The organism is Sphingomonas naasensis (assembly GCF_004792695.1).
GTDB lineage: Bacteria > Pseudomonadota > Alphaproteobacteria > Sphingomonadales > Sphingomonadaceae > Sphingomonas > Sphingomonas naasensis.
The window spans coordinates 728,760-786,430 of the sequence record NZ_SRXU01000001.1 but is presented as its reverse complement, the minus strand read 5'-3'; the positions used below and the strand labels follow the sequence as shown (position 1 = coordinate 786,430).

At 67.5% G+C, this 57,671-nt stretch carries 41 protein-coding genes (2 of these 41 cut by a window edge); 31 read left to right on the top strand and 10 right to left on the bottom strand.

Annotated features, from left to right (window positions below):
- On the top strand, positions 1–1,658 hold the 3' portion of the coding sequence (locus E5A74_RS03710) for a beta-N-acetylhexosaminidase (protein ID WP_135982885.1). 475 nt of this gene lie to the left of the window's left edge; 1,658 of the gene's 2,133 nt are visible here — the last part of the coding sequence; the start codon falls outside the window, past its left edge; it ends in the stop codon at positions 1,656–1,658.
- Here E5A74_RS03710 and E5A74_RS03705 read toward each other — a convergent pair whose 3' ends face one another.
- Positions 1,659–2,957 carry a glycoside hydrolase family 1 protein gene (locus tag E5A74_RS03705; protein ID WP_240699625.1) on the bottom strand — a complete coding sequence of 433 codons (1,299 nt, stop codon included), beginning with the start codon at positions 2,955–2,957 and terminating at the stop codon, positions 1,659–1,661.
- Between the two features lie 664 nt (positions 2,958–3,621).
- Here E5A74_RS03705 and E5A74_RS03700 point away from each other — a divergent pair.
- The 4 genes from E5A74_RS03700 to E5A74_RS03685 all read left to right on the top strand — a co-directional run bounded on the left by E5A74_RS03700 (position 3,622) and on the right by E5A74_RS03685 (position 10,076).
- Positions 3,622–4,020: a hypothetical protein gene (locus tag E5A74_RS03700; RefSeq protein WP_135982884.1), complete on the top strand. Its 399-nt coding sequence runs from the start codon at positions 3,622–3,624 to the stop codon at positions 4,018–4,020.
- Positions 4,017–5,285 (top strand): efflux RND transporter periplasmic adaptor subunit, encoded by a 1,269-nt coding sequence (locus tag E5A74_RS03695; protein ID WP_135982883.1) that lies wholly within the window; start codon positions 4,017–4,019, stop codon positions 5,283–5,285. Before E5A74_RS03700 ends, E5A74_RS03695 begins: the two co-directional genes overlap by 4 nt.
- A 154-nt stretch (positions 5,286–5,439) precedes the next feature.
- Complete coding sequence (locus tag E5A74_RS03690) at positions 5,440–8,622, top strand: efflux RND transporter permease subunit (RefSeq protein WP_135982882.1); 3,183 nt, start codon at positions 5,440–5,442, stop codon at positions 8,620–8,622.
- 50 nt (positions 8,623–8,672) lie between these two features.
- A complete protein-coding gene (locus E5A74_RS03685) occupies positions 8,673–10,076 on the top strand; it encodes an efflux transporter outer membrane subunit (protein WP_135982881.1) in 1,404 nt (467 codons plus the stop codon).
- Between the two features lie 151 nt (positions 10,077–10,227).
- On the opposite strand, the gene E5A74_RS03680 is transcribed toward E5A74_RS03685, so the two are convergent.
- Positions 10,228–11,418 (bottom strand): dipeptidase, encoded by a 1,191-nt coding sequence (locus E5A74_RS03680; protein ID WP_135982880.1) that lies wholly within the window; start codon positions 11,416–11,418, stop codon positions 10,228–10,230.
- 392 nt (positions 11,419–11,810) lie between these two features.
- Between E5A74_RS03680 and E5A74_RS03675 the strand changes: the two genes are divergently transcribed.
- From E5A74_RS03675 to E5A74_RS03660, 4 genes are all read left to right on the top strand, one after another.
- The gene (locus E5A74_RS03675; protein ID WP_240699624.1) at positions 11,811–14,717 is read left to right on the top strand and encodes a TonB-dependent receptor; all 2,907 of its coding nucleotides are present in this window, start codon (positions 11,811–11,813) and stop codon (positions 14,715–14,717) included.
- Between the two features lie 82 nt (positions 14,718–14,799).
- Positions 14,800–16,311: a tryptophan halogenase family protein gene (locus E5A74_RS03670; protein ID WP_135982878.1), complete on the top strand. Its 1,512-nt coding sequence runs from the start codon at positions 14,800–14,802 to the stop codon at positions 16,309–16,311.
- Positions 16,308–17,840 (top strand): tryptophan halogenase family protein, encoded by a 1,533-nt coding sequence (locus E5A74_RS03665; RefSeq protein ID WP_135982877.1) that lies wholly within the window; start codon positions 16,308–16,310, stop codon positions 17,838–17,840. The genes E5A74_RS03670 and E5A74_RS03665 overlap by 4 nt, the downstream gene beginning before the upstream one ends.
- Complete coding sequence (locus E5A74_RS03660) at positions 17,837–18,481, top strand: hypothetical protein (protein WP_135982876.1); 645 nt, start codon at positions 17,837–17,839, stop codon at positions 18,479–18,481. The genes E5A74_RS03665 and E5A74_RS03660 overlap by 4 nt, the downstream gene beginning before the upstream one ends.
- A 35-nt stretch (positions 18,482–18,516) precedes the next feature.
- On the opposite strand, the gene E5A74_RS03655 is transcribed toward E5A74_RS03660, so the two are convergent.
- Positions 18,517–19,830: an L-fuconate dehydratase gene (locus tag E5A74_RS03655; RefSeq protein ID WP_135982875.1), complete on the bottom strand. Its 1,314-nt coding sequence runs from the start codon at positions 19,828–19,830 to the stop codon at positions 18,517–18,519.
- A gap of 222 nt (positions 19,831–20,052) precedes the next feature.
- Between E5A74_RS03655 and E5A74_RS03650 the strand changes: the two genes are divergently transcribed.
- Genes E5A74_RS03650 through E5A74_RS03640 form a run of 3 tightly spaced genes read left to right on the top strand, consistent with a single transcriptional unit; the run spans position 20,053 to position 22,150 of the window.
- On the top strand, positions 20,053–20,388 hold the full coding sequence (locus tag E5A74_RS03650; RefSeq protein WP_240699623.1) for an L-rhamnose mutarotase: 336 nt from the start codon (positions 20,053–20,055) through the stop codon (positions 20,386–20,388).
- The gene (locus E5A74_RS21200) at positions 20,385–21,419 is read left to right on the top strand and encodes an aldo/keto reductase (protein ID WP_240699622.1); all 1,035 of its coding nucleotides are present in this window, start codon (positions 20,385–20,387) and stop codon (positions 21,417–21,419) included. The genes E5A74_RS03650 and E5A74_RS21200 overlap by 4 nt, the downstream gene beginning before the upstream one ends.
- Complete coding sequence (locus tag E5A74_RS03640; protein WP_135982872.1) at positions 21,416–22,150, top strand: SDR family oxidoreductase; 735 nt, start codon at positions 21,416–21,418, stop codon at positions 22,148–22,150. Before E5A74_RS21200 ends, E5A74_RS03640 begins: the two co-directional genes overlap by 4 nt.
- Positions 22,151–22,153: 3 nt before the next feature.
- Here the strand turns inward: E5A74_RS03640 and E5A74_RS03635 are convergent, their stop codons facing one another.
- The gene (locus tag E5A74_RS03635; RefSeq protein ID WP_135982871.1) at positions 22,154–22,945 is read right to left on the bottom strand and encodes an IclR family transcriptional regulator; all 792 of its coding nucleotides are present in this window, start codon (positions 22,943–22,945) and stop codon (positions 22,154–22,156) included.
- Between the two features lie 166 nt (positions 22,946–23,111).
- On the opposite strand from E5A74_RS03635, the gene fucP reads away from it, so the two are divergent.
- On the top strand, positions 23,112–24,410 hold the full coding sequence (gene fucP / locus E5A74_RS03630) for an L-fucose:H+ symporter permease (protein ID WP_135982870.1): 1,299 nt from the start codon (positions 23,112–23,114) through the stop codon (positions 24,408–24,410).
- Positions 24,407–25,213, top strand: coding sequence for an amidohydrolase family protein (locus E5A74_RS03625; protein ID WP_135982869.1), 807 nt, complete (start codon positions 24,407–24,409; stop codon positions 25,211–25,213). The genes fucP and E5A74_RS03625 overlap by 4 nt, the downstream gene beginning before the upstream one ends.
- Positions 25,214–25,316: 103 nt before the next feature.
- On the opposite strand, the gene E5A74_RS03620 is transcribed toward E5A74_RS03625, so the two are convergent.
- The 3 genes from E5A74_RS03620 to lldD are packed head-to-tail and all read right to left on the bottom strand — an operon-like array spanning position 25,317 to position 30,238.
- A complete protein-coding gene (locus E5A74_RS03620; protein WP_135982868.1) occupies positions 25,317–27,548 on the bottom strand; it encodes a hypothetical protein in 2,232 nt (743 codons plus the stop codon).
- A 4-nt stretch (positions 27,549–27,552) separates the two neighbouring features.
- Positions 27,553–29,028, bottom strand: coding sequence for a Gfo/Idh/MocA family protein (locus E5A74_RS03615; RefSeq protein ID WP_135982867.1), 1,476 nt, complete (start codon positions 29,026–29,028; stop codon positions 27,553–27,555).
- A gap of 52 nt (positions 29,029–29,080) precedes the next feature.
- Positions 29,081–30,238: an FMN-dependent L-lactate dehydrogenase LldD gene (gene lldD / locus E5A74_RS03610; RefSeq protein ID WP_135982866.1), complete on the bottom strand. Its 1,158-nt coding sequence runs from the start codon at positions 30,236–30,238 to the stop codon at positions 29,081–29,083.
- A 146-nt stretch (positions 30,239–30,384) separates the two neighbouring features.
- Here lldD and E5A74_RS03605 point away from each other — a divergent pair, with 146 nt between their 5' ends.
- From E5A74_RS03605 to E5A74_RS03565, 9 genes are all read left to right on the top strand, one after another.
- On the top strand, positions 30,385–31,974 hold the full coding sequence (locus E5A74_RS03605) for a glycoside hydrolase family 43 protein (RefSeq protein ID WP_135982865.1): 1,590 nt from the start codon (positions 30,385–30,387) through the stop codon (positions 31,972–31,974).
- Positions 31,975–32,253: 279 nt separating this feature from the next.
- Entirely contained in the window at positions 32,254–35,427 is a 3,174-nt protein-coding gene (locus E5A74_RS03600) for a TonB-dependent receptor (protein WP_135982864.1), read from the top strand.
- A 125-nt stretch (positions 35,428–35,552) separates the two neighbouring features.
- Positions 35,553–36,269 (top strand): SapC family protein, encoded by a 717-nt coding sequence (locus tag E5A74_RS03595; RefSeq protein WP_135982863.1) that lies wholly within the window; start codon positions 35,553–35,555, stop codon positions 36,267–36,269.
- Positions 36,266–37,297 carry a cupin-like domain-containing protein gene (locus E5A74_RS03590; protein WP_135982862.1) on the top strand — a complete coding sequence of 344 codons (1,032 nt, stop codon included), beginning with the start codon at positions 36,266–36,268 and terminating at the stop codon, positions 37,295–37,297. The genes E5A74_RS03595 and E5A74_RS03590 overlap by 4 nt, the downstream gene beginning before the upstream one ends.
- The gene (locus tag E5A74_RS03585) at positions 37,294–38,787 is read left to right on the top strand and encodes a tryptophan halogenase family protein (RefSeq protein WP_135982861.1); all 1,494 of its coding nucleotides are present in this window, start codon (positions 37,294–37,296) and stop codon (positions 38,785–38,787) included. Before E5A74_RS03590 ends, E5A74_RS03585 begins: the two co-directional genes overlap by 4 nt.
- 72 nt (positions 38,788–38,859) lie before the next feature.
- Positions 38,860–40,404 (top strand): GGDEF domain-containing phosphodiesterase, encoded by a 1,545-nt coding sequence (locus E5A74_RS03580; protein ID WP_135982860.1) that lies wholly within the window; start codon positions 38,860–38,862, stop codon positions 40,402–40,404.
- A 149-nt stretch (positions 40,405–40,553) separates the two neighbouring features.
- On the top strand, positions 40,554–43,436 hold the full coding sequence (locus E5A74_RS03575; RefSeq protein WP_166745588.1) for a S8 family peptidase: 2,883 nt from the start codon (positions 40,554–40,556) through the stop codon (positions 43,434–43,436).
- A 101-nt stretch (positions 43,437–43,537) separates the two neighbouring features.
- Entirely contained in the window at positions 43,538–46,006 is a 2,469-nt protein-coding gene (locus tag E5A74_RS03570) for an ATP-binding protein (RefSeq protein WP_135982858.1), read from the top strand.
- A 62-nt stretch (positions 46,007–46,068) separates the two neighbouring features.
- The gene (locus E5A74_RS03565) at positions 46,069–46,461 is read left to right on the top strand and encodes a response regulator (protein WP_135982857.1); all 393 of its coding nucleotides are present in this window, start codon (positions 46,069–46,071) and stop codon (positions 46,459–46,461) included.
- 43 nt (positions 46,462–46,504) lie between these two features.
- Here the strand turns inward: E5A74_RS03565 and E5A74_RS03560 are convergent, their stop codons facing one another.
- Together E5A74_RS03560 and E5A74_RS03555 are read right to left on the bottom strand one after the other, a co-directional pair.
- Positions 46,505–46,825 carry a hypothetical protein gene (locus E5A74_RS03560; RefSeq protein WP_135982856.1) on the bottom strand — a complete coding sequence of 107 codons (321 nt, stop codon included), beginning with the start codon at positions 46,823–46,825 and terminating at the stop codon, positions 46,505–46,507.
- Between the two features lie 14 nt (positions 46,826–46,839).
- On the bottom strand, positions 46,840–48,306 hold the full coding sequence (locus E5A74_RS03555; RefSeq protein ID WP_240699621.1) for a L,D-transpeptidase family protein: 1,467 nt from the start codon (positions 48,304–48,306) through the stop codon (positions 46,840–46,842).
- A gap of 308 nt (positions 48,307–48,614) precedes the next feature.
- Here E5A74_RS03555 and E5A74_RS03550 point away from each other — a divergent pair, with 308 nt between their 5' ends.
- The 7 genes from E5A74_RS03550 (at position 48,615) to E5A74_RS03525 (ending at position 55,255) form a co-directional block, all read left to right on the top strand.
- A complete protein-coding gene (locus E5A74_RS03550) occupies positions 48,615–49,337 on the top strand; it encodes a GDSL-type esterase/lipase family protein (protein WP_135982855.1) in 723 nt (240 codons plus the stop codon).
- Positions 49,338–49,441: 104 nt separating this feature from the next.
- Positions 49,442–49,708 (top strand): hypothetical protein, encoded by a 267-nt coding sequence (locus E5A74_RS21110; RefSeq protein WP_206365778.1) that lies wholly within the window; start codon positions 49,442–49,444, stop codon positions 49,706–49,708.
- A gap of 7 nt (positions 49,709–49,715) precedes the next feature.
- The gene (locus tag E5A74_RS21105; protein WP_240699620.1) at positions 49,716–49,892 is read left to right on the top strand and encodes a cupin domain-containing protein; all 177 of its coding nucleotides are present in this window, start codon (positions 49,716–49,718) and stop codon (positions 49,890–49,892) included.
- A 10-nt stretch (positions 49,893–49,902) separates the two neighbouring features.
- Complete coding sequence (locus tag E5A74_RS03540) at positions 49,903–51,060, top strand: Gfo/Idh/MocA family protein (RefSeq protein ID WP_135982854.1); 1,158 nt, start codon at positions 49,903–49,905, stop codon at positions 51,058–51,060.
- Between the two features lie 19 nt (positions 51,061–51,079).
- Entirely contained in the window at positions 51,080–52,432 is a 1,353-nt protein-coding gene (locus E5A74_RS03535; RefSeq protein WP_240699619.1) for a Gfo/Idh/MocA family protein, read from the top strand.
- A gap of 94 nt (positions 52,433–52,526) precedes the next feature.
- Positions 52,527–53,555 carry an oxidoreductase gene (locus E5A74_RS03530; RefSeq protein WP_135982852.1) on the top strand — a complete coding sequence of 343 codons (1,029 nt, stop codon included), beginning with the start codon at positions 52,527–52,529 and terminating at the stop codon, positions 53,553–53,555.
- 95 nt (positions 53,556–53,650) lie between these two features.
- Positions 53,651–55,255, top strand: coding sequence for a response regulator (locus tag E5A74_RS03525; RefSeq protein WP_135982851.1), 1,605 nt, complete (start codon positions 53,651–53,653; stop codon positions 55,253–55,255).
- On the opposite strand, the gene E5A74_RS03520 is transcribed toward E5A74_RS03525, so the two are convergent.
- Positions 55,252–57,303 carry an NAD(+) synthase gene (locus E5A74_RS03520; protein ID WP_135982850.1) on the bottom strand — a complete coding sequence of 684 codons (2,052 nt, stop codon included), beginning with the start codon at positions 57,301–57,303 and terminating at the stop codon, positions 55,252–55,254. The genes E5A74_RS03525 and E5A74_RS03520 overlap by 4 nt on opposite strands.
- A gap of 325 nt (positions 57,304–57,628) precedes the next feature.
- On the opposite strand from E5A74_RS03520, the gene E5A74_RS03515 reads away from it, so the two are divergent.
- On the top strand, positions 57,629–57,671 hold the 5' portion of the coding sequence (locus E5A74_RS03515; RefSeq protein ID WP_135982849.1) for a beta-L-arabinofuranosidase domain-containing protein. The gene runs 1,979 nt beyond the window's last position; only the first 43 of its 2,022 coding nucleotides appear in the window; its start codon is at positions 57,629–57,631; the stop codon falls past the right edge of the window.

Here is a 57,671-nt window from a genome sequence, read left to right as displayed (position 1 = left end):
TCGATCCGGCTCGGCATTTCATCGAAGTGGCGACGCTCAAGCGCCAGATCGACGCGATGGAGCGGGTCAAACTCAACGTGCTCCATCTGCACCTGAGCGACGACGAGGGTTTCCGCGTCGAGAGCCGTCGCTATCCCAGGCTTACCGCGGACGATGCGGGCGCCTTCTACAGCCAGGCCGAGATCCGCGATCTCGTCGCCTATGCCGCCGAGCGCGGCGTGCGGATCGTCCCCGAGTTCGACGTGCCAGGGCATAGCCGCGCGATCGTCGCGGCCTATCCCGAAGTGGGGGTAACGGGCAAAAAGCTGTTCCTCGGCCGGCCCGACGTCGCGCTCAATCCCGCGTCACCGGCGACCTATCGTTTCCTCGCACGATTGTTCGGCGAGATGGCCGCGCTGTTCCCCGATCGGCATTTCCATGTCGGCGGCGACGAAGTGGCGAAGGATGTCTGGGAGGATTCTCCCGATGTTCGCGCGCTGATGGCCCGCGAGAGGCTTGCCGACCGCAAGGCCGTGGAAGGCTATTTCATGCGCCGTGTCAGCCGGATCGTGGCGGCGGCGGGGAAACAGATGATCGGCTGGGAGGAAGTCGCGGCGGCGGGTGTCGCGCCCGATGCGATCGTCCAGGCGTGGCAGACCTCGAACGCCATCGCTGCCGCGGCCGCGAAAGGGCACCGCACGATCGTCTCGGCGGGCTATTATCTCAACCTGCTGATGCCCGCAGGCTACCACTACGCCATCGATCCCTTCGCGACGTCGGCGGCGGGGCTGACCCCCGCGCATGCCGTCGGGTTGCGCGAGCTCAACCCGTTGCTGGCCGCGATCGTCACCGACGCGCTCGTCGACTTCCCGCGCGACGCCCTGTCGCGCGAGCAGGAAGCGCGGATTCTTGGCGGGGAGGCGCCCTTGTGGGGCGAGATTGCCGACGACGCCCTGATCGACCAGCAGCTCTGGCCGCGCGCCGCGGCGATGGCCGAGCGCTTCTGGTCGCCGGCGAGCGTGACCGATGTGCCCGACATGTATCGACGGCTGGCGATCGTTGCCGACCAGCTCAGCGTCACCGGGCTCGCGGATCGCGCGACGCGGCAACGCATGGCAGCGCGTGTGGCCCCCGGGGAGAGCGATCCGCTGGAGACTCTGCTCGCGATCACCGGTCCGGTGCGCAACATGGCGCACGATCATCGCATCAAGGCGATGCTGGCAGGCAAGCGCATCGTCCAGCCGCTCAACGATCTTGCCGATGCCGCACCGGTCGACAGCCTCGCCGCGCATCGCTTCGCCGCGCAGGCGCAAGCCTATGTCGGCGGCGATCACTCGCAGCGCGCGGCGCTCCGCGCGCAGCTGATGCTGTGGCGCGCCAACGACGCCCGGTTTGCCGCGATCGCGAAGGGCCGGCCGATGCTGGAAGCGGCGTTGCCGACCTCCGCGCAGATCGCCGCACTGGCGGAGGCCGGCCTCGCCGCGCTCGACGCGATCGAGACGGGCAAGCAGCGGGATCCGGCCGAAGCGCGCGCGCTGCTCGATACGCTCGCGGCGCAGGAAGCTGCGTCGTGGCGGCCGTTCGACTCATTCCTCCGCCAGCAACCCCCGGCCGATCTGATCGTCAAGATCGGGCCGGGGATCCGCATTCTGGTCGAGGCCGCGGCGGCGGCGCGGTGACTAGAGCCCGCCGGCGCGCGCGATGCCGCCGAGGAACTTCGCGCTGGGCTTGGGGGTGCGCTTGAAGGTCTCGCGGTCGACCGCCACCAGGCCGAATTTGGGGCGGTAGCCCGACATCCACTCCCAATTGTCGAGCAGCGACCAGTGGATGTAGCTGCGTACGTCGATCCCGTCCGCGAGGCAGCGTTCCACTCCGGCGACCGCGCCCTTGATATAGGCGATTCGTCGGGTGTCGTCCTCGGTCGCGACGCCGTTCTCGGTGACGTAGATCGGCCGTTTGGTGCGCGAGGCGACCAGCCGGATCGCGCCCTCGATCGCGTCCGGACGGAAGGCATAGCCCATCTGGGTCAGTTCCTCCTCCGGCGCGTGCGGCAGATCCTTGTCGGGGCCGACGGCCGAGCCGGTATAGGACTGCACCCCGACGAAATCGCCGGGGCCGGCGAGCCAGCGGTCGAGCATCTCGGCATTCTTGCGCGCGATCCCGCTGTCGGGCCCGGCCGGGCGGTCCGCCGGAACCGCCAGGGTGATGCCGACGGGCAGGCGGTTCGCCGAAGCCAGCTTCACCGCGGCATAGGCCGCGGCGTGCGCATCGGCGATCGCGGCATGCTGGCTCTCGCCGGCGAGAAGGGGGCTTGCCCAGTCGGGCGCGCCAGTCGCGGCACCCGCCGCCTTCTGCACCGCCGCGATGATCGGCTTGTACTTGGCGAGCGAACCATCCCAGCGCACCACCGTGGCGACATTGGGCTCGTTGAACGTCGCGGCGACGGCGATCAGGTCGCCCATATGCTCGGTGACGATACGGCAGTAATCGGCGAAGATCCTCGCGCCATCGGGTTGCGCGAAGCCGCCGGCCGCCGCGAACCAGGCGGGGACCGAGTAATGGTTGAAGGTGACCACCGGCGCGAGCCCGTGCTTGCGGCAGGTCTTGAGCACGCCGCGATAATAATCGAGCGCAGCCCGCGAAATCTGGCCGCGCGCCGGCTCGATCCGGGCCCATTCGATCGACAATCGGTGGCTGTTGAAGCCGAGCGCCGCGGCAAGTGCGATATCCTCGGCATAGCGGTGATAGCTGTCGGCGGCATCGCCCGAGGGCGCCGCGAAGATGCCCGGCTTAACATGCTCGAGCACCCAGATGTCGCTGCCGACATTGCCGCCCTCGATCTGATAGGCGGCGCCCGAAGTGCCCCACAGAAATCCGGGCGGAAAGGCGCGCCGGGTGCGCGCTAGCGCGGGGGAGGACATGACGCCTGCGGCGCCCACCGCAGCCATCCCGAATATCTCCCGACGACGCAACGACATGATCCCCTCCATTTACAAGCAGTGCTGATTGTATGTAGCATCGCATAATGCGGATGGGCAAGCGGATCGCGTCGCAGGAACCCGGCGGGCGCAATCGTCGCCACGAGCCATTTGCTGACGATAGGTGAGGCCGAGGGCCGATTTCGGCCCCGCAATGCCGGGAACTGCCCAAGCGCGGGAGTTCGCCGCGGTAACCGCGGCTACGAAGATGCATGATGGCGGTGCACTCTCCTCGGGTCGTTTCGAGCTTGTGAAAAGGTGGAGCCAAGCCTGTCCGACGGGGAGGCGCGGCGAAAAAATCGGGCCCCGGCCGATTGCGCCCTCGACAATAAAAATACCGGGCAGTATAGAAAGCCCTTGACGCGCCGCAGCACGATTTCTATACCAGTCGGTATGGAAGTGATCCGTCACCTTCGCAACCGGGACCAGACGAAGGAGCTGCCTATGCGTCAGCCTTGCAAACCACGGGATCGGGCCACGGCCTGAACCATCCGGCGCTTCGCGCGCCGATCCACATTTCGGGGCCGGCCAGCCCGTCGCGCGAGCACCGCTCGGGCGAGGGTGGCCTGCGCTCTCGCGACAGCAAATCGCCGGTGACGCCGTGGTCGAAAGGCCAAGGGCAGGGGAGCGGCGCGTCCGCCGCCGGCAGGAAGGGAGAAAAATCATGGCCTATCTGAACTTCGCCGCATTGCAGGGCAGCCCGATCGCGACGCCGGTCGACCTGATCGCCGCCCCGCGCTCGCAGACGGGCTTTTCCGCGCTCGAATGGCAGGTCGTCGCGATCGCCCAGCATGATCGGCTGTCCTCGCTCGAAAAGCCGGGCAAGCTCTCCGTCGCGCTGGGCATGATCTTCGGCGGCCAGCGCCCTAATCCCGAGCTCGCCGACACGCGGCTCGAGGCGCTGCGTCGCCTCGCGGTCCTCGCCTGGCACAAGGGCTATGCGGTGCCGCGCGCCGCGATCCGCGCCTTCCACGAGGCCGGCTTCTCTCTCGAACAATATGAAACGCTGCTCGCCAGCATCAGCCGGGGCCGGGCAGCCCTCAATCAGGGAAATCGTGCATGAACATGATCACGCGTATCGATCCGGTCGAGCCCGAAGCGGCAGAGCCGGGTCCGTCGACTCGAAAGCGGCCGCTGTGGCAGAAGGGCGCGTTCGTCGCGCTGCCGGTGCTCCTCGTCGCCGGCGGCATCGGGCTGGCCAATCGGCAGGCGCCGGCGCTCGCCGCGCCGCCGCCGGCCACCGTCACCGTTGCCCAGCCGCTGGTCCGCCAGATCAACGAATGGGACGATTATGTCGGCCGGTTCGAGGCGAGCCGCAGCGTCGAGGTGCGTCCGCGCGTCTCGGGGCAGGTCGTCGGCATCCACTTCACCGACGGTGCGATCGTGCAGAAGGGGCAGTTGCTCTTCACGCTCGACTCGCGTCCGTTCGCGGCGGCGCTCGCCGAGGCCCGCGCCGGCCTCGCCACCGCGCAGAGCGATCTCGCGCTCGCCAGGTCCGATCTCGGCCGCGCCGAGCGGCTGGTCGCTGCGGAAGCGGTGTCGAAGAGCGATGTCGAGCGGCTGCAGGCCCGCGTCCGCGCGGCGAACGCCTCGGTTGCCGCGGCGCAGGCGCGGGTCCGTGCCCGTGCGCTCGATGTCGAGTTCACCCAGGTTCGCGCCCCGATCGCCGGCCGCATCTCGGACCGCAAGGTCGATGCCGGCAATCTGGTCGCGGCCGGGGAAGGCGCGGGCGGCTCGCTGCTCACCACGATCAACGCACTCGACCCGATCTACTTCACCTTCGACGGATCGGAAGCCTTGTTCCTCAAGGCCAAGCGCGCGGCGGCGGCAGGCAATGCCGCGTCGCCGGTCGAGATCCGTCTGCAGGACGAGGCCGATTATCGCTGGAAGGGCGGGCTCGACTTCACCGACAACGGGCTCGACCCCAAGTCCGGGACGATCCGCGGCCGCGCGGTGCTGCGCAATCCGGACATGTTCCTCACGCCCGGCATGTTCGGCAACATGCGGCTCTCGGCCGGCGGCACTGCGCAGGCGCTGCTGATCCCGGATTCGGCGCTGTCGACGGATCAGGCACGCAAGATCGTGATGACCGTCGGCAAGGACGGCACGCTCCAGCCCAAGCCGGTCACGGTCGGGCCGGTGGTCGACGGGCTCCGCGTCGTCCGCTCGGGCCTCACGCCGCAGGACCGCGTCGTCCTCGCCGGCGGGCAGATGTCGCCGCCGGGCAGCAAGGTCCAGGTCAAGCCGGGCAAGATCGAGCCCCAGGCTGCGGCCGCAGCGCCGGTCATATCGGCTCCGGTCACGGGCGAAGCCACTTTCGCACGCTGACCGACCTGCCGCCGGGCGGTCCCCAAGAGCCCGGCGGCAGGACCCAAACCACACGTTCGCCCTGAGCCCGTCCGCGGGCGGCCCGCCACCCGCGTGCCGCCTGCCAGCTGGCCCGAACGAAGCATTTTGAACCCCTCCAACGAGGAGCAGGCCCATGCGCCTCTCGCGTTTCTTCATCACGCGCCCGATCTTCGCGGCGGTCATCGCGGTCGTGATCACGATCATCGGTGCGATCGCCTATCTCGCGCTTCCGATCTCGCAATATCCCGACATCGTCCCGCCGACGGTGACGGTCACCGCCGCCTATCCCGGCGCCTCGGCCGAGACGGTCGCCGAGACCGTCGCCGCGCCGATCGAGCAGGAAATCAACGGGGTCGACGACATGCTCTACCAGTCGTCGCAGTCGACCGGCGACGGCGCGGTGACGATCACCGTTACCTTCAAGTCGGGTACCGATCTCGATGCCGCGCAGGTGCTGGTGCAGAACCGCGTCGCGGTCGCGATCCCGCGTTTGCCCGAGGAGGTGCAGCGCCTCGGCGTCGTGACCCGGAAAACCACCCCGGACTTCCTGATGGTGGTGAACCTGATCTCGCCCGACAATTCGATCGATCGCAGCTACATCTCGAATTACGCGCTCACCCAGGTCAAGGACCGGCTCGCCCGGATCGAGGGCGTCGGCGACGTCCGCATGTTCGGCGCGCGCGATTATGCGATGCGCGTGTGGATCGATCCGGGTCGTGCCGCCGCGCTCGATCTGACCGCGGGCGACATCGTCCAGGCGCTCCGTGCGCAGAACATCCAGGTCGCCGCCGGCACGCTCGGCCAGCCCGGCTCGACGCCGAGCGGCAATGCCTTCCAGCTCAACATCGAGACGCAGGGGCGCCTGAAGGACCCCGCCGAGTTCGGCCAGGTCGTGATCCGCACCGATGCCGCAGGCCGTCAGGTCCGCGTGAGCGACGTCGCGCGCGTCGAGCTGGGCGCCGCGGACTACAACTCCAACACCTATCTCTCGAACCAGCCGACCGTGATCCTCGCCGCCTTCCAGCGGCCGGGCTCGAATGCGCTCGCCGCCGCGCAGGCGGTCGAGAACGAGATGAAGACGCTTTCGAAGAACTTCCCCAAGGGCCTCGAATATCGCGTCATCTACAACCCGACCGAGTTCATCGCCCAGTCGATCGACGCGGTCTATCACACGCTGGGCGAGGCGATCCTGCTCGTCGTGCTGGTGGTCATCGTCTTCCTCCAGAAATGGCGTGCGGCGATCATCCCGGTGGTGGCGATCCCGGTCTCGCTGATCGGCACGATGGCGGTGCTGCTGCCGCTGGGATACTCGCTCAACAACCTCTCGCTGTTCGGCCTGGTGCTGGCGATCGGCATCGTCGTCGACGACGCGATCGTCGTGGTCGAGAATGTCGAGCGCAACCTCGCACGGGGCATGTCCTCGCTCGAGGCGGCGCGGACCTCGATGGACGAAGTGTCGGGCGCGCTCGTCGCGATCGTCCTCGTGCTGCTCGCGGTGTTCCTGCCGACCCTGTTCCTGAACGGCCTGTCGGGCGCCTTCTACAAGCAGTTCGCCGTGACGATCTCGGTGGCCACCGCGATCTCGCTGCTCATCTCGCTGACCCTGTCGCCCGCGCTCGCCGCCTTGCTGCTCAAGGGGCACGAGGGCGAACCCAAGGGCCCGATCGCACGCGTCGTCAATCGCGGTGCCGACTTGTTCAACCGCGGCTTCGAGCGGATGAGCGAAGGCTATTCACGGCTCACCCGCGCACTGGTCACCCGACCCAAGCGGATGATGGTCGCCTATGCCGGCCTGATCGCCGCGACGGTGGGCATGTTCTGGGTGACGCCGGTCGGCTTCATCCCGGCGCAGGACCAGGGCTATTTCCTCACCGTGATCCAGCTGCCGCCGGGCTCGTCGCTCGAGCGTACCGACGAAGTGATGCGCAAGGTCGTCGCGCGCATCCTGCCGATCAAGGGCGTCAAGGGCTCGGTGATGCTCGCCGGCTTCGACGGTCCGTCGCAGACGCTCGCCCCGAATTCTGCCGCTGCCTATGTGCCGCTGCTGTCGTTCGAGGAGCGCAAGAAGCTCGGCGTCAATTATGCCGACATCATGAACGAGGCGCGCAAGCGCACCGCCGACATCAACGAGGCGATGCTGCTGGTGGTCCCGCCGCCGCTCATCCAGGGCATCGGCTCTGCCGGCGGCTTCCGGCTGATGGTGCAGGATCGCGGCGAGCACGGCTATGACCAGCTCGGCAAGACCGCGTTCGGGCTGATCGGCAAGGCCAACCAGACGCCGGGTCTCCAGCAGATCTACACCTTCTTCAACACCGCCACGCCGCGCGTCTTCGCCGATATCGACCGGCGCAAGGCAAACCTGCTCGGGGTGCCCCCGGAGCGGGTGTTCGAGGCGCTCAACGTCTATCTCGGCTCGACCTTCGTCAACGACTTCAACATGCTCGGCCGCACCTATCGCGTCACCGCGCAGGCCGATGCGCCGTTCCGGGCGACCGAGGCGGACATCGCCAATCTGAAGACCCGTTCGAACTCGGGCGAGATGGTGCCGATCGGTTCGGTGTCGACCTTCGAAAACAAGACCGGGCCGTATCGCGTCACACGCTACAATCTGTTCCCGGCGGTCGAGGTCGATGGCGACACCGCGCCGGGCTACAGCTCGGGCGCCTCGCTCGACTCGATGGAGAAGCTCGCCGCCGAACTGCCGCCCGGCTACGGCGCCGAATGGACCGGAATCGCCTATCAGCAGAAGATGGCGGGAAGCACCGCGGGCCTCGTGTTCGGACTGGCCGTGCTGTTCGTCTTCCTCGTGCTGGCGGCGCAATATGAGAGCCTGACATTGCCGCTCGCGATCGTGCTGATCGTGCCGATGTGTCTACTCGCGGCAATGGCCGGCGTGAATCTGCGGGGCATGGACAACAATGTGCTCACCCAGATCGGCCTCGTCGTGCTGATCGCGCTCGCCGCGAAGAACGCGATCCTCGTGGTCGAGTTCGCCCAACAGGCCGAGGCGCAGGACGGGTTGTCGCCGGTGGAAGCCGCGGTGCGTGCCGCGCGCGATCGCCTGCGGCCGATCCTGATGACCTCGTTCGCCTTCATCCTCGGCGCCGTGCCGCTGCTGATCGCGAGCGGGGCAGGGGCCGAGCTCCGCCAGGCGCTGGGCACTGCGGTGTTCTTCGGGATGATGGGCGTGACCGCGTTCGGCCTGCTCTTCACCCCCACCTTCTACGTCGTCTGCCGCGGGCTTGGACAGCGTCTCGCGCGCAGGCGGCGTGGATCGGGCGGGCATGTCGAACCCGTGCTGCAGCCCGCCGAATAACCACTAGCCGTCATCCCGGCATCCCCGGGATGACGGCAGGAGGAAATCAAATGATCATCTATCGCAACATCCTCGCCACGGCCTCGGCGCTCGCTCTGGCCGCTTGCGCCGCCGGCCCCGATTATGTCGCCCCGGTCCATCCGCAGACCGCCGCCGGCAGCTTCGTCGCGACCAGCCCCGCGGTCACCCCCGAGCCGGTCAAGGGCGACTGGTGGCGGCTCTATAACGATCCGGTGCTCGACCAGCTCGTCGCCGACGCGCTCGCCGCCAACACCGATGTCCGCGTCGCCGTCGCCCGCATCGCCCGCGCCCGCGCGGGGCTGCGCGGCGCCAATGCCGACCGGCTGCCGCAGGCGAACGTGGGTGCCGGCGCGAACTATGCGCGCTCGCCCGAAGGCCAGCGTGCGCCCGGCGCGCCGCGCGAGGACTGGCAGATCGATGCCGGGCTCGATGTGAGCTACGAAGTCGACCTGTTCGGCCGCGTCTCGCGCAACGTCGAGGCCAGCCGCGGCGATGTCGCCGCGGCGGAGGCCGATGCCGACGCGGTGCGCGTGATCGTCGCCGCCGAGACCGCGCGTGCCTATGCCGACGCCGCCTCCGCCGCCGAGCGGCTCGCGGTCGCCGAGCGCATCGTGAAGCTGCTCGACCAGTCGATCGACCTCACCGAGCGCCGCCGCAATGTCGGCCTCGCGACCCGGCTCGACACTGCCCGGATCGGCGCGCTGCGCAACCAGCGCCAGGCCGAGGTGCCCGCGTTCGCCGCCCAGCGCGACGCGGCGCTGTTCCGCCTCGCCATGCTCACCGGACGCACGCCGGCGGGCCTGCCCGACACGGCGCGCGCGCGCACCGAGACGCTACGCCTCAACCAGCCGATCCCGGTGGGCGACGGCGCTGCGTTGCTCGCGCGTCGCCCCGATGTCCGCGCCGCCGAGCGCCGCCTTGCGGCCAACACCGCGCGGATCGGCGTCGCCACCGCCGATCTCTATCCGCGGATAACGCTGGGCGGATCGGTCGGCTCGACCGGAAACGACATTGGCGAGATCTTCACCGGCGGGCCGCTGCGCTGGCTGCTCGGCGGGTTGCTCAACTGGGCGGTCAATCCCGAGCCGGCGCGCGCGCGGGTGCAGGCCGCCGAGGCCGACACGCAGGCCGCGCTCGCCACCTTCGACGGCGTCGTGCTCGGCGCGCTGCAGGAAACCGAGACCGCGCTCTCGGCCTATGCCCATGCGCTCGAGCGCCGCGGCGCGCTGCAGGCCGCGTGGAACGAGGCGCAGGCCGCGGTCAACATCGCCCGCGCACGCCAGCGTGAAGGGGATATCGACAGCCTCGCCTTGCTCGATGCCGAGCGCACCTTCGCCGACGCCGAGGCGGCGCTGGCCGCCGCCGACGCGCAGATCGCCGATACCCAGGTCGATCTGTTCAAGGCGCTGGGGGGCGGGTGGCAGACCACCTGACCCAGTCGTCACCCCGGCCTTGTGCCGGGGTCCACAGCGCCGAACGGGAGAAGTCGGCGGCAGTGGCGGGAACGTCGCCGCGCGGACCTCTAGCTTTTCGCTTTCCAGCCTGGTGGACCCCGGCACAAGGCCGGGGTGACGGGTTAGAGCGTCAGCGCCCCTTCTTCTCGTCCGCGATGCGGACCAGCCGCAGCACGTTGCCGCTCCACATCTTCTCGATGTCCTTCGCCGAATAGCCCGCCTGCCGGAGCCGCGCGGTGACCTTGGGAAGCGCATCGATATCCTCGAAGCCGGGGACGCCGCCGCCGCCGTCCCAGTCGGCGCCGAAGCAGACATGGTCGACCCCCGCCACTTCGATCAGGTGCAGCACCAGCCGCATATAGGTCTCGAAATCGGCCTGCTGCGACGGCGCGGTCTTCTCGATCTCGCGCAGCCGCCGGGTGAGCGTGGCGACCTGCTCGGCGGTCAGCCCCAGCTTCGCGGCGTCCTCGAGCTTGTCCGCAATCTCCGAGCGTTCGGCATTGGGATTGGACGCGCCCAGATAGGCGGCGTTGGCGCAGATCGCCCCGCCCGATGCTGCGAGCCTGCGCAGGCGCGCATCGTCGAGATTGCGGGCATGGTCGAAGATCGCCTTCGAGCCCGAGTGTGACAGGATCACCGGGGTTTTCGATAGCGCTATCATCTGGTCGAGCACCGCGTCCGAGGCGTGGCTCGCGTCGAGCACCATCCCCAGCCGGTTCATCTCGGCGACCCATTGCCTGCCGAGCGGGCTGAGGCCGTTCCACTTCGGCTTGTTGGTCGCCGAATCCGCGAACTGGTTGTTCCGGAAATGCACGGGCGAAGCCATGCGCACGCCGCGCCTGTAGAACTCGCCGAGCAGCGACAGATCCTCGCCCAACGGATAGCTGTTCTCGATGCTGATGAAAGCGAAGCGCTTGCCCGCCTTGTCGAGCCGCGCGGCGTCACTCGCCTTGGTGGCGAGCGCGATCCGGCCGGGGAATTTGGCGAGCATCGCGTGGATCTCGTCCGCACGCCTGAGCGCGAAATCCTTCGCCGCGGCATAGCCCTCCGGGGTCAGCGGCCCCGACGCGGTGTAGATCACGAAGAACCCGCCATCGAGGTCACCCGCATCCATCCGGCCGAGATCGACCTGCACCGGATCGGTCGCATGGTCGTGGCGCTCGCCGAAATTCCAGCCGGGGCGGCTGAAATGCGCCGGCGTATCGAGATGCGTGTCGAGCGTCAGCAGCCGCTTGTGCAGATCGGTGTCGTCGCCCGGCGCGGCATAGGAGGTGGCGGAAGCAGTGGCGGCGAGCAGGGCAAGCAGGGCGAGTTTCTTCATCGGGCACCTCGGCTGAACAGCGACGGCCCTGGGTATGGCGCGGCGCGGAGGGGCCGTACAGCCCGCCGCGAACCGCCGCGCCATAGCTTCGGGGAATAGGCGAGGTCGCAGCGCCTGCCTGCATGACAACGACGGTCAAGGTCCGATTCGGTACTTGTATGTGAAAATTGTTAGCGCTAATAAACATGCTCGTGACCCCGCCCGAATAGAGGCGGGGGGCGATGCGGACGGGAGGGGGCGCGGCATGGGGTCGCATTCTTTCCCTCTGCGGATCTGGAGGGGGGAGTTTGATGATCGAGGTACGTTCGCGTTCCGGCGGGTCGCGCGCTGGATTGATTCGCTGCGGTGTTTCCACGCTCGCACTGATTGCCACAGGCTTCGCGGCGCCGGCGTTGGCCGCCGATGATCCGGTCGTCGCCGCCGCGACACCGCAAGACCAGACCCAGACAACCACGACGCCGGAAACGTCGCAGGACGAAGTCGTCGTCACCGGCATCCGCGCCTCGCTCACCAGCGCGCGCAACATCAAGCGCAACGCCGATCAGATCGTCGATTCGATCTCCGCGCAGGATATCGGCGCGCTTCCCGATCGATCGGTTTCCGAAGCGCTCCAGCGCATCCCCGGCATCACGCTTCAGCGCACCAACGAGAACCGCGATCCGGCGCGCCTCGCCGCCGAAGGCGGCGGCGTCTTCATCCGCGGGCTTTCCTGGGTTCGCTCGGAAATCAACGGGCGCGACGTATTCTCGGCGAACAACGGCCGTGGGCTGAGCTTCGAGGACGTATCGCCCGATCTGCTCGCCGGCGTCGACGTCTACAAGAACCCGTCGGCCGAGATGGTCGAAGGCGGAGTCGGCGGCATCGTCAATCTGCGCACGCGCAAGCCCTTCGACCAGGCCGGGCAGCTCGTCGCGGTCTCGGCCGACTACAATTACGCCGACATGCGCGGCAAAGGCTATTGGTCTGGCAATGCGCTCTACAGCAACCGCTTCAACGTCGGCGGCGGCGAGGTAGGCATCCTGCTCTCGGCCAGCATCAACAATATCGGCAACCGCACCGACAGCATCCAGCTCGGTACCTATACCCGCCGCGCGAACGCCACGGCGCCCGCGGCTTTCCAGAACATCCTCGTGCCTTCCTCGCTCGGCTGGCGGCGGATCGACTGGGAGCAGCGCCGCACCTCGTACAATGGCTCGCTCCAGTGGAGCCCCAGCTCCGACATGACCTTCACTGCCGAGGCGTTCATCTCCTCGGCCGACCCGAAGGACATGGAGCATGCCGAGGGCGTCTATCAGCTCCCCGACTATGACTCGACCTATCAGCTGAACGACGACGGCGTGCTCGAGGCCGGAACCTATCGCAACGCGAACATGGATCTCGACACGCGATACGGCAAATCGCACAAGGTCACGCGCGACTATTCGCTCAACTGGAAATGGACGCCCGGCGACCATCTCGCGATCAGCGCCGACGTTCAGCGCATCACCTCCAAGGCGAACGTCCACAGCTTCACCGGGTTCAGCGAATTCGGCGTCGCCGGTGCCGATCCTGCCGCTCCCGGCTTCGATCCGCGCCGTCCGGACATCATCTTCGATCTCAGCGGGAATACGCCCAGCGTCACCACGCGCGAGAATGGCGCATCGCTCGGCGCCCAGAATAATTACTGGTGGGCCGCCGCGATGGACCATCTCGAGCGTAACCGCGCCGGGCAATGGGCCGAGCGGCTCGATCTCGAATACAGCTTCGACGACGACAGCTTCCTCAAATCGTTCCGCGCCGGCGTCCGCGCCACCGATCGCGAGGCGGTCACGCGGCAGACGGGCTATAATTGGGGCCTGTTGTCGATGCAGTTCTGGGGCAATGGCGGCGGCGCCCCGGTCTATCTCAACCAGACCGGGAATCCGCCCAATGCCGGCCTGCCGGAGCAGTCCGAACTCTTCACCTATGACGATTTCTTCCGCGGCAGCGTTGCTGTCCCAGGCGTGGGCTGGTTCCCGTCGACCGATCTGATGAGCGGCGGCACCGGGCAGGCCTATAATTATCTCCGCGCCACCGAGACCTCGGGCTGGGGCTGGGCGCCGCTCACCAATGCCAGCTTCGACGCGGCCAATCCGGCGGCGGACAATGTCCTCGGCGGCGTCGCCACCCAGAAGGAAAAGACGCTCGCCGGCTATGGCATGCTGCGCTTCGGCGCGGGCATCCTCGACGGCAATATCGGCGTTCGCGTCGTCCGCACCAAAAACGAGGCGACCGGCTATCTGAGCGTCGGGACGATCACCTCGCCGTGCACCGCGACGCCGACCGCGCCGGCCTGTTCGGGGCTGACCACCGCGCTCGCCTTCTCGAACAACGGCGCGGGTGGGCGGCTGTCCGACGCCACCTACGAGAACAGCTATACCGACGTGCTGCCGACGCTCAATCTGCGGCTCAAGGTCACCGATCAGCTGCAGCTGCGCTTCGCCGCGGGGAGGGCGATGGTGCGCCCGAATTTCTCGCAGCTCAGGCCCTATGCGTCGCTCAGCTTCACGCTCAATCCCGCGGGCACCGCGCTGCTGGCGCAGCCCCAGGGGCTGACCGGGCAGGCGGGCAATCCCTATCTGAAGCCGACCAAGTCCGATCAGTTCGATTTCAGCGCCGAATATTATTTCGGTAAGTCGAACAGCATCACCTTCGCGGCCTTTTACAAGGATGTCCGCAACTACATCATCTCGGGCAATGTCGACGAGACCTATGTCAACAATGGCCAGTCGCTGACCTTCAACGTCACCCGCGCGGTCAATGGTGAGAAGGGCAAGATCAAGGGCTTCGAATTCGCCTATACCCAGTTCTTCGACATGCTCCCGGGCGCGCTCGGCGGGCTCGGCTTCTCGGGCAACCTGACCTATGTCGACAGCACCGGCGGCGCCAACCAGCCGGTCAACACGCTCGATCCCAACCAGATCACCAACGCGAACGATACGACGCTGCCGCTCGAGGGGTTGTCGAAATGGAGCTACAACCTCGCCGCGATCTACGAGAAATACGGGGTCTCGGCGCGGGTGGCGTATAACTGGCGCTCCGAATATCTGCTGACCACCTCCGCGGCGAACCTCAACGCGCCGGTCTGGTCGGAGGACTATGGCCAGCTCGACGCATCGCTGCTCGTCAACATCACCAACAACATCAAGATCGGCGTGCAGGGCACCAATTTGCTCAACACGCGCACGTTCCTGGACGTCGGAGGTGCGGTCCTCCATCCGCGCTACAGCTGGACCGATACCGACAGGCGCATCGCCGGTATCATCCGGGCCAGCTTCTGATCCCAGAAACTGGGCGGCGCTCCTTCGGGGGCGCCGCCTCCCTTTATTCCGGCTTCGCTCGCGCCTAACCTCGAAGGCGTCCATGTCCGATCAGGCCATTAGATCGATCCTCATCGTCGGCGGCGGCACCGCCGGCTGGATCAGCGCGGCCGTTCTCGCGCGCTTCCTCGATCCCGCGCGCTGCACGATCACGCTGATCGAATCCGAGGAGATCGGCACGATCGGCGTCGGCGAGGCAACGGTGCCGCTGATGCAGCATCTGAACGGCCTGCTCGGCATCGACGAGCGCGAATTCGTCAGGGCGACGCAGGGCAGCTTCAAGCTCGGCATCGAATTCCGCGACTGGGGCCGGATCGGCGATCGCTTCTTCCACGGCTTCGGCGATTATGGCGACGCGATCGAGGGCGTCGCGCCGCACCAGCATTGGCTCAAGCTGCGTGGCGAAGGCGATCCGACGCCGATCGACGCCTACAGCCTGCCTTGGGCGATGGCCGAGCGTGGGCGCTTCGCGCCGCCCTCGTCCGATCCGGCGAAGCAGCAGCATTATTATCGCTACGCCTTCCATTTCGACGCGTTGCTCTACGCGCGCTTCCTGCGGAATTATTGCGAGCAGCGTGGCGTGCGGCGGATCGAGGGCCGGGTGGTCGATGCCGCGCTCGACGGCGAGAGCGGCCGGATCGCCGCGGTGATCACTGCCGATGGCGAACGCCATGCCGCCGATCTGTTCATCGATTGCTCGGGTTTTCGCGGGTTGCTGATCGAGGAGGCGCTGGGCACCGGCTATGAGGATTGGCGCCACTGGCTGCCCTGCGACAGCGCGGTGGTGGCGCCGAGCGCGCTGGCCGGGCCGCCCGCGCCCTATACGCTTTCCACCGCGCGCGAGGCGGGCTGGCAATGGCGCATCCCGCTCCAGCACCGGATGGGCAATGGCTATGTCTATGCGTCGGGCTTCACCGACGACGCGCGCGCCCGTGATCTCTTCACTGCCAATGTCGAGGGGGCGCTGCTCGCCGATCCGCGCCTGCTGCGCTTCACCACCGGGCGGCGCAAGCGCTTCTGGAACCGCAACTGCGTCGCGATCGGGCTGGCCGGCGGCTTCATGGAGCCGCTCGAATCGACCAGCATCCAGCTGATTCAGACAGCGATCGCGCGCCTGATCGAGTATTTTCCCGACCGCAACTGGGATCCGCGCGTCGCGGAGGAATATAACCGCGTCACCACCAGCGAGTTCGAGCGGATCCGCGACTTCCTGATCCTCCATTATTGCCTCACCCGCCGCGACGACGCGCCGCTCTGGGACCATTGCCGGGCAATGGCGCTGCCCGACACGCTGGCGCACAAGATCGCCACGTTCCGCGCCACCGGCCGGGTGCCGCTGCTCTCCGAGGAATCCTATCAGGAGCCGAGCTGGGTCGCGATCTTCGCGGGCAACGGGCTGCTGCCCGATCGCTACGATCCGCTGGTCGACCGGATCGACCGCGATCGGCTCCGCGCCGGGCTGGCGCACCGTCGCCAGCAGATCGCCGAGGCCGCCGAGGCGACGCCGCCGCACGGGCTCTTCCTCAACCGTTGCTGCCGCGCCGAGGCCGCGTGAGCGACGCGGCGATCCGCACCATCCTGATCGCCGGCGGCGGGACCGCCGGATGGATGGCCGCCGCCGCGCTGTCGGTCGCGTTCCAGCCGCACCAATGCCGTATCGTGCTGGTCGAATCCGACGAGATCGGCACCGTCGGCGTCGGCGAGGCGACGATCCCGCCGATCCAGCTGTTCAACAAGATCCTCGGCATCGACGAGCGCGAATTCGTCCGTGCGACGCAGGGCAGCTTCAAGCTCGGCATCGAGTTCGTCGGCTGGCTGCGCGAAGGACAGCGCTATTTCCACCCGTTCGGCCGCTATGGCGACGATTTCGGCCTCACCGCGTTCCACCAGCAATGGCTGCGCGCGCAGACGCTGGGCAGCACCACGCCGCTCGACGGCTATTCGCTCAATCACCAGGCGGCATATCGCGGCCGGTTCGAGATCCCGACGCCGCAATCGAACCCGGTCTTCTCGACCTTCTCCTGGGCCTATCATTTCGACGCCGGGCTCTATGCGCGCTATCTGCGCGGGTTCGCCGAGCGCCGCGGCGTCGAGCGTGTCGAGGGCAAGATTGCCGAGGTGGTGCTTCGTCCCGGGGATGGCTTCGTCGATCGCCTGATCCTTGGCGACGGCCGCGCGCTCGAAGCCGAGCTGTTCCTCGATTGCACCGGCTTTCGCGGGCTGATCACCGAGGCGCTCGGCACCGGCTATGAGGAATGGACGCACTGGCTGCCGTGCGATCGCGCGCTCGCGGTGCCGTGCGCGCGGGTCGCCGATCCGGTGCCCTATACCCGCGCGACCGCGCGGCAAGCCGGCTGGCAATGGCGCATCCCGCTCCAGCACCGCACCGGCAACGGCCATGTCTATTGCAGCGGCGCGATCTCGGACGACGCTGCCGCCGCCACGCTGCTCGCCAATCTCGACGGCGCGCCCGAAGCCGATCCGCGCATGCTGCGCTTCACCACCGGCCGGCGGCGCAAGGCGTGGAACCGCAATTGCATCGCGCTCGGCCTCGCCTCAGGCTTTCTCGAGCCGCTCGAATCGACCAGCATCCATCTGATCCAGACCGGTATCTCGAAGCTGCTGTCGTGGTTTCCCGATCGCCATTGCGACCCGTTGCTCGCGGCCGAGTATAATCGGCTGGTCGATGCCGAGATGGAATCGATCCGTGACTTCCTCATCCTCCATTATCAGGCGAACGAACGCGACGAGCCCTTCTGGCGCCAATGCGCGGCGATGCCGATTCCGGACACGCTTGCGGCGAAGATCGAGATGTTCCGCGCCAATGGCCGGCTGATCGAGCGCCCGCACGATCTCTTCCATCCGACGAGCTGGCTCGCGGTGCTGCTGGGGCAGGGCGTGGCACCCGCCGCGCACGATCCGCTTGCCGACACGGTGCCGCCGGAGGAACTCGCCGCCGTGCTTGGGGGCATGCGGCACGTAATCGATCAGGCCGCCGCGCGGATGTCGACCCACCAGCAGTTCATCGACCGCAATTGCCGCGCGGCGCCCGCCAGCGCCATCACTCAGGAGCCGCACCCATGAAGCTGCGTATCGCCCTCCTACCGATGCTGCTGTCCGCGGTCCCGCTGTCGGTTGCCGCTGCGCAGGACATCAAGGCCGGGATCACTTCGACCAAGACCGCCAGCGCGGTGAGCGTCAGCGCCGATCCCGCGCTGTCGGACGGCCGGCTGGTGCTGCGCGTCGCCGCGCAGAACCGTACCCGGGCGCCGGTGCCTTTCGGTCCGGCCTCGGTGACGATCGCCACCGCCGCCGGCGAGGCGATCGCGATCCGCCCGCTCGCCGCGCTGGTTGCCGATGTCGAGGCGTCGGTCGGGCTCGAACCCTCTGGATCGGTGTCGGGCTATGCCGAGAACCCCACGCTGGTGAACAACACCGCCGGGCAGAAGGACGTCACCGGCTTTACCGGCGGCATGAACAGCGGCGTCGCGCGCGGCAGTGGCCGCCGCAAGCCCAAGGCGGCCGATGTCGCCGCCGCGAACGCGCAAATCGCCGCGCTCAAGGCCGGTATCCTCGCCGACGCCAGCATCGGCGCCGGTCAGGTCGCCGCCGGCCAGCTGGTCAGTGAGAAGATCAGGTTTCGCGACAAGCGCAAGCGCGGGCTGGTGGTGACGGTGACCGTCGCCGGCGAGACCCACAGCTTCGCCTTCGACGCACCCGAATAGAGTGCAAACCCCCGCGTGAACGCGGGGGAGCTGCCTTACTCCGCCGCGTCCGCAGCCAGCGCGTGCGCTGCGCCCTTGCGATATTGATAGTCGGCAAGGCTGGCCGGCTTCATCTCGATCGAGAAGCCCGGTGCGGTCGGCGCGAGGTAGGCGCCGTTCTCGACCTCGCACGGGTGGAGGAAATGCTCGTGGAGATGATCGACGAATTCGATCACGCGTCCCTCGGTGGTCCCGGCGAAGGCGAGATAATCGATCATCGCGAGATGCTGGACATATTCGCACAGCCCGACACCGCCGGCATGCGGGCACACCGGGAGCTCATATTTCGCCGCCATCAGCAGCACCGCGAGCACTTCGTTGACGCCGCCGAGCCGGCACGCGTCGATTTGCACCACATCGATCGCGCCGCGCATGATCAGCTGCTTGAAGATCACGCGGTTCTGGCACATCTCGCCGGTCGCGACGCGGAGCGGGTGCACCGCCTCTCGGATCGCGCGATGGCCCTCGACATCGTCGGGGCTGGTCGGCTCCTCGATGAACCACGCATCGGCGAAGGCGAGCGCGCGCAGATGCGTGATCGCCTGATCGACTTCCCACACCTGGTTGGCGTCGAGCATCAGCTTGCGATCCGGGCCGAGCACCCGACGCGCGATCGTCGTGCGGCGGACATCTTCCTCGACCGAACGGCCGACCTTAAGCTTCACATGGCCGAAGCCCTGCGCCACCGCTTCGCGGCACAGCCGCTCGAGCTTCTCGTCCGAATAGCCGAGCCAACCGGCCGAAGTCGTGTAGGCGGGATAACCCTTCGCGCGCAGCGTCGCGATGCGCTCGGCCTTGCCGGGCGCGCGCGCCTCGAGCAGCGCGAGGCCTTCCTCCGGGGTGATGCAATCGGTGATGTAGCGGAAGTCGATCAGCCCGATCAGCTCGGCCGGGCTCATCTCGCCGATCAGCTGCCAGAGCGGCTTGCCCGCCATCTTGGCGAGCAGATCCCACACCGCGTTGACCACCGCGCCGGTGGCAAGGTGGATGACGCCCTTTTCGGGACCGATCCAGCGCAGCTGGCTGTCGCCGGTGACGTGCCGCCAGAAGCGCGCGCCGTCTTCGCGGATCCAGTCGAGGTCGAGCCCCTCGACCAGCGGCGCCAACGCCTCGATCGCCGCGCAGACGATGTCGTTGCCGCGGCCGATCGTGAAGGTCAGGCCATGCCCCTCCAGCGCCGCGTCATCGGTTTCGAGCACGCAATAGGCGGCCGAATAGTCCGGATCGGGATTCATCGCGTCCGATCCGTCGAGGAACTGCGACGTCGGAAACCGGACGTCGAGTACGCGTAATTTACGGATGATGGTCATTGCGCGGTGCCGAGGCTCCCTCGACCTGCTTTCCGGCTTCGCGCGCGCGCCTTCTCATTCATCGGTCCGCTGCCCCTCCTGCCTGGCCCGATATGTCCGAGCTAGTCCGCCACATGTTCGCAGATGATTATGATTTTCATAGGTGCGAAATGCGTGTGGCGCAAGTTTCCTGTTGTGCTAAGCGTCCGCGCGATCGAACGAAATGCGACTTTCGGAGGGATGATGACACGGCGGATCTGTTTCGCGCTCGACCTTGTCGACGATGCCGCGCTGATCGCCGAATATGAAGCCCGCCATGCCCCGGGTGCGGTCTGGCCCGTCGTGCGCGCGCATATCGAGGCGCAGGGTGTCAGCGCGATGGAAATCTGGCGCACCGGCGACCGGATGGTGATGATCGCCGAGGTCGCCGAAGACTATCCCCGCGCAATACCCGAGCCGCCCGAGATTGCGGAATGGGAGGCGCTGATGTGGCGTTTCCAGCGCGCGCTGCCGCATGCCGCGACCGGCGAGAAATGGGTGCCGATGCAGCGCATCTTCGCGCTGGGCGAAACCGCGTGATCGCCACGCGCCGTCTGCCGGGTTGCGGCCTGCAATTGCCCGAGCTCGGCATCGGCACCGCGCCGCTCGGCAATCTCTATCGCAGCGTTTCCGATGCCGATGCCGCTGCCGCGATCGCGACGGCGCTCGATGCCGGCATGCGCTATGCCGATACTGCCCCCTATTACGGTTTCGGGCTCGCCGAGAAGCGGCTCGGGGCAGGGCTCGCCGGCCATAGTGCGATCGTGTCGACCAAGGTCGGCCGGCTACTCGAACCCCTTGAGGGACCCTTGGCCGCGGAGCGCCACGGCTTCCGTTCGGCCGAGCCGTTCGAGCCGGTCTATGACTATTCGTACGACGGCGTGCTGCGCTCGCACGAGGCGAGCCTCGCGCGGCTCGGTGTCGACCGGATCGACGTGCTGCTCGTCCATGATATCGGCCGCACGACGCACGGCGATCGCCATGCCGAGCGCATGGCGCAGCTTACCGGCGGCGGGCTCCGCGCGCTCGAACGGCTGCGCGGCGAGGGCGCGATCACGGCGTTCGGGATCGGCGTCAACGAGTGCGAGGTCGCGCTCGAATTGCTCGATCACGGACCGCTCGATCTCATCCTGCTCGCCGGCCGCTACACCTTGCTCGAGCAGGGCGCGATGGACGTGCTGCTGCCGCGCTGCACCGCGATGGGCACCGGTATCGTGATCGGCGGACCCTATAATAGCGGCATCCTGGCGGGGCAGGGTCCGGGTCCCAATGCGCGCTACAATTACGAGGCGGCGCCCGATCCGGTGGTGGCGAAGGCGCGGGCGATCGCCGCGGTCTGCGCGCGGCACGATGTCGCGCTCGGGGCGGCGGCGCTGCAGTTCGTGCTCGCGCATCCCGCGGTGGTGAGCGTCGTGCCCGGGCTGGCAAGCGCGGGCGAGGTCGCCGAGACGCTCGCGCGCTACGCCGCCGGCATTCCCGCCCGGCTCTGGGCAGAACTGAAGCAGGAGGGGCTGCTCCGCGCCGACGCGCCGGTGCCCCCCGAAACCAAATTGGAGGTACGGACGGCATGACGGGCAGGCTCGCGGGCAAGACGGCGTTGATCACCGGCGCCGCGCATGGGATCGGGCGCGCCACCGCCGAGCTCTATCTGCGCGAGGGCGCGACCTTGTGGGCGGTCGATCGCGACGCCGATGCGCTCGCGACGCTGGGCGGCGCGGTGACGCGCGTGGTCGACATCTGCGATGCCGCGGCGGTCGCCGCGCTGATCGCCGAGGCGCCGGCGCTCGACATCCTGTTCAATTGCGCGGGGATCGTCGCGGCGGGCACGATCCTCGATTGCAGCGAGGACGACTGGCAGGCCTCGTTCGACCTCAACGTCACGGCGATGTACCGGCTGATCCGCGCGGCACTGCCCGGGATGCTCGCAAAGGGCGGCGGCTCGATCGTCAACATGGCGTCGGTGGCCAGCTCGATCATCGGCGTGCCCAATCGCTTCGCCTATGGCGCATCCAAGGCAGCGGTGATCGGGCTCACCAAGGCGGTCGCGGCCGACTATGTCGGGCGGGGAATCCGTTGCAACGCGATCTGCCCGGGCACAGTCGACACGCCCGCGCTTCACACGCGGCTCCAGGCTACCGGCGATTACGAGAACGCGCTGCGCGCATTCAACGCGCGCCAGCCGATGGGGCGGCTGGGCAGCGTCGACGAGATCGCCGCGCTCGCGCTCTATCTCGGCTCGGACGAATCCGCCTTCACCACCGGGCAGGTCCAGATCATCGACGGCGGCTGGACGGTGCTGTGATCCTCAGATCCGGCTGTCGCCCTCGACCAGCTGTTCCGAGATCTGCACCGCGGCGAGCCGGACGAGCTCGGCGGTCTCCCTTGGCGAGACCGAAGGCTGAAGCTTTTTTAGATAGGGCACCGTCAGCGCGGCCGCGGCCATCCCCCCGCGCATCACCGGCGCCGAGATATCGGTCACGCCCGCGACGAACTTGCTCGGGGTGAGCTCGACCTGGCGCTCGCGGATCTCGTCGGCATGCTGGCGGAAGGCGGCGAGCTCGGCGTCCGAGAGCTGCGGATCGAGCAGGCTCTCCCAGCGCCGGCGGACGTCCTCGGGCTGGAAGGCGTAGAGCACGATGCCCGACGCCGCGAGCTGCAACGGCCGACGATAGCCGACGCGCACCGAAAAACCGAGCTGCTCGCTCGATTCCATCCGCGCGACCACCACCATCTCGCCCAGCGTGTGGAGCGCGAGATGGCATGACTGGCCGACGCTCGAGGCGAGCTGGCGCATCACCGGCAGCGCGGCCTCGATCAGGTTGCGCGTGCGCGGCTGCTGCATGCCCAGCGAGAAGAGCCGATCGGTGAGCCGATAGCCTTCGTTCGATGGGTCCTGCTCGATATAGCCGCGAAATTCGAGCACCTGGACCATGCGGAACAGCTCACCATGCGAGCGCTCGAGCCGATTGACGATAGCGGTCAGGGTCATTGGCCGCGCCTCGCTGGCGAGCAGCTCGAGGATGTCGATGCCTTTTTCGAGCGCGGGTGCGCGGTAGCGCGAATCGATCTCGCCCTTCTCCTCAACGGTCTTCTTCACGGCACCCCCTCATGGCGTTCTTCCCTGCACCGTGTATCTGTTGGCGGCGCCGGAATGAAGATGGGCGCGTACAAGCGGCAGGGCAGCATGGTTGCATTCGTATGTGAACGATGTTTTTATATGCGCAAGCCCCTTGAGAGGGCTTTCCGCAGGGGAGAATAGCCGCATGGACGCTCAGGCCCCGTTTGCCGTGGAGGCATCGCCGGTTCGCAGCCCCGCCTCGACCGCGTTTCTGCCGATGGTGCTGATCGTCGCGCTGTTCTTTCTCTGGGGCCTCGCGAACAATCTCAACGACGTGCTGATCGCGCATTTCCGCAAGCTGTTCACGCTTGGCGATTTCCAGGCAGGGCTCGTCCAGTCGGCCTTCTACCTCGGCTATTTCTGCCTCGCGATTCCCGCGGCGCTGTTCATGCGCGCGCGCGGCTATCGCGCCGCGGTGCTCACCGGGCTGGGGCTCTACGGGCTGGGCGCATTGCTGTTCTGGCCGGCCGCGGGGGCACAGAGCTATCCCTTCTTCCTCGCGGCGCTGTTCGTCATCGCCGGGGGGCTCGCTTTTCTCGAGACCTCGGCCAATCCGCTGATCGCGCGGCTGGGATCCGAGGAGACCGCGTCGCGGCGCCTCAATCTCGCCCAGGCGTTCAATCCGCTCGGCTCGATCACCGGGGTGGTGCTCGGCAGCCAGCTGATCCTTTCGGGCGTCTCGGTGACGCCGGCGCAGGTCGCGGCGATGGAGCCCGCCGCGCGCGCGGCATGGCGGGCGAGCGAAGCCTCGGCGGTCCAGCTTCCCTATCTGGTGATTGCGCTGGTGGTGCTCGGCTGGGCGGTGCTGATCCGCGTCGTGCGCTTCCCCGCGGTGGCGACCGAGGCCGATGTCGACGAGGGCGTCGGCGCGTTCGCCGATTTCCGCGCCTTGCTCGGCGAGCCCCGGCTGATGCTCGGGGTCGCCGCGCAATTCTTCTATGTCGGCGCGCAGGTCGGGGTGTGGAGCTTCCTGATCCGCTACGCCCAGGTCGCGGTGCCGGGGACGGGCGAGCATCAGGCGGCCGGCTGGCTGACGCTTTCGCTGACCTTGTTCATGATCGGACGCTTCGTCGGCACAGCGCTGATGGGGCGGATCGCCGCGCTGCCGCTGCTCGCGAGCTTCGCCGGCATCGCCGCGATCCTGTGCATTGTCGCGGCGCTGTTCGGCGGCACGTTCGGGATCGCGGCGCTGATCGCGACGAGCTTCTTCATGTCGATCATGTTCCCGACGATCTTCGCCGAATCGGTCGCCGGGCTCGGTGCGCGTACCAAATCGGCGTCGGCGCTGCTGGTGATGGCGATCATCGGGGGCGCAGTGCTCACGGCGCTGATGGGTTACGTCTCGGACGCCAGCGGCTCGATCCTGTGGGCGATGCTCGTCCCCGCCGGGTGCTTCCTCGTCGTGCTCGCCTTCGCGCTGCAGGCGCGCGCGCGGCGCGCTTGATCGACGCGCACGTCCATCTCTGGCGGATCGGCGCGCATGGCTGCGTCTGGCCCGGCCCCGACCTTGCCGCCATCCACCGCGATTTCGACCTGGCCGATTTTCGCGCTGCGGCGGGCGAGGGCGTCGAGGCGGTGCTACTGGTCCAGAGCCAGGAGGATCTCGCCGACACCGATTGGCTGCTCGGGCTCGCCGACCCGCTGATCGCCGGCGTGGTCGGCTGGGTCGATCTCGCCGCGCCCGACGCCCCCGCGCGAGTCGCCGCGCTCGCGACGCACCCGCTTCTGCGCGGGGTGCGCCCGATGGTGCAGGGCCGCGCGGACGATTGGTACGATGGCGCGAACGATGCCGCGCTGGCCGCGATGGCACACCACCGCCTCGTCCTCGACGCGCTGGTCCAGCCCCGCCATCTCGATTCGCTCGGACGCCTCGCCGCACGCCATCCCGATCTCGCGATCGTCATCGACCACGCCGCCAAGCCGCAGGCCGAGGGATTCGAGGCTTGGGTATGCGCGATCGACTCGGTCGCCGGCCATGCCAACCTCCATTGCAAGCTGTCGGGGCTGGTCACCGAAAGCGCCGCCGTCGCCGATGCGTTCGCCGCGATCTGGCGCGCTTTCGGCCCCGAGCGGCTGCTCTGGGGAAGCGACTGGCCGGTCGTGAACCTCGCCGCAAGCTACGGAGAATGGCGGGAAATGGCGCGCGCTCTGGTCCCGGCGGAGCATTGGGGCGCAGTGTTTGGCGGTAATGCGCGGCGCGTCTATCGCCTCGAAGAAGGACGGTCGGACGGCGGAAAAGGGAGTTAAACGCCGCCCGACCGCACCCCTTAGGGGGGAACCCTGCGGAGCTGAACCTTCATACTCCTGAATACGTCCTCGGACCAGTACGCAGTTTCCCCATATCGGGACGTCAGGGCAGTGGCCGGATCCCCTCGGCGCGCACTTTCCAGCCTTCGCGCGGGAAGCCGGGAGCGGGGCCGGTCGATCCGTCCCATCCAGCCGTCATCATGCCCACCGCGAGCAGCAACGATCCGTTCGAGGGGAAATAGGTCTCGGCCGCGCGCGCGAAGCCCGGCCCGTCGGGCCCCGCGCCGGCGCCCGCCGCGGCGGGGCCGACCAGCTGCCTCTCTTCCTCGAGATGGACGCGCGGGGTCATCCCGTTCACGCCCCAGCGGTTGTTGGGGAAGTCGCGGAACAGCCAGTCGATTGCCCGTTCGCGATCGCCGAGTCGCGCCGCGGTCATCGCGACCACCGGAAAGTCCCAGCCCCAGGTCTGGCGCAGATCCCAATGCGCCTCGGTGGCGGCGAGGGTCCGCCGCATTGTCGCGGGGTCGACGCGCGCGCCGGGGATCAGCCCCCATGCCATCAGGAACGAGGGATGATCGCGGTTGAGGCAGCGCGGCGGCGTCGCATGGCCGCTGCATTCCGGCGATATCGCCTCCCGCCAGAAATCGGGCGCGCTCTCGACCGGGAGATAGAGCCCGTCGCGTTGCGGCGGCGGCGCCAACCCGGCGATCACCCGATCCCATTCGGCGTTCCGCGCGAGCCCGCGCCGCGCGCGCCAGCGCTGCGCCGTGTCGAGCGCCCAGCGATAATATTCGAGCTCGAACGCGGGGTTCACCGTGGTGAGCGGCGGATGATTCTCCTGCACCGGTATGATCGGCGGGCCGAGCACGAATCGATCGCCTTCGCGCCGCGGCCAGCTCGCCAGCAACCGCGCGGTCTCCTCCACCATCTCACCGTAGCGCGCCAGCGTCGCCCGGTCGCGGCGCGCGCGCCAGACCAGCTCGGCGAGATAGATCGGATGTGGCTGCTGCCACATGATGAACGGATTCACCGTGCTCGGGCTGTTCCAGCCGTCCGGCCCGGTCATCTTGCTCCACCACGCGCCCTGCACGCCGTGCCTGCGCGCCAGCTGCCGCGCCTGGGGAAGCATCCTCAGATACCAGCCAAGGCTGCGCTCGAGTAGCGCGGGCCTGCCCCAGCTCGCCCAATGCCCGGCATGGAAGATCGGCATTTCGAGGTGGAACTTGCCGTTCCAGCTGTTCGAGAACAGCCCCTCCTCCTGCGGCGGATATTCGCCCGCCTGATTGATCGCGGCAAGATATTGCGAGAGCACCACGCGGCGCTCGAGTTCGGCGGCGCGCGGATCGCTGCTCCCGCCGAAGTCGATCACGCCGCCCTGCGTCCAATAGGCGCGCCAATGCCGCGCGACCGCCGCTGCGTCGACCGCGCCGGGCTGCTGCCGCGACCGATCGAAGCTGATCGTCACGTCGAGCCGGTCGCCCTCGCGGCGCAGCGCGCGGAAGCCGTGCGGCCCCGCGCGGACGACGCTCCCGCCGGGCGCGGCGAGCGCCGAATAATAGCGCGTGGCGTCGAGCGTACGCTCGGCGACCAGCCGGTCTGCCCGTTGTTGGACGATGCGGGTCTGGTGCGCATCGTCGTTGGTCCAGTCCGAAGGGTCGGGGTTGAGCCTTGCCGAAACGCCCGGATAGCGCACATCGACTCCGATCCGGCCCGCCGCGACCAGCGGCGAGCGGATCGACACCATCACCATGTCGCGCGTCGGATGCACCCGGGTCTCGACATGCACCGGTTGCCCGTCGAACACGAAGCTGCTGGTCAGCGCGCCGGACCAGAGATCGAGCATCTGACGGGCTTCGCTCAGCTCCGCGAAGCGCGCCTGCGTCCCGTCGCGGTGAAGCAGCGCCAGCCCGATCCTGCCGAGCGAGAAGCGATGCGGATTCTCGCGCAGCCATTTGAGCGCCGGCCGTTTCTCGACCTCGGACCAGTCGCGGATCCACGGAAAGGGTTGTTCGCCGCGGCCGGGCACGGATACCATCACCAGCCCGTCGCGCTCGGTATAGCCGTTCCGGTTGGGGAAGCTGTGCCACGCCCATTGCGCCATCGTCAGCAGCGGCGCGATCGGCGAATATTGCTCGGGAAAGGTCTGCAGCCCGGTGATGTCGGCGGTGAAGCCGAGATTGCCGTTGCCGAGCATCAGCGGCGCATGCGGATCGATGCGGGTGAGCGTGATGTTGTGGCGCGCGACGAGCGCGTGCCGGTCGATCGGCTGGGCCGGAGCGGGGCAGGCGAGGAGCGCCAGCCCGAGCCCCAATGCCAGGCCGATCAGCCGCCGCATCGCCTCAGCCGCCCGTGAGCTTCGCCGTCCGCATCGGCATCGGCACGGCTTCCTTGTGCCCGGGCATCTTCGGCAGCGCCGGCCAGTCGAGCCCCGTGACGAGGCTGTCGATGCGCACCGGCTGGCCGGTCTCGAAGCATTTGTCAGCGGCGATCCCGATCAGGCACGAAGCCGCGCCGCCACGCTCGTCCGCCGCGCGCATCAGCGGGTCATTCGGCGCGCCGGGATCGAAGATGTCGGCGAGCATCACCGCATCGCCACCGCCATGCGAGCCAGCGCCGGTATCGGGCTTCAGATCCTGCGCCTCGCCGCGCATCGGGATGATCCGCGTCTTGATCCGGTCCTCGTCGCGCTCGTTGCTCGCGCCGGCGACGCCGCCCTGCTCGACCACGCTGTGCTCGAGCCGGCCCTTGGTGCCGTTGAACGCGACGTGATAGCCTTCCCAGGCATTGAAGGCGTTGAGGCTGTAGCTCAGCGTCGTGCCGCCGGCATAGCCGACGATCACGTTCATCGTATCCTCGATGCTGATCTCCGGGCGCCAGACGCACTGGTCGCGGAAATAGCCGTCATATTTCTCGGCATCGAGATAGAGCGCCTTGAGCGCCGGGTCCGCCGCCATGTCGAAGAAGAAGGTGCATTTGTTCTTCTCCGGACAGGTGTGGCAGCGCTGGTGCGGTCCCTCCAGCCCAAAGCGGCGCGCCATCTCGGGAGTGTAGAATTCGCGCTTGCCGGTGGCGTTGACGCTTACCGGCATGTCCGACAGCCACCAATTAACCAGGTCGAAATGGTGCGTCGCCTTGTGCACCATCAGCCCGCCCGAGATTGCCTTGTTCGAGTGCCAGCGGCGGAAATAGTCGGCCCCGTGCACGGTGTTGAGCAGCCAGTGGAAGTCGACCGACAGCACGTCGCCGATCACCCCCGACATCAGCAGCTCCTTCACCTGGCTGCGAAAGGGCGAGTAGCGATAGTTGAAGGTCACGCGGATGTGCCGGCCGCTACGCTTGACCGCATCGAGGATCTGCTGCGCCTTCGCTGCGGTCGTGGTCATCGGCTTTTCGGTGATGACGTCGACCCCCGCGTCGAGCGCGCGGATGATATATTCGTTGTGAAAGGCGTCGGGCGGCGTGACGATCACCGCGTCGGGCTTCTGCTCGCGCAGCATCTTGTCGAAGTCGGATGCGAGATAGGGCTTGGGGGCGGGGGCGCCGGCCTTCGCCGCGCGGATGCCGACATAGGCCATGCGGCCCGGATTGGTATCGCAGATCGCCACCAGCTCGCCATGCGCCTTGTGCGGACCCCAGAGCGCTTCCTGATACATGCGGTTGCGGCTGCCGACGCCGACCGAGACATAGCGCTTGCGGGTGTCCGCTGCGGCGACGCGGGCGGCATTGGCGTCGAGCGCGGTCGCGAGCGCGGTGCCCGCCGCCAGCCCGCCGAGAACGTCACGCCGCCGGACGGCGGTTCCTTCCGTACGATCCATGTTCCATCCTCTCCCTGCCGGACTTTGCGTCCGTGCCCATGGTCTGCGAATTTCAGCGGCGCGTCGCCTCCACCAGCGCGTCGCGGCTGATCTGGTCGATGCGGGTGCAGCCGGTCAGCGCCATCGCGACGCGCATTTCGGCTTCGACGAGCTTGAGCATATGGCTCACGCCTGCCTCGCCCCGGGCTGCGAGCGCATAGGCCCAGGCACGGCCGAGCAGCACGCCCTTCGCGCCGAGCGCGAGCATGCGGACGACGTCGAGCCCGGAGCGCACTCCGCCATCGGCGAGCACGGTCAGCTTGTCGCCCACCGCGTCGGCGATCGGGGGCAGCGCGTGCGCGGTCGACGGCACGCCGTCGAGCTGGCGGCCGCCATGGTTGGAGACGACGATCCCGTCGGCGCCGAGCTCGGCGGCGGAGCGCGCGTCCTCGGCGTCGAGGATGCCCTTGATGATCAGCGGACCGTTCCAGCGCTCGCGGATGAAGTCGAGGTCGCGCCAGCTCACCGTCGGATCGAAATTGTTACGCATCCACGCGAAGAAATCCTCGAGCCCGGTATTCTTGCCGAGCACCGGCGCGACGTTGCCGAGCTGGTGCGGGCGGCCGTGCACGCCGACGTCCCATGCCCAGCCCGGGCGCTTCACCGCCTGCCATACGCGGCGCAGCCCGCCGGACATGCCGCTCGCGCCGGCGAGCCCCGAGCGATAATCGCGATAGCGCGAACCCGGCACCGGCATGTCGACCGTGAAGACCAGCGCGTTGCATCCCGCCGCGGTCGCCTGATCGAGCAGCTCGCGCATGAAGCCGCGGTCGCGGATCATGTAGAGCTGGAACCAGAAGGGCACGTTGGTGCCGCGCGCGACTTCGCCCAACGGGCAGGCCGAGACGGTCGACAGGCAGAAGGGGACGCCCGCCTTCTCGGCGGCGCGCGCCGCCTGCACCTCGCCGCGCCGGGCGTTCATGCCGGCGAGCCCGATGGGCGCCAGCGCGACCGGCATTTTGAGGTCCTGCCCGAAGAGGCTGGTCGACAGATCGAGAGTCGAGACATCGCGCAGGATGCGCTGGCGCAGCGCGATCGCCGCGAGATCGTCGACGTTCCGCCTGAGCGTCACTTCGGCATAGGAGCCGCCGTCGATATATTCGAACAGGAAATGCGGGAGCCGCCGCCGGGCGAGCTCGCGATAGTCGAGGGTGGAAGCTGCTCGTCTCATTGCGTGATATGCTGTGCCATAAGATGGAACCTGCTGTCGAGCCAGCTTCGACTGCCGGCACGATGCGCGCAAGGCTTGGCGCTGGCCAGCGGTAAATGATAGCGCTCCCATCGCGCCGGCGGCGACCGGCATCGGGAGAGTGTCGAATGTGGAAGCTCGCGGCGATCGGTGTGGCGCTCGCTTTGCCGGCGGCGGCGCAGGCGCAGATGCAGGCGACTTACACCAATCCGATCCTCTACGCCGACTATTCCGATCCCGACGTCATCCGTGTGGGGCAGGACTATTTCATGGTCGCCTCCAGCTTCCATTTCTCGCCGGGCATCCCGGTGCTCAGGTCCCGCGACCTCGTCCATTGGACGATCATCGGTCATGTCCTGCCGCGGCTGCCCTTCGGTCCGCTCTACGACATGCCGGGGCCGCACACGCTGACCGACAGCATCTCGAAGCCGATCGGCGGCACCAAATATGCCAGCGGGGTCTGGGCACCGAGCATCCGGCATCATGACGGGAAATTCTGGGTCTATTGGGCGACCCCCGACGAAGGCGTGTTCATGGCGACCGCGACGGATCCTGCGGGTCCGTGGACCGCGCCGGTGGCGGTGATCGCGCGCGCCGGGCTCGAGGACCCGTGTCCTTTCTGGGACGCCGACGGCAGCGCGTGGCTGGTGCACGGCAAGGTCGGCGCGGGGCCGCTGATCCTCCACCGCATGCGACCCGACGGCACCGGCGTGCTCGACGAGGGCAGGGTGATCGCCGAGGATCGGGTCAACTTGCCGGTGCTCGAAGGACCCAAGATCTACAAGCGGGGCGGCTGGTATTACATCTGGGCGCCGATCGGCGGAGTGGGCACCGGCCCGCAGGCGGTCGGGCGCGCGCGGGCGATCACCGGGCCCTATGAATGGCGGGTCGTGCTCGAGGCGGGCAACACCCCGGTGCAGGCGCCGCATCAGGGCGGCTATGTCGAGACGCCCTCGGGCGAGGGCTGGTTCGCGCATTTCAACTCGACCGGGGCGTTCGGGCGGATCGTCCATCTCCAGCCGGTGCGCTGGGCCGATGACTGGCCGGTGGTCGGCGAGCCGATTCCCGGCAAGAATTCGGGCCAGCCGGTGCTCAGCCACGCGATGCCGGACAGCGGCGTCCCGGCCAGCGCCGACCGGCTGCAGGACTCCGACGACTTCGCCGGCCGCGCCCTCGGGCTGCAATGGTCGTGGAACCACAATCCCGCCGACGGCGCATGGAGCCTCGCCAGCCGTCCGGGCTGGCTGCGGCTCACTGCGCTGCCCGCCGAGCATCTCGTCACCGCGCGCAACACGCTCACCCAGATCCTCCAGGGGCCGCGCACCCGCATCACTGCGCGGCTCGACGTCGCGCGGATGCGCGAGGGGCAACGCGCCGGGCTCACGCTGTTCGGTGTCCGCCCGAGCTGGATCGGGGTGGTGCGGAGCGGCGGCGCGACTCGCGTCGCGATCGCTTCCGAAGGCGCGGAGACGCTCGGGCCGCGCCTCGCCGGGCCTACGCTCGTCCTCGCCGCCGAGGTGAGCGAGGGGCAGAGTGTGCGCTACAGCTACAGCCTCGACAATGGCCGCCGCTTCACGCCGCTCGGTGCGCCGGTCTGGCTGGCGCGCTTCTCGTGGTGGAAGGGCTCGCGGCCCGGGCTGTTCACGTTCACCCGCGGGAGCGCGCCGGGCGGATCGGTCGACATCGACTGGTTCCGGGTCGCGCGGCAGGGTTTCTGACGGCTGATCGCACCCGGCGCACCGCCCGGCGCAGATGTTACGACGAACATTGTGGCATTTTTGCCGCAACCGCGGGCTTTCGTAGTCCTCATCCGGTTCGGCTTCTACGAAGTAGCTGATAAGGAATAGATATTACGGCCAAAGATGCGATGCGCAAGTTGTGCGCACGACGGTTGACAACGTGAGACAGTTTGGTAGCGTTAACATCGGGCGGCAACCTGCCAGCTCACATAAAAAACCATGCGGCGCGTCTTCGGCGCGTCGACGAGGAGGGGACAGATGACTAGCATTCGGCTCACGCCGGCGCTCGCGCGCTCGGCTTCGGCAATCGCCATAACGGCCTGTCTGATGCTACCGGGAATGGCCTTCGCGCAGGACAGCGCCGCCACCGCCCAGGCGCAGGCAAGCGAACCCGGCGCCCAGCAAGATCCTGCCGCTGAGGACGTCGTGATCACCGGCATCCGCGCCTCGCTCGATCGCGCGATCGACATCAAGCGCAATTCGAGCGGCGTCGTCGACGCGATCTCGGCCGAGGACATCGGCAAGTTCCCCGACACCAACCTCGCCGAATCGCTCCAGCGCATCCCCGGCGTCTCGATCAACCGCGTCAACGGCGAGGGCTCGGAAGTCACCGCGCGCGGCTTCGGCGCCGCGTTCAACCTCGTCACCCTCAACGGCCGCACCATGCCGGCGGCGAACGTCGTCGCGGTCGGCGGCGATCAGAGCGTCGATTTCGGCCGCGCCACCAGCCGCGCGTTCGACTTCTCCAACCTCGCCTCGGAAGGCGTCAGCCGGCTCGAGGTCTACAAGACCGGCCGCGCGGCGATCCCCTCGGGCGGCATCGGCGCGACGGTCAATGTCGTGACCCGCCGCCCGCTCGACGGCAGCGAGAGCGGTATCCGGGGCAGCATCGGCGCCAAGGCAGTGATCGACTCGAGCGTCGATCGCGGCAACAAGGTCACTCCCGAGGTCTCGGGCCTGCTCAGCTGGTCGAACGAGCTCGACACGGTCGGCGTCTCGCTGTTCGGCTCGTACCAGCGGCGCGACAGCGCGGCGGCGAGCGCGACCTCGAACGCATGGAACATCATGCGCGGCAGCACCTTCCTCGCGCCGGGCACCTATGTCCGCACCGACGGCACCACCCAGGTCACCAACGCGCCTGCCGCGGACGATCTGATCGCGGTCCCCAACGACAGCCGCTATCACTTCTCCGAATCCGAGCGCGAGCGCATCAACTTCTCCGGCGTGCTGCAATTCCGCCCGGTCGACGGACTGACGATCACCGGCGACGCGCTGTGGGTGCAGAACAAGAGCAACGAGGCGCGCAGCGACCAGACCAACTGGTTCAACCGCCCGTTCAACCAGGTCCGCTTCGACGGCAACGACGTGGTCTCGACCACCGAGTTCCTTCAGGAGACCATCGCCGGGGTGAAGGACACCGGCTTCGAGCAGCAATATCGCGCGACCAAGGACAAGCTCGAATCCTATGGCCTCAACCTCGCCTGGGACGCGACCGACACCTTCTCGGTCAAGCTCGACGGCCATATCTCGACCGCGCGAAGCGATCCGGATGCTCCGAACGGCACCAGCGCGACGCTGGTCAGCATCGGCGCGCCGGTGATCGCCTCGCACTCGGTCGACTTCAGCGGCGAGATCCCGGTCCAGTCGATCGTGATCAACGACGCGTTGCGCGGCAACAATAACGGCCAGCTCGATCTCGGCGACCTCGGTAGCCAAGTCGCGCGCACCAACGCCTCGTCACAGCGGCAGCGGATCAAGGAAGCCCGGCTCGAAATGGGCTGGGATGCGGGCGGTGGCAGCCGGTTCGATTTCGGCGGCAGCTATATCGACTCCGAGATGACCAGCGCGCGTATCCAGACCCAGCAGACGCTGGGCGACTGGGGCATCACCTATCCGGGCGACGTCAACTCGCTCGCGCCGGGGCTGGTCGAGCAATTCTGCCTCACCTGCAAGTTCGACCATTTCGATCCCGGCGCGACCGGGGCCTCGCTGGTCGCGTTCCGCGGCAATGCGGTCGATTTGTACAACGCGCTATCGCCCGCCTACGCGGCCGACAGCAATCCGGTCCTCGCCGGGGTGCAGGCCGGTCGACCGATCGACGTGACCGGCAATGACTATGATCGCGTGCACGAGAAGACCTGGTCGGTCTTCGGTCAGATCACCTGGGAAGGCGAGATCGGGGGCATGAAGACGAACATGGTCGCCGGGGTCCGCTACGAGAAGACCGATGTCGCATCCTACGCGCGCGTCGTGCCGCCCTCGGCGATCCGGTGGACCGCCGATAACGACTTCAGTCGCATCCTCAGCTTCACCACCGCGCCGGTGGAGCGCAACGGCACGGGTTCCTACTCGAACTTCCTGCCGGCCTTCGACTTCTCGATCGAGCCGGTCGAGAATCTCAAGGGCCGTCTCTCGTTCAGCCGCACGCTCGCACGGCCCGAATACGGCAATCTGTTCGTGTCCGAGACGGCAAATGCGCCGGGCCGACCGATCGCGGTGGGGGGCGAGGCGACCGGATCGACCGGAAACCCGAACCTCCAGCCATTGCTGTCGGACAATCTCGATCTGTCGCTCGAATGGTATTTCGCGCCGTCGAGCTATGTATCGGCAGGCTTCTTCTACAAGAATGTCCGCAACTTCGTCGGCAGCGGCCAGTCTCGGGGCAATCTGTTCGGCCTGCGCGATCCGAGCTCAGGGGCGGCGGGCAGCCGTTCGGGGACCGCACGGACCGCGTTGGGTGGGATCGGCGCCAATCTGAGCGACGTGAACCTGTTCACGATGACCGCGCTGATCATCCAGAACAACGGCAATGTCGGTGCCGCGACCACGCAGTTCCAGGCGAACCGCGGCCCGAGCGGCGATCTCAACCAGGGCTTTGTCGACTCGGTGCTCGCCGCCGTCGACATCACCGCGGACGCCAACGATCCGTTGTTCAACTTCGTGATCACGCAGCCGATCAACAACCGCGAGGCCAAGATCCACGGCTTCGAGCTGGCCGGATCCTACTTCTTCGGTCAGACCGGCTTCGGTGTCGCGGGGTCGTACACGATCGTGCGTGGCGACGTGCACATCGATCCGGGCGCCGATCCCGCGATCGATCAGTTCGCGCTGCTCGGGTTGAGCGACAGCTTCAACATCACGGCGATCTACGACAAGGGCGGGATCTCCGCGCGCGTCGCCTATAACTGGCGCGACAAATATCTGTCGGCGACCAACCGTGACGGCTCGAACCGCAACCCCGTGTTCGTCGCGCCGTTCGGAACGCTCGACGTCAATGTCAGCTGGGATATCACCGACAACATCGCGCTCTCGTTCGAAGGCATCAACCTGACGAGCGAGGCGGTGCGGACCTATGGCCGTACCGAGACCAACCTGTACTTCGCACAGGAACTCAAGCCGCGTTACCTGCTGGGCGCGCGGTTCCGCTTCTGACCATCCAGCCCTGTCTGGATAAAAGGGGGAGAGGGCCGCTGTTCGCAGCGGCCCTTTTCCTGACCGCCGGTTGAGTGCGCCGGCGCTTTGTTTCATCATCGGGCGGTATTGCCCGGAGCGCGCAGATGGCCAGAACGGTACAGCTCAACAATGTCGATCACCACGATCTGCGGGTGATCACGCGGCACGCCGCCGAGTTTGGCGACGCGGTCAATCAGGTGCTGATCTTCCCGACTGAGTTCGAGGAAATTCAGCGGGAATATCCGATATTCTTCATACGTGATGCGAGCGACGACTATCAGGCGGTAGCGCTGCTCGGGCTCGATCGCGACGAGAATCTCTTCCTCGACGATGCCGGCTGGCAGGCAGGCTATGTTCCCGCGGCGCAACAGCGCGGACCCTTCGCCATCGGGATGGGCGAAGAGGGTGGCGATCCGATGATCCATATCGACATCGAGCATGCGCGCGTGGGCCGCGGCGACGGGGAGGGCCAGCCGTTGTTCCTGCCGCATGGCGGCAACGCGCCCTATCTCGAGCATGTCGCCGGCGTGTTGCGGACGATCTATGCCGGGCTCGATCTGATCCGCCCGATGTTCGAGGCATTCGAGGATGCCGGGCTGATCGAGCCCGTCGCGGTGCAGGTCCAGCTCAGCGACACCGAGAGCTATGAGCTCGGCGATTTCAGCACGATCTCGGCCGAGCGGCTTGGCGCGCTCGACGGCGCCGCGCTCGATGCGCTGCATCGCGCGGGCTTCCTCTATCCCGCCTTCCTGATCGTCGCCTCGACGGCGAACGTGAACCGGCTGATCGAGCGCAAGCTCGCGCGCGGTCGCGCCGGGTGATCGAAATCGCCCGCAAGACCCGGGTGATCGAGGGCGTCGCGCCCGATGCCATCCCCTATGCGGCGATGCTCGAGGCGCAGGAGCCGGTGATCCTCAAAGGCGTCGCGCGCGATTGGCCGCTGGTCCGGCGCGGGCGCGAGGGGGCCGAGGCCGCGATCGCCTATCTCGCGGGCTTCGATGGCGGCAAGCCGATCACCGGCTTCACCGGCGCGCCGGAGATTGGCGGGCGCTTCGGCTATGATGACGCCATGACGGCGCTCAACTTCGCCAGCGAGCGCGTCCGGCTGACGGAGTTTCTCGAGCGCGTCCGCGCGCATCTGGGCGAAAAGAGCCCGCCCTCCTTCTATGTCGGCTCGACCGATCTGGAAGGCTATTTGCCGGGGCTGGGGGCGGAGAACGGGCTCGTCCTGAACGATCCGATGTTCGCGGCGCATCCGCCGCTGGTGAGCATCTGGATCGGCAACCGCACCACGGCCGCCGCCCATTACGACATGTCGAACAACCTCGCCTGCTGCATGGTCGGGCGGCGGCGGTTCACGCTGTTTCCGCCCGGGCAGGTCGCCAATCTCTATCCCGGCCCGCTCGAGCCGACGCCGGGCGGGCAGGTGGTGACGATGGTCGATTTCCGCGATCCCGATTTCGACCGCTATCCGCGCTTTCGCGAAGCGCTGGCTGCCGCGCAGGTCGCCGAGCTCGATCCGGGGGACGTGCTCTTCTATCCGGCCCTGTGGTGGCACCAGGTCGATGCGCGCGATCCGTTCAACGCGATGATCAACTATTGGTGGAACACCGCGCCGGGCTTCATGGATACCCCGCAGAACACGTTGCTCCATGCGTTGCTCAGTCTGCGCGACCGGCCAGAAGCCGAGAAGCGCGGCTGGCAGGCGCTGTTCGACTATTACGTGTTCGGCGCGGCCGATCGCGCCGGCGCGCATCTGCCCGAACATGCCCGCGGAGCGCTTGGCACGCTCGACGAGATGAAGGCGCGCCGGCTGCGCGCGCAACTCCTGAACAGGCTGAACCGATGACCGAACCCGCCGTCAAACGCGTCGTCATCGCGGGCGGCGGCACCGCCGGCTGGGTCGCCGCGGCGGCGTTGGTCAAGCATCTCGGGCCGTTGCTCGACATCACGCTCGTCGAGTCCGACGAGATCGGCACGGTGGGCGTGGGCGAATCGACGATCCCCACCTCGCGCAGCTTCCACGAGTTGCTGACGATCAACGAGCCGGCGTTCATGCGCGCCACCCAGGCAACCTTCAAGCTCGGCATCGTTTTCGAAAATTGGGGCCGGGCCGGCGATCGCTATGTCCACAGCTTCGGCGAGATCGGCAAGCGATCGACCTGGATGGCGGACTTCCACCATTTCTGGCTCGAGGCGCAGCGCCAGGGCTTTGGCGGCAGCCTCGCTGACTATTGCTTCGAGCTGCAGGCGGCCGAGGCCGGCAAGTTCTTCAAGGGCGACAATTTCCCGATCAACTATGCCTATCACCTCGACGCCACGCTCTATGCGCGGTTTCTGCGCGGGCTCGCCGAGCCGGCGGGGGTTCGTCGGGTCGAAGGCAAGATCGCGCGGGTCGAGCAGGATCCCGAGAGCGGCTTCCTCACAGCGCTCGCGCTCGAATCGGGCCAGCGCGTCGAAGGCGATCTGTTCCTCGATTGCACCGGCTTCCGCGCCATGCTGATCGAGCAAACACTTCAGACAGGATATGAGGATTGGACGCGATATCTCGCAACTAACAGCGCTTTTGCTGTGCAGACGCGCGCGACCGGGCCGGCGGCGCCCTATACGCGCGCGATCGCACATGAAGGCGGCTGGCGCTGGCGGATCCCGCTCCAGCATCGCGTCGGCAACGGCATCGTCTTTAGCAGCGATCTCATGTCCGATGAGCAAGCAAGATTAAAGCTTCTCAACGATATAGATGGTGAAGCTCTAACCGAACCTCGGCTCATCCGCTATCGCACCGGCGCCCGGCGCAAGGTGTGGAACAAGAATTGCGTCGCGCTTGGGCTCGCCAGCGGTTTCATCGAGCCGCTCGAGTCGACGAGCATCCACCTCGTCAAGGTCGCGGTGACGCGGCTGATTCAGGAATTCCCGTTCGGCGGGTGCCAGCCCGCGCTCGCCGAGCGCTTCAACCAGCAGTCGCGCCACGAAATCGAGGGCATTCGCGACTTCATCACGCTCCACTATCATCTGACCGAGCGCGACGATTCACCCTTCTGGCGGCGGTGCCGGGAGATGGAGATCCCGGATTCGCTCGCGCAGCGCATGGCCTCGTTCCGCGAGGCGGCGCACGCCTGGCAAGAAGGAAACGATCTGTTCCGCGTGGATAGCTGGGTGCAGGTGCTGCTCGGCCAAGGGCTCCGCCCCGGCAGCTATCATCGCCTGGCGCGGATGATGGATCCCGGCGCGCTGCGCGCGGCGCTGGCCACGCTCAAGGGCAATATCGACGCGGCGGTCGCGCGCATGCCTTCGCACGAGCAATTCCTCGCCAGCTACCGCGCTGCAAGCGATGGCTGAGCGTCAGCAAAAACAAGCACTTCCACTGCGGTCGGTTACGCTTGTTTCACGCCTTGGGCGTAGAAGGCCAGCATGGACTGGGCTGCCCACCCGCTCGTGATGCTCGCGATGGCGTTTTGCGTGGCGGTTGCGCTTGCGTTGGTGCGCGGCCGTGCGAAGCCGAGCTTCGTCGAGATCGACGCGGCGCTCGAGCGTGTGCGACAGGGCGAGGCGGGGGTTCGCCTCGAGCCGGGATTCTCGGGGCGCGACGCGCGCTTCGTCAGCCGCTTCAACGCCGCGCTCGCCGAAATCGAGGCCGGCTCCTATGACTGGGATCGCGCCGCGCCGCAGGAACGGGCGATGTTCAACGCGCTGCGCAAGGAGGCGCCGGCGCAGGATGGAGCGGGCACGACCTTCGTCGCGGTGGTCGAGGTCGATCGCTTCGCCACGCTGCGCCAGAGCATCGGCTACAGCCTCGCCAACCAGCTTCTCGCCACGCTCGCACGGCGTGTGCCCGCGACGATCGCGGATGCCGAGATCGGCCGCATCGGCCGCACCACTTTCGAATTCGCGTTCAAGGCGGCGAGCGCCGGCGAGGCCCAGCTGCGGCTGATCGCAGCGATCGAGACGCTCGAGCGCCGGCTGACGATCGAGGACTATGTCTTCGATCTCACCGTCGCGATCGGCTTCGCCGATGCCGGCACCAGCTCGATCCGCGACGAGCTGGTCGATCAGGCCGCGGCGGCGCTCGCGGCGGCCAAGGCGGCGCGGGTCAAGGTGTGCTTCGCCGACGCCGATATCCTCGTCCACAACAGCATGGCCGATCTCGAGCTGATGCGAGCGCTGCCCAAGGCGCTCGCGGCGGGCGAGGTCGAGCTCCATTATCAACCCAAGCTCGAGGCGCGCAGCAATACGATCCGTGCAGTCGAGGCGCTGGCGCGCTGGACGCGACCCGGGCTGGGGTTGGTGCCCACCGATCGCTTCATCTCGCTCGCCGAGGAAACCGGGACGATCCGCGAATTGACCGAATGGGGTATCGCGCGGGCAATTCGGGATCAGAAAACGCTGCTCGATCAGGGGTATGAGATCGATATCTCGGTCAATATCTCAGGCCATCTGCTGCCCGATCGCGACTTTGCGCGCACCGCGCTCGATCTGGTCGCGACCGCAGTGGGGCGGATCGGGTTCGAGATCACCGAGACCGCGGTGATCGACGATCCCGATGCAGCGCTGGCCAATCTGCGCGATTTCACCCAGGCCGGGATCCGTATCGCGATCGACGATTACGGCTCGGGGCTGTCGTCGCTGGCGTATCTCAAGCAGCTTCCCGCGCACGAACTCAAGATCGACAAGATGTTCGTCAGCGGGCTCACCGAGAGCCACCGCGATCCGCTGCTGGTGCGCTCGTCGATCGATCTCGCGCACGCGCTCGAGATGGAAGTGACCGCCGAGGGCGTCGACGACGCGATGGCGCTGTCGCTGCTGCGGATCATGGGATGCGACATGCTCCAGGGCTATTTCATCTCGCCGCCGATCGCGCTCGACGCCTTGACGGCATTTCTCGGCGATGAAGAACGCGTGCGGCGGCTCGCCGAAGGCAGCGTCGGCGGCCAATGGCCGCTGTTCGGAAACGGCTGAAAACGCCTCCGTATTTATCTCCCTAACGCGAATTTCACGATCTCCGTTGCGATCTGACTCACCGGAACCGTTGTACGCCGGATGGATAGATCGGTGGCTTCAGGGGGCTGCTGACCCGAATGCGGGGGCAGAATATGACGTCGTTCCGAATGGCTCGCAGCATCTTGCTCGCGACTGCACTGGCCGCTCCGGCGGCATCGTTCGCACCGCTGGCCGCGGTGGCGCAGACCGCGCCTGCGCCCGCGCCGACCCCTGCTGCGACCCCGACGCCCTCCGCCCAACCGGTCAAGCCGCTCAGCGGCACCGTCGAGCCCAAATGGGGCAGCATCCGCACCTTCTGGGGCGAGTCGAGCCCGCTCTGGGGAAGCATCCGCACCTTCTGGGGCGACGTGAATCCCTATGAGGGCGACGTCAACGCGTTCTGGGGCTCGATCCGCACGTTCAACGACGGCAGCGGCACCAACAGCATCACGCCGCTCTGGGGAAGCATCCGCACCTTCTCGGGCGACCTCGGCGCGTCGTGGGGAAGCATCCGCACTTTCTGGGGCAGCATCCGCACTTTCGAGGAAGCGCCGCAGGATTATGCGACGCTCGCGACGATGCTGGGCGGCATGGTCAATCAGTCGCAGGGCTTCTGGGGCTCGGCGGTGCAGGCGCAGACCGGCAAGTCGTTCGCCGATGCCTTCGCCAATCCGCTGCTCGCCAAATACGGCATCAGTCTTTCGGACCCCGCCAGCCTCGCCAGGCTCGACGCCAATCAACGCGAGCATTTCTTCCTCGAATGGTATGATGGGCTGATGAACTTTTCCGGGGCCGACCATGTCGACCACTGGATGAGCGCGATCCACTGGACCCCGTCGATCACCGAGACGATCGGCGAGGGCCGCGACAGCGTCATCGGGTTGCTCGACTTCTCGGTGACCGGCGACGGCACGCGAAACATCACCAAATATGACGGCATCTCGAGCTTCAGCAACGGCCATGGCGCCGCCGTCGCCAGCCTGATGATCGCGGCGCATGACGGCAAGGGCGTGATGGGCATCGCGCCGATGGCCTCGGTGGTCGCCTACAACCCGTTCGACGAGACCGGCACCGCCGGCTGGAGCGACATCCGCAACGGCGTGCTGATGCTGGCGCAGAACGGCGCGAGCATCATCAATATGTCGTTGGGCGTGCCGGGCTGGACGCTGCACCAGGGCTGGAACGACGTGTTCAGCGACGCCGCGGTCGCCGCCGCCACGAAGAACGCGGTGTTCGTCGTCGCCGCTGGCAATGACGGCGTCGTGCAGCGCCAGAACATCAACTGGAACTTCGCGACCAATCCCAACCTGATCGTCGTCGGCTCGGTCGATCCGGCCGGCAACATCTCGAGCTTCTCGAACCAGCCGGGCGAGGCGTGCCTGCTCGCCAATGGCACCGCCTGTGCCGAGGGCAACAAGCTCAAATATCGCTTCGTCACCGCGCCGGGCGAGCTGATCCTCGTTGCGGACGGGCAGGGCGGCGTTACCCGCAAATCGGGCACCTCGTTCGCCGCGCCGCTGGTCTCGGGCACGATCGCGCTGATCCACGATCGCTGGCCGTGGCTCGCCAACTATCCCGCCGAAACCGTCGACATCATCCTCAAGTCCGCGCGCGATGTCGGCGCGCCGGGGGTCGATCCCGTCTATGGCTGGGGCATTCTCGACGCCACCGCCGCACTCTCGCCGCTCAGCTTCAACGGGCTGAAATGGTATACCTACAAGGACGGCAAGATCGCGCCCGAGCAGCAGAACAAGATTCGCAATCCCAAGGAAGTCGCCAAGTGGGAAGCGAAGGGCATGTTTTTCTATGCCTATGAGGACATCGGCAAGACCTTCCGCGACTTCGCGATTCCCGTGTCGTCGAAGCTGGTCGGCCAATCGGCGACCTCCTATACCGGATCGACCGAATATCTGCAGGCCTATATCTACAGCCGCTTCCTCGCCTGGGTGAACACCGGCGGAAAGCCCGACAGTTCGGGCAAGGGATTCACCGGCTTCGCCTATTCGTCGCCGATCCCGAACCGCTCGGGGCTCGATCTCTCGATGGCGGTCGCACCGCGCACCTTCGTGCCGGGCTATCGGAGCCCCAACGTGCCGTATCAATCGGCGCTGCGGCTGACCGGGCCCGACGGCCGCTTCGCGATCACCGCGGGCGAGGGCGACGGCGCGGTGATGCTCGGCGATGGCGGCTTCGGCATGGCCTCGGACTACGATCCGTTCACCGGCGGCGCGAACCCGTTGATGGGCTTCGCCTCGGGCGGCGGCTATCTTGAGACCAATGTTCGCCTCGGCGATTCGTGGAGCGTCTCGACCGGGCTTTCGCAGCGCGTGCTCAAGCGCGATCTCGAGCGGCTCGACATGCTCGAGCAGTTCGCGCTCGGCTCGATCGATGCCTATCGCGCCGGCGCGCAGCACGTCAGCGTGGCGTATGAGACGCCCGAGGCAAAGCTGACCGGCACCTATACCCGGCTGCGCGAGGACAATGCGCTGCTCGGCGTGCAGTCGCTCGATCCGAACGACTTTGCCGATGGCACCACCACCGACGGTGTGAGCCTCGGTGCCGAACTCGGGCTGGCGCCGACGCTGTCGCTGGCGGCTACCGGCACGATGAGCCGTACCCGGCCGGGTGGCTCGGGCCAGTCGAGCATCGCAGTGTCGGACGGTGGCCTCGTCAGCAGCTCGTTCCAGCTCGGCCTCACCAAGGATCGGCTGTTCGGGCGCAAGGATCGCGCGCGCCTCACGCTCGCCCAGCCGATGCATCTCGAGCGTGGCGGAATCGATCTCACCACGGTCCAGGTGATCAACCGCCAGACCGGCGAGCTCGGCGCGGTGGCCCAGCGCTTCAATCTCGGCGTGCCCGAACGCCAGTTCGTCGGCGAGATGATGTACGGCACCCGCCTGATGGACGGCGCCGCCGAGCTCAGCGTCTTCGGACGCGCCACGCTCAACGGCGAGGAGACCGATCAGCTGCCCCGGGTGATGGCGGGCGCGGGGTTCAAGTTCAGCTTCTAGCCTTCTCCCTCGGCCCGTCGCGGGTTCCCGCGGCGGGCCGTTCCTTTGCCCCGCATTAAGCTTTTTCAGCTAGTTGGCGGGAACCAGTCGGGGGACTTTCGATGCGCATCGCGGCGCTGCTTCCATTGCTTCTCGTTATTGCTCCGCCGCTCTCGCCCGCGCACGCCCAGTCCTCGCCCGGCACCGAAACCGACCGCGGCTTCGCGAGCGTCGACGAGGCCGTGCAGGAAGCGAAGACGGCGATGATGGCCGATCCCGGGCAGGCCATGGCCAAGGCCGAGATCGCCATCGCCCGTGCCCGCGCGCTTCCGCGCTCGCCCCGCGCCGAAATGGCGCTGGCGACGGCAGAATGGCTCAAGGCCGAGTCGTTCATCGGCGTCAATCAACCGGCCAAGGCCGCGCCGATCGTCGCTGCGGCGCTCGCGCGAGTCGAACGCTACGGATCCAACACCAAGCTTCAGGGCGATCTGATGCGTTCGCATGGTGCGATCGCGGCGATGGGCGGGAGCGTCCAGCAGGCGTTGATCGACTTTCAGCGGGCGCACACCATCTTCCGCGCCGCGCGCGAGATCCGCAGTCAGGCGATCGCGCTGCAGGACATCGCGATGATCTATGTCGAGGCCGGCGATTACGAGCGCGCGCTCCAATATTACGCGCAGGCGGTCGAGCTCTATACCGCCGACCCGGCCTTCACGCTGACGACCCACAACAATCGCGGCGAGGTGTTGCGCAAGATCGGCCGCAACGCCGAGGCCGTCCGCGAGTTCGAGCGCGCACTGGAGAGCGCCCGGCAGCTCCAGAGTCCGCTGCTCGAAGTCCGCATCCTCAGCAATCTCGCCGTGGCGCAAGTGAAGAGCGGTGCTGTCGCCGCAGCCTCGCGGACGATCGATCGCGCGCTGCGCCTGTCGGGCGGCGGAGAGGCGGCGGGGTGGAAGCCGATGGTCTATGGCGCAGCGGGCGAAGTTGCCGAGGCACGCGGCGATCTTCCCGCGGCGGCGCGCGATCTGCGTCAAGCCTTTGCCGGCGAGGATCTGGCGCGCACCGAAATGGCCTTTCGCGAGTTTCACCAGCTGGCGGCTTCGGTGTTCGAGCGCCTCGGCGACGAGGAGGCGGCGCTTCAGCATCTCAAGGCATTCCAGCGCCTCGAAAGCGAAGCCCAGAAGCTGACGGCGTCGGCCAGCTCGCAGCTGATGTCGGCGCGGTTCGACTATCAGAACCAGAAGCAGAAGATCTTCGAGCGCGACGCGCGCATCCGCCAGCAACAGGCCGAGTTTCGCACCACCGTGCTCGCCGGGTTGGTGATCGCCGGCGGCATCGTGCTCGCCTTGTTGCTGGTGAGCGCGCTGCGCATCCGGCGCAGCCGCAATCAGGTGCGCGCGGCCAACGTCGTGCTCAACCAGACCAACACGGCGCTCGAAAAGGCGCTCAAGGCAAAGACCGAGTTCCTCGCCACCACCAGCCACGAGATCCGCACGCCGCTCAACGGCATTCTCGGCATGACCCAGATCCTGCTCGCCAATCGGCGTCTCGAGGAGGAGGTGCGCGAGCAGGTGCAGGTCGTCCACGGCGCGGGCGAGGCGATGCGCGCGCTGGTCGACGACATTCTCGACGTCGCCAAGATGGAGACCGGCGAGATCACCGTCGTCGACGAGGAAATCGGGTTCAGGGCTATTCTGGAGGACGCCGCGCGGCTGTGGAACGGCCATGCCGAAGCTAAAGGGTTGCGCCTAACGCTCACGATCGGCGAGGTGCCCGATCGGATCCGCTCGGACGGCGCGCGGCTGCGGCAGATCGTGTTCAATCTCTTGTCCAACGCCGTGAAGTTCACCCCACAGGGCGCGGTGGCGCTGCGCGCGCGGGCCGAGGGCGGCGAGCTGGTGATCGAAGTCGAAGACAGCGGCATCGGCATACCCGAAGACCAGCTCCCGTTGATCTTCGAAGCCTTCCACCAGGTCGATGGCGGCACGGCCCGCCAGTTCAGCGGTACGGGGCTGGGGCTTTCGATCTGCCACAAGCTGGCCGTGGCGCTGAGCGGGGCGATCTCGGTGCGGAGCGTGCCCGGGCAAGGATCGGTCTTCACCGTGCGCTTGCCGTTCGGGCGAGTCGACGGGGCGATCGCCGCCGTGGTCGCCGGCCGGCCCGGGGCTACTGCGCTCGCGGAGTCGCGGCTTCTGCTGGTCGAGGGCAATGCGATGACGCAGGGCATCTTCCGCGGCCTGCTCGAGCCCGTGACTGGCGCCATCGAATGCGTGGATTGCGGCGGCGCGGCGCTCAGCGCATTGCGCATCGGAATTGTCGATCACGTGCTGATCGAAGCGCGCTCGGCGCAAATCGAAGGATCGGCGCCGCTCGACTCGTTGCGGCGGGTAATCGAGGCGGCGCGCACCGCGGGGACGCGCGTGACGATCTTGCTCGCGCCGGCCGCCGATCTGCCCCTCGGCGAGGTCGCCCAGCTCGGCGCCGATCAACTGGTGCTCAAGCCGGTCGGCGGAGCCCAGCTCGTCGCCACGCTGCACGAGGCCTATCGGATCGTCGCCGCGCCGCCGGCCGCGATCTCGAGCGCCGCATGAGCCGGAATAATCAAAGTCTTTACGCCGATCGCCTACGACTCGGACAAATAGGAGAGTCGCGCATGCAAGTCCTGTTCGTCGAAGACGACGCCATGAACCGCCGCGTCGTGAAGGACATGCTGCGCGTCGTCGGGGCGAACATGGAAGAGGCCCCCGATGCCGAGACCGGGCTCGAGATGATCGAGAACGGATCGTTCAACATCATCCTGATGGACTTGCGGATGCCCGGCATGGACGGGCTCACCGCGATCCGCCAGCTACGCTCGCGGGGATGCGCCAAGGCCGAATTGCCGGTGATCGTGGTCACCGCGGACACCGCGGTCGATCTGCGCGAGCAGTGCCTCGCAGCGGGTGCCGACGAGGTCATCCTCAAGCCGGTGGCGATGGGCGCGTTGCTCAACGCGATGGGCCGGATGGTCGCCAAGGGCGGCGCGGACGACGTCATCCTCAGTTGAACGAAGCCTCCCCGCGGCGTCGCCGCAGGGAGGCGTCGCGTTCTCACTGCGCGGTCTGTGCCTCGTTGCCACCCTCGTCGCGCGAGACACGCGCGGTCATCCCGGTCGCATCGGCGTCGTCCTGGGTCTGCTCGTCGGCGCTGAGCTCGGGCGCAGCCGGCTGGACGTCGGTGGTGGTGAGATTGTCGACCATCGGTGCCGGCGAGGCTTCGGTGGCCACCGGGCTCTCGTTCACCACCTCGATCGGGGCCATGTTCTCGACATTCGCCGTCGCCGGCTGATCGCTGTCCTTGCCGCCCGAGCAGGCGCCGAGCGCGAGCGCGCCGGCCGCCGACGCAAGCAGAGCGATACGCTTGATGTTCATTCGCTATTCCCCTTTCAACGTGCGGCGACGGCGGTGATCGCCGAGCGCCTCTCGATCTTCGCCGCGAGCGTCTTGTCCCAGCCATAGGGATCGCCGCGGAAGTTCATCGCCCCGTTCGCGCTGGCGAACGCGGTCCAGTAGAGCAGATAGACATGGACCTGATCCTGCGGCTGCAGCTGGACGCGCTGGGTCTTGCCCGTCGAAAGCGCCGTCTGGATCTCGTCGGGTTGCCAGGCAGGATCGTTGCGCAGCAGCAGTTGCGCGAGCGGGCCGGGCTTTTCGAGACGGACGCAGCCATGGCTCGCCAGTCGGCTGAAGCTCGAGAAGGTCGATTGCGACGGCGTGTCGTGCAGATACACCGCATAGGGATTGTCGAAGTCGAACTTGTACAGCCCCAGCGCGCTCTTCGGGCCCGGCTGCTGCTGGATGCGGCGTCCCGCACCGGTGCCGATGATCTTGTAGTTGTTGCGCGCCAGATAGGCCGTGCCCTTGGGGAACAGCTCCTTGGCGGCGATCCCGGCGGGGACGTTCCACGGCGGGTTGAGCACGATCGAATGGATGCGCGACTGGAGCATCGGTGTCTCGTTGCCCGGACGGCCGGTCACGGCTTTCATCGACGCGATCGGGGCGTCGCCCTCGAACACGGTCAGCACCGCGGCGGCGATGTTGACCTGGATCCGCTTGGCTGGAAGCTCGGCGGGGAGCCAGCGCCAGCGCTCCATGTTCGCCATGATCTGGCGGACGCGATCGGCCGCCGGCACGTTGAGCGCGCCGAGCGTGCCGGTCGAGACGACGCCGGTCGGGTTGAGGCCGTAGCGGCGCTGGGCGCGGACCACGGCATCCTTGAGCTCGGCGTCGAACTTGGTCCCGGTGGCGACGACTTCGCTGTCCTCGACCGCGAGACGCTGGCGCAGCGCCGCGACGCGCGGCCCGCTCGCGCCGAGCGCGAGGTCGGGTCCGGCGGGCAGCGCCGCCCAGCCGCCAGAAGCCTCGATCTTGCGATAGGCGGCAAGGCCCTTCTGGAGCCCGTCATAGCCCGAATAGGGCGGCGGCAGCCCACGGAACCATTGCGGCAGCCGATCGCGCTTCACTGCATCGGCAAAGGCGGGGAGAGGGTCGTAGGCGGCGGGCCGCAGACCCCAATCCTGCTGGAAGTCGCTGGTATCGAGCCGGCCGGCATGCACCGCACGGGCATAGTCGAGCGCGGCGCGGACGAGCGCGTCATTGCCGTCCGGACGCGGCTGGGCGGTGCCGTCGTGGCGCAGGCCCTGCGCATAGCCGGCATCGGCGAGCAGCTGGTTCAGCTGGGCGGCCTGCGCGGCACTGATAGTGGGTGGCGGGACGATCTGAACCGGCGCCACAGGCGGCACAGCCTGCACCATCGGTGCGGATACCGGCGGCGTCTGCTGCGCGAACCCCGCGGTGCTAACAAGGCCGATAGCCGTCGCCACTGCGGTGCCCAGCCGCACGGATCGGCCCAAAGTCGCTCGCGATATCACTCTGTCATACTCCTGCCCGACTGCTCGCCCCCCGGCGGATCAGCTGAATCGAGCTGCTAATAGGCGAATTTTGGGTGCAAGTGCGAGCAACTATTGACCCGCGGCCAAGATATGCCGGCCGCGGGTCAAACAGGGGCGCGGTTTGCTGTCCGAACCCGAGCCCGGGAATCCGCGCCCGATCGGGCTCTTTGTGAAGAACGACCGGCATCGCCCGAGCTTGCCAGCTTTCTGCACGCCGCTAAGCTTTCCGAATGCGGGAGGGCTGCCCACCCGCCGATACAGGAGAGGTCATGCCCCCGATCGTCCGCCGCGGTTTCCTTGCCGGTGCGCTCGCGCTGCCCTTCGCCGCACGCGCCCAGACGCAGGAGAGTCCCGAGGAACGGCGCCAGCGCCAGCAGCGCGAGGATTGGCCGGCGCTCGGCCGCTACGCCGCCGACAATGCGAAGCTGGTCAAGTCGGGGGTGAAGACGAACATCGTCTTCATGGGCGACTCGATCACCGAGGGCTGGCGGCGCCAGCGTCCGGATTTCTTCAGCAAGGGGCGCGTCGGGCGCGGGATCAGCGGCCAGACCACCCCCCAGATGGTGCTTCGGATGATGTCCGACGTGGTCGCGCTCAAACCGCGCTACCTCCACATCATGGCGGGCACCAACGATGTCGCCGGCAACACAGGCCCGATCACGCTCGCCCAGACCCTCGACAATTTCCGGATGATGACCGCCATCGCGCAGGCGCATCGCATCGCGGTGCTGATCGCGTCGGTGCCGCCTGCCGATCATTTCCCGTGGCGGCCGGGGGTCGAGACCGTCGCGCCGATCCGCGCGATCAATGCCGGGCTCAAGCGCTATGCCAAAACTGCGGGCGCGACCTGGATCGATTATTGGCCTGTGCTCGCCGATGCCGGTGGCGCAATGAAGCCGGGGCTGGCGAACGATGGCGTCCATCCGACCGATCAGGGCTACGACCTGATGGCGACGGTGATCGAACCCTTTCTGCGGGCGCGGAAGATATGAGCGGCGCTGCTGTGGCAATATTCTCAGACAAATAGGGTTCACAGCTCTCGCTTTTCGACTAGTCTCGGCCGAACGACGCGGCGCCGACCGCGGAGGGGAGAGCGATGATGAGGATCACGCGTCGAGACGTGGCAGTGGCGCTGGGCACCCTATTTGCCGTCGGTGCAGCAGGCGCGCTCGCGCAGACCAGTCCCGCAAAGCTCGGCCCCGCGGTGTTCGACTGGGCAAAAATGGAGGCGAAGCCGACCGATGTCGGCGCAATCCGCAACCTCGTCCGCCAGCCGACCGCGACGCTCGACGAGCTTGAGATGCACGTCACCACGCTCAATCCCGGGGCTCGCATCGCACCCGCCGCACACCCATCCCAATGAGGAGCTGGTGATCGTCCGCGAAGGCACGGTCGAGGTGCTCAACGGCGGCAGCTGGAAGCGGCTCGGCCCCGGCTCGGTGATCTTCAACGCTTCGAATTCGCCGCACGCCTTGCGCAATGTCGGCGACACACCTGCGACCTATCACGTGATCAACTGGAAGACGGCGGCCACGCCTGCGCATTGAGGAGAAGTCCATGCACCGCCGCACGATGCTCACCGGCGCCGGATTGGCCGGCCTCACCGCGACCTTGCCCGCCGATTTGCTCGCCCAGTCGCAGACGCAGGGCAATGCGGTGTCCGCCGACGCCGCGCCGTCGGGCCCGGAGCCCATGGCGAAGCACCGCATCAACTTCGGAGTGATCGGGCTCGATCACGCGCATATCTACGGCATGACCGACGCGATGATCCGCGGCGGCGGCACGCCGACGGCCTTCTTCGCGACCGATCCGAAGCAGATCGGGACCTTTCAGAAACGCTACGGCAATGGCGTCCGGCTCGCGAAGAGCGAGGACGAGATCCTCGGCGACAAGAGCATCCAGCTGATCATCGGCGCGCCGATCCCCGATCTGCGCGCGCCGCTCGGGATCCGGGCGATGCGGGCCGGGAAGGATTATCTCGGCGACAAGCCCGCGATCACCAGCCTCGAGCAGCTCGCCGAGGTTCGCCGTGCGGTCAACGAGACCGGCCGGAAGTTCGCGATCATGTATTCCGAGCGGCTCGAGGTGCGCTCGGCGGTTCATGCCGGCGAGCTCGTCGCGCAGGGGGCGATCGGCAAGGTGATCCAGACGGTCAATCTCGCGCCGCACCGGGTCAGCGCGCCGAGCCGGCCGGACTGGTTCTGGGACAAGGCGCGCTATGGCGGCATCCTCACCGATATCGGCAGCCACCAGGCCGATCAGTTCCTGTTCTACACCGGCTCGACCTCGGCGCAGGTCGTCGCGTCGCAGACCGGCAACTTTCACTGGCCCGACAAGCCGAAGTTCGAGGATTTCGGCGACATGGTCGCGGTCGGCAATGGCGGCACCGGCTATATCCGGGTCGACTGGTTCACCCCCGACGGCCTGCCGACCTGGGGCGACGGGCGGCTGTTCCTCGTCGGCACCGAAGGCTCGATCGAGCTGCGCAAATATGTCGACGTCGCGGGGCGACCCGGCGGCAACCACCTCTTCCTCACCGACAGGAAGGGCGTGCGCTACATCGATTGCTCGAAGGTGCCGCTGCCGTTCGGCCCGCAATTCGTGACCGACGTGGTCGAACGCTCGTCGATCGCACAGGATCAGGCGCAGGCGCTGCTGGCCGCCGAGCTGGTGCTGACCGCGCAGAAGAACGCCACGCGGCCCAAGCTGGCCTGAGGGGAGACGGAGCATGCCCATGTCGAGACGCGGCCTCCTCAAGACCGGCGCGGCGCTGGCGGCGCCGGTGATCGTCCCCGCGAGCGTATTCGGCCGGAACGCGCCATCGAACCGGATCACGATCGGCGCGATCGGAGTGGGGCGCATCTCGCGCATCCACGACATGAAGGAGGTCCACAAACATGGTGACGCCCAAATCGTCGCCGTGTGCGACGTCGACACGATCCGGCTCGGCGCGGGCAAGGAGCTCGTCGACTCGCGCTATACCGCCAGCAGTGGCAAGCCCTATGCCGGCACGCGCATGTACACCGATTATCGCGAGCTGCTCGCGAACAAGGAGATCGACGCGGTTCTGATCTCCACGCCCGATCACCAGCATGCGCCGCAGGCGGTGCATGCGGTGCGCGCGGGCAAGCATGTCTATCTCCAGAAGCCCGCCGCGCTGACCATCGCCGAGGGACGCGCGATGGCGGATGCGGTCAAGGTCAGCGGCAAGGTCCTCCAGATCGGCTCGCAGCAGCGCGGGCAGGATCCCTGGCCGCAATTCCACCGGGCCTGCGAGCTGGTCCGCAACGGCCGGATCGGCAAGCTCAAGCATGTCGAGGTCGGCCTGCCCGGCGATCCATCGGGACCCGAGGCGCCGCCGATGCCGATACCCTCGAACCTGAACTACGACGCCTGGCTCGGCACCACGCCCGAGATTCCCTACACCGAGATCGGCGTCCATCCGCAGGATTCGTTCGAGAACCGGCCGGGCTGGCTGCGGCTCGAGCAATTCGGCGCGGGGATGATCACCGGCTGGGGCTCGCACCATATCGATACCGCCCATTGGGGCATGGACATGGAGCATTCGGGCCCGGTCGAGATCTGGGGCAGCGCCGAGTTTCCCAAAAGTGGTTTGTGGGACGTCCATGGCGCCTTCGAGACGCATGCACGCTATGCCAATGGCGTGACGATGACGGTGTCGGGCGCGCTGCCCAACGGCATCAAGTTCATCGGCGACGAGGGCTGGATCTTCGTCACCCGCAGCGGCGCGGTCACGGCGAGCGATCCCAGCGCGGGCGCGAAGCCACTCGACCCGCTCCAGGCCAGCGACCCGAAGATCCTGAACAGCGTGATCGGCCCGAACGAGATCCATCTGCTCAAGGTGCCCGAGCAGCACCGCAACTGGCTCGACGCGATTAGGACCGGCGTGCCGGTGAGCGCGCCGGCCGAGGTGGGACACCGCGGCTGCTCGACCTGCCTGCTCCACTGGACCGCGATGAAGACCGGCCGGCGGCTCAAATGGGATCCCAAGGCCGAACGCTTCCTCGGCGATGACGCGGCGAACGCGATGCTCAGCCGTCCCCAGCGCGCGAAATACGCGATCTAGGGGTCGTCGCGCGCCACAATCGGTCGGCGTCCGGATTGGAAAATAGTGGCGCCGATCCTAGAGGGGCGGCTGCACCGTCAAAGAGGAGGCGCGCATGATCCGTACCGGGCTGATCGGCTATGGCCTCGGCGGGTGCGCGTTCCATGCGCCGTTGATCGATGCCGTACCCGAGCTCGCGCTGACGGCGATCGTCACCTCGCGCGCCGACGCGGTCCGCGCGCGGTATCCCCAGACGAAAGTCGTGTCCGAAGCTGCGGCGCTCTTCGTCGATCCGCAAATCGAGCTGGTGGTGGTCTCGACCCCCAATGACACCCATTTCCCGCTGGCCCATGCTGCGCTGGAGGCCGGCAAGCACGTCGTGATCGACAAGCCCTTCGCCAACAGCGTCGCCGAGGCCGAAGCGCTCGTCACGCTCGCCGAGGCGCAGGGCACCGTGCTCAGCGTGTTCCACAACCGGCGTTGGGACAGCGACTTCCTGACGGTGCGAAAGCTGCTCGATGACAGGGCAGTCGGCGAGGTCGCGCTCTATGAGGCGCGTTGGGATCGCTTTCGCCCGGCGCTGCGCGACAGCTGGCACGAAATTGCCGGGCCGGGCGGCGGCGTGCTGATCGATCTCGGCCCGCATCTCATCGATCAGGCGCTCGCCCTGTTCGGACCACCGCAGACGCTGACCGCCGACATCATCGCGCAGCGTGCGGGGTCGCGGGTCGACGATTATTTCGAAATCACGCTTCACTATGGGCGGATGCGCGCGGTGCTGTCTTCGGCCGCGATCGTTCCGGCGCCGCGGGCGCGGTTCGCGGTGCACGGCACGCGCGGCAGCTTCGTCAAATATGGGCTCGATCCGCAGGAAGCGCAGTTGCGGGCCGGCGCCCGCGCGGATGCGCCCGGCCTCGGCGTCGAGGAGGCGACTCAGCACGGGGCGCTGATCGGCGGAGACGGTGCCTCGCAGATCGTCCCGTCCGAAACCGGGGACTATCGCCGCTTCTATGCGGGGATCGCGCACGCCATCGCCGATCGCGCGCCGCCGCCGGTCTCGCCGGAAGACGCGCTCGCGGTGCTGCGGATCGTCGAACTGGCGCGGCAAAGCGCCGCAGAGGGCCGATCCTTACCGTTCCAATAGGTTCGAACTCGGGCATTTCCCTTAGGTGGGAGCGCGTAGCAACAGGATTATACGAGGTTATTTCCGCGGCCCCGGCCGTAGACTAGGGATCTTGCATGCTGAGCCTCACGGCCGCGTTGTCGCATGGCAGCTATGCGCCGCATGGGGCATCCATGGCCTGGCGGGCGGATCTGCTCTGGGCCCATGTCGCGGGCGATGCGATCCTCGCGCTGGCCTATTTCTCGATCGCCGCGGCGCTGGCGACACTGATCCGGCGCCGCCGCGATTTCGCCTTTGGCTGGATGTTCCGCTGCTTCGCCGCGTTCCTCTTCGCCGGCGGACTGCTCCATGTGTTCGCCATCGTCACGCTCTGGTATCCGATTTACGGCATCGAAGCCGCTTTGAAAGCCTTGACCGCAGCCGCATCGATTGCGACTGCGGCGGCGCTCTGGCCACTCCTGTCCAAGGTGATATCGATGCCGTCTCGCGCGCAGCTGACCGCCGCCAACACCGAGCTGGAGGCGCTGATCGCGGAGCGCGACGCCGCGATCGAAGAGCTTCGAACGCATGTCGCGGAACGGCGCGAGCTCGAGGCGGCGCTGCTGCAATCGCAAAAGCTCGAAGCGATCGGGCAGCTCACCGGCGGTATCGCCCATGACTTCAACAACCTGCTTCAGGCTGTCGCGGGCAATCTCGAGCTGATCGCGCGCAAGCCCGATGATCTGGATCGGGTGATCGCCTGGAGCGCGAACGCGCTCAGCGCGGTCGAGCGCGGTCGCGCGCTCACCGGCCAGTTGCTCGCTTTCTCGAGCAAGCAGCGCGTCGATCTCAATTCGGTCCGGCTGGCCGAGCTGGTCGGCGGGGTCAAGGATCTGCTCGAACGCGCGGTGGCGCCGCTTGGGCAAGTGCGCATCGAGCGGATCGATCCGGGGCTCAACGTCGAGGTCGACCCGCTCCAGCTCGAGCTCGCGTTGCTCAATCTCGCCTTCAACGCGCGCGATGCGATGCCAGAGGGTGGCACGCTGACCGTGTCGGCCGCGCGCTGCAGCGGCCCGATCGATGCTGCCGGGCTTCCGACGGGCGATTATGTCGCGCTGACGATGGCGGATACCGGAACCGGCATGTCGGAGGAGGTGCGTGGGCGCGCGGCGGATGCGTTCTTCACCACCAAAGGCCCGGGCAAGGGCACCGGCATGGGCCTCGCCATGGCGATGGGGGTGATGCGTCAGTCGGGCGGATCGCTCGCGATCGAAAGCGAGGAAGGCAAGGGTAGCGCGATCACGCTGTATCTGCGCGTCGCGACCGCCCAGCCCCGGCGTGTGGTGGGTGACGACGCGCGCTCGGATGCGCGCGTCAATCTGTCAGGTTGCCGGATCGCGCTCGTCGACGACGACGCGCAGGTTCGTGGATCGCTGCGCGACACGCTGACCGCGGCGGGCGCGATCGTCGAGGAGGCCGCCGAAGGCGGCGCAGGGATGGCGCTGGTGCGCGAATTGCGGCCCGATCTGCTCGTCGTCGATTTCGCCATGCCCGGGATGAATGGCGCCGATGTCGTGCGCCAGATGCGCGACGAATTTCCCGAGATGCCGGTGGTGCTGGTCACCGGCTTCGCCGAATCGGGCAAGCTCGATGCCGTGACCGGTCCGCAGGTCGCGGTGCTGTGGAAGCCCTTCGAGGCGCAGGAATTGCTGCGCAAGGTCGCGGGGCTGCTCCACCGTTAGGGCAGCGCGCGGCGCAGCTCCTCGATCCATGTCGTCGCCACGCTGTCCGACGGCGCGCGCCAGTCGCCGCGTGGGCTGAGCGCTCCACCGGCCGAGACCTTGGGGCCGTTGGGCAGCGCCGAGCGCTTGAACTGGCTGGTCTGGAAGAAGCGGAACAGGAAGGTCTCCAGCCACTTCGCGATCGTCGCGAGGTCATATTCGTTGCGGCCGCTCTCGGGGAAATCGATCGGCCACGACCCCGCCTCGCGATCGCGCCACGCGTGCCAGGCGAGAAAGGCGATCTTCGACGGGCGCAGGCCGTAACGCACGACATAGTGGAGGAAGAAATCGTGGAGCTCGTACGGGCCGATCCGGTCCTGCGTGCTTTGCATCTTCCCCTCGGCGTCGGCGGGGACGAGCTCGGGCGAGATCTCGGTGTTCAGGATCGAGTCCAGCGTGGTAGCGGCGTCGCCGGTGAACTGGCCGGTCTGCACCGCCCAGCGGATGAGATACTGGATCAGCGTCTTGGGCACGCCGGCATTGACGCCGTAATGGCTCATCTGATCGCCGACGCCATAGGTGCACCAGCCGAGAGCGAGCTCCGACAAGTCGCCGGTGCCGACGACGAAGCCCTCGCGTTGATTGGCCAATCGGAACAGATAATCGGTACGCAGCCCCGCCTGGACGTTCTCGAAGGTCACGTCATAGACCGGCTCGCCCTCCGCGAAGGGGTGGCCGAGATCGGCGAGCATCTGGCGCGCGGACGGCCGGATGTCGATCTCCGCGCCGGAGACGCCGAGCGCGCGCATCAGCGCCCAGGCGTTGGCTTTGGTCGCCTCGCCGGTGGCGAAGCCGGGCATGGTGAAGCCGAGTATCTCCGAGCGCGGCCGCCCCAGCCGATCCATCGCCTTGCACGCCACGATCAGCGCATGAGTCGAATCGAGCCCGCCCGAAACGCCGATGACGAGATGCTTGCTGCCGGTAGCGTCGAGCCGCTTGCGCAGCCCCTCGACCTGGATGTTGAAGGCCTCGTAGCAATCCTCCTCGAGCCGCGACGGGGTGTTGGGCACGAAGGGGAAGCGCCGCAGCCGGCGCACCAGCCCGCGATCGGCCATGTCGGGCTGATGGGCGAAGCCGATACGGCGGAAGCGCATCTCGGGATGGTTGGCATAGCGGGCGCTGTCGTTGAAGGTGCCGTTGCGCATTCGTTCGAGGCGCAGCCGTTCCAGATCGAGATCGGCATAGACGATCTCGGTGGTGAGCTCGAAGCGCTCGGAGCGCGCGAGCAACTCGCCGAACTCGTAGATCAATCCCTGGCCGTCCCAGGCGAGATCGGTCGTGCTCTCCCCCGGGCCCGAGGCCGAATAGAGATAGGCGGCGATCGCACGCGCGGATTGCGAGGCGCAGAGCAGCTCGCGCTCGCGGCCCTTGCCGATCACGATGTTCGAGGCGGAAAGGTTGCACAGCACCAGCGCGCCGGCGAGCGCCCCGTCGGTCGAGGGCGGGGTGGGGGACCAATAATCCTCGCAGATCTCGATATGGAGGACGAAGTCCTCGAGATCGGAGGCGGCGAAGATCAGATCGGCGCCGAACGGCACGGTCTGCCCGGCCACGGTGATCTCGAGCCCGGCGAGGCCGAGCCCCGAGGCGAACCAGCGCTTCTCATAATATTCGCGGTAATTGGGCAGGAACTGCTTGGGCACGACGCCGAGGATGCGTCCGCGCGCGATCGCCAGCGCGCAATTGTAGAGCCGGCCGTTGCGGCGCAGCGCCGCGCCGACCAGCAGCACCGGCTTGAGCTTCGCGCTCGCCTCGACGATCGCGGCGATGCCCGCCTCGGTCGCGTCGAGGATCGCGTCCTGCAGATGCAGGTCGTCGATCGCATAGGTGGTGACGTTGAGCTCGGGGAAGACGAGCAAATCGGCGCCCTCGGCATCGCCTTGCTGCGCCAGCGCGATCGCCGATGCCGCATTCGCCCCAGGATCACCGACCGTCACCGAAGGCGTGCACACGCCCGCGCGGATCATCCCTTGGCGGTGGAGCGAGAAAAAGGAGTGGGACTTCGCCATCACACCCTCCCCGATAGCATGTTCGGGGCGACCCGCAGGCATGCGATCCGCGCTGGCGCGCGGCCGGCATATGGGGCTGCGGCGTCGACCGCATCGGGAAGGACCGGCGAAAGCGTTTCGATCATGCAATGGTCCTAGTCCGTGGCAGGGGCCGATGCCAACCCGGCACGGCAGCGATGGTTGCGCGGCATCTGTGATCAGATTGATAATCTAAATTGCTTGTCTTTGGGCGAAGCAGTAACCGGGTCGGCGACCGTAATGACGGCAAATCGTGCCCGACGACGCGAACAACGCAGCGCGGGCGCAGCTAGATGGAGAGGCAGGCATGCGCAGCTATCGGGCCGATCGTAGACATTTCCTCGCCGGGA

Coding starts and splice junctions, on each gene's coding strand:
- E5A74_RS03705 (WP_240699625.1), bottom strand. CDS start 2,957: ATGTCGTTGCGTCGTCGGGAGATATTCGGGATGGCTGCGGTGGGCGCC.
- E5A74_RS03700 (WP_135982884.1), top strand. CDS start 3,622: ATGGCCTATCTGAACTTCGCCGCATTGCAGGGCAGCCCGATCGCGACG.
- E5A74_RS03695 (WP_135982883.1), top strand. CDS start 4,017: ATGAACATGATCACGCGTATCGATCCGGTCGAGCCCGAAGCGGCAGAG.
- E5A74_RS03690 (WP_135982882.1), top strand. CDS start 5,440: ATGCGCCTCTCGCGTTTCTTCATCACGCGCCCGATCTTCGCGGCGGTC.
- E5A74_RS03685 (WP_135982881.1), top strand. CDS start 8,673: ATGATCATCTATCGCAACATCCTCGCCACGGCCTCGGCGCTCGCTCTG.
- E5A74_RS03680 (WP_135982880.1), bottom strand. CDS start 11,418: ATGAAGAAACTCGCCCTGCTTGCCCTGCTCGCCGCCACTGCTTCCGCC.
- E5A74_RS03670 (WP_135982878.1), top strand. CDS start 14,800: ATGTCCGATCAGGCCATTAGATCGATCCTCATCGTCGGCGGCGGCACC.
- E5A74_RS03660 (WP_135982876.1), top strand. CDS start 17,837: ATGAAGCTGCGTATCGCCCTCCTACCGATGCTGCTGTCCGCGGTCCCG.
- E5A74_RS03655 (WP_135982875.1), bottom strand. CDS start 19,830: ATGACCATCATCCGTAAATTACGCGTACTCGACGTCCGGTTTCCGACG.
- E5A74_RS03650 (WP_240699623.1), top strand. CDS start 20,053: ATGACACGGCGGATCTGTTTCGCGCTCGACCTTGTCGACGATGCCGCG.
- E5A74_RS03640 (WP_135982872.1), top strand. CDS start 21,416: ATGACGGGCAGGCTCGCGGGCAAGACGGCGTTGATCACCGGCGCCGCG.
- fucP (WP_135982870.1), top strand. CDS start 23,112: ATGGACGCTCAGGCCCCGTTTGCCGTGGAGGCATCGCCGGTTCGCAGC.
- E5A74_RS03620 (WP_135982868.1), bottom strand. CDS start 27,548: ATGCGGCGGCTGATCGGCCTGGCATTGGGGCTCGGGCTGGCGCTCCTC.
- E5A74_RS03615 (WP_135982867.1), bottom strand. CDS start 29,028: ATGGATCGTACGGAAGGAACCGCCGTCCGGCGGCGTGACGTTCTCGGC.
- lldD (WP_135982866.1), bottom strand. CDS start 30,238: ATGAGACGAGCAGCTTCCACCCTCGACTATCGCGAGCTCGCCCGGCGG.
- E5A74_RS03605 (WP_135982865.1), top strand. CDS start 30,385: ATGTGGAAGCTCGCGGCGATCGGTGTGGCGCTCGCTTTGCCGGCGGCG.
- E5A74_RS03600 (WP_135982864.1), top strand. CDS start 32,254: ATGACTAGCATTCGGCTCACGCCGGCGCTCGCGCGCTCGGCTTCGGCA.
- E5A74_RS03595 (WP_135982863.1), top strand. CDS start 35,553: ATGGCCAGAACGGTACAGCTCAACAATGTCGATCACCACGATCTGCGG.
- E5A74_RS03585 (WP_135982861.1), top strand. CDS start 37,294: ATGACCGAACCCGCCGTCAAACGCGTCGTCATCGCGGGCGGCGGCACC.
- E5A74_RS03580 (WP_135982860.1), top strand. CDS start 38,860: ATGGACTGGGCTGCCCACCCGCTCGTGATGCTCGCGATGGCGTTTTGC.
- E5A74_RS03575 (WP_166745588.1), top strand. CDS start 40,554: ATGGCTCGCAGCATCTTGCTCGCGACTGCACTGGCCGCTCCGGCGGCA.
- E5A74_RS03570 (WP_135982858.1), top strand. CDS start 43,538: ATGCGCATCGCGGCGCTGCTTCCATTGCTTCTCGTTATTGCTCCGCCG.
- E5A74_RS03565 (WP_135982857.1), top strand. CDS start 46,069: ATGCAAGTCCTGTTCGTCGAAGACGACGCCATGAACCGCCGCGTCGTG.
- E5A74_RS03560 (WP_135982856.1), bottom strand. CDS start 46,825: ATGAACATCAAGCGTATCGCTCTGCTTGCGTCGGCGGCCGGCGCGCTC.
- E5A74_RS03550 (WP_135982855.1), top strand. CDS start 48,615: ATGCCCCCGATCGTCCGCCGCGGTTTCCTTGCCGGTGCGCTCGCGCTG.
- E5A74_RS21110 (WP_206365778.1), top strand. CDS start 49,442: ATGATGAGGATCACGCGTCGAGACGTGGCAGTGGCGCTGGGCACCCTA.
- E5A74_RS03540 (WP_135982854.1), top strand. CDS start 49,903: ATGCACCGCCGCACGATGCTCACCGGCGCCGGATTGGCCGGCCTCACC.
- E5A74_RS03535 (WP_240699619.1), top strand. CDS start 51,080: ATGTCGAGACGCGGCCTCCTCAAGACCGGCGCGGCGCTGGCGGCGCCG.
- E5A74_RS03530 (WP_135982852.1), top strand. CDS start 52,527: ATGATCCGTACCGGGCTGATCGGCTATGGCCTCGGCGGGTGCGCGTTC.
- E5A74_RS03525 (WP_135982851.1), top strand. CDS start 53,651: ATGCTGAGCCTCACGGCCGCGTTGTCGCATGGCAGCTATGCGCCGCAT.
- E5A74_RS03520 (WP_135982850.1), bottom strand. CDS start 57,303: ATGGCGAAGTCCCACTCCTTTTTCTCGCTCCACCGCCAAGGGATGATC.